Below are 56,117 nucleotides of genomic sequence, written 5' to 3'. Positions count from 1 at the left end.
ACAGGTCGAGCGTGGCGCCGCGCGTGCCCGCATCCGCGCTCGCCCGCAGCCGCTCGAGCCCGGCAGGACCCAGAAGTTCCGGCTGTCGCCGCAGCACGTCGAACGCGAAGTCGGAGGCGAGCAAGGTGCGTCGCACCCGCTCGGCGACGCCGGCATCGTCGTGCAACGGAATGCGCGCAGCGCGGCACGCGGCCATCACATCCGCGTAACGGGTGTCGATCAGTGCGCGTAGTTCTGTGCTCTCGCGCTGAGCAGGCGTCGTGGCATTCATCAGGCGGTCATTGTGCACTACCCGCGACGGACGGCGCTGCGACGCCACGCGCGGGCTTTCCGACGCGTCGACGCGCGATTCTTCGCCGATTCGTCATATGACAGTCTGACAACCGATTCATGTCCGCTGCGTTACAGTCCACGTCCCTTGCGACAGGGGCCGAGCAGAGGACGTTATGACTTTCGATTCATCGCGTTGGCGCGACGTGACGACCCGGGCGGCGCTGATCGCCTGCCTTGCCGTGGCGTTCGTCCTCTACACCGGCTTCCTCGACGGTAACCCTGGCGTTTCCAGCATGGCGTGGGCGGAACGCCCGTGGCACCTGTTCGCCAACGCGCTCCCGGGACTTCTTCTCGCCTCGCTGCTCCTCGTGCTGACACGCCGCGCATGGCTGTCCTTCGGCGTGGCGTTCATGCTGCAGGGCGCGGTGCTCGCGGTGAGCGCGATCAAGATGAAGAATCTCGGTTCGCCGCTGTTGCCGGCCGATTTCCGGATGATCGAGCAGCTGAAGAACGGCGGGCTGCACCTCCTCGGTGGCTACCTCCCATCCGATCCCCTGCCCTACCTCGCGATCCTCGCCACGATCGCGCTGATCGTCGCGCTCGCGCGCTACGAGCCGCCCCTGTTCGCCCGCCGCACGCACGGTCGCCGCCTCGTGACGGGCCTCGCCGTCGCGGGCCTCTTCGGCACCCTGCTCGCGGGCGTGCCGGCGTGGACGGCGATGTACGGAAAGGACCGCCTGGGCATGCAGCCCTGGTCCGCGGCGAGCAACGCCGACCTCAATGGCGTCGTCACCAACATCATGCAGTTCCGGCTCATGGGCGCCGGCAAGGCCCGCAAACCCGACGCCGCCGAAGCGACGCGATTCATCGCCGACGCCGATGGCGACCTGCGTGCGCACATGGCGTCCGCCGCCACGAACGCGCGACAGACTCCCGACATCGTCGTGGTGCAGAGCGAATCGTTCTTCGATCCGGCGATCGTCAAGGGTCTCGACGACCAGGTGTTCGCCCCGAATCTCCATCGCCTCGCCAAGGAGGGGAGTGCCGGCCGACTGCACGTGCCGACGTATGGCGGCGGCACCATCCGGACCGAGTTCGAGGTGCTCACCGGACTCTCGCTCCGTTACTTCCCGACGATGCAGTTCCCGTACCTGCAGATGCACGCGGGCGTCGTGCCGGGCATGGTTCGCACGCTGCGCTCGCACGGTTACGAAACGATCGCCGTGCACGGCAACGACGCCGCGTTCTGGAACCGCACGACCGCCTTCCGGACGCTGGGCTTCGACCGCTTCGTTTCCCAGCCCGACTTCCCGAAGGGCTTCCGCCGGGACGGTGAATACATGGCGGACAGCGCGATGACCGACGAGATCATGGCGCAGCTGAAGGATTCGGGTCCACCGCGACTCGTGTTCGCGATCAGCATGGAAGCGCATGGCCCTTACGACAAGTCGATCAACATCGACGAAAAGGAGCGCGACGCGATCGACGTACCCGACGGGCTCAGCGCCAGCGCGAAGCTCCAGGTCCGCAATTACATCTACCACATGCGCCATGCCGACGCGGAACTGGGCCGTCTCGCGGAGCTGCTGAAGCAACGTGAGCGGCCGACGCTGCTGCTGTTCTACGGCGATCACCTTCCCGCGCTCACCGAGGCCTTCGATACGCTCGGCTTCGTCGACGGCGGCAACATGCTGACCCAGACAGTGCCCTACCTCCTGATCGATGCGCATGCCGACGGTCCGGCGCCGACGCACGGCGATCTCGCGTCGTGGATGCTCCCGGGTCGCCTGCTCGAGCAGGCCGGCGTGCACGACGACGCCTATTTCGCGCTGACGCAGGTGATGGCGCCCCGGCTCGCCACGCTGACCAACTCGCTCGGCGAGCAACCCGCCATCGAAGACCCGATGCTTAAGTACGCGGACATCTCGATGGGGAACATCGCGATGCTGCGCATGAAGCGGAAGCTGGATCCGCTCGTGGCGCAGTACATGACGGTCGGCGCGAGCACCGTCGCGCATCAGCCCGGCGACGAGGAAGCGCAGGCCGCCGCGGGCGCCGAGAACTGATCGAGTTATCGCTCCCACAAAAAAGGGCCTCGCTTGCGCGAGGCCCTTTTCGTTGAAGCGACTGCGTCGGGAAGCGGGACTTAGAAGTCCATGCCGCCCATGCCACCCATGCCGCCCGGGGCGCCATGGCCGTGGCCTTCGTCCTTCTTCGGCAACTCGCTCACGGCCGCTTCGGTCGTGATGATCGAACCGGCCACCGAGGCGGCGAACTGCAGGGCCGAACGCGTGACCTTGGTCGGATCCAGGATGCCGAACTCGATCATGTCGCCGAACTCGCCATTGGCGGCGTTGTAACCGAAGTTACCCGAGCCGTCCTTGACCTTGTTGACGATGACCGAAGCTTCGTCGCCGGCGTTCGTGACGATGGCGCGCAGCGGAGCTTCCAGCGTGCGACGGGTGATCGCGATGCCGAGGTCCTGGTCCGTGTTCTTGCCCTTGAGGCCTTCCAGCGCCTTGAGCGCACGGATCAGGGCGACGCCGCCGCCCGGGACCACACCTTCCTCGACGGCCGCACGCGTGGCGTGCAGGGCGTCCTCGACGCGGGCCTTCTTTTCCTTCATCTCGACTTCCGTCGCGGCACCGACCTTGATCACGGCCACGCCACCGGCGAGCTTGGCGACGCGCTCCTGCAGCTTCTCGCGGTCGTAGTCGGACGAGGTCTCTTCGATCTGCGCCTTGATCTGACCGATGCGCGACTGGATGCGCTCGGCTTCGCCGGCACCGTCGATGATCGTGGTGTTTTCCTTGGTGATCACGACGCGCTTGGCGCGGCCCAGATCGTTGATCGTGGCCTTGTCGAGCTGCAGGCCCACTTCCTCGGAGATGACGACGCCGTTGGTGAGGATGGCGATGTCTTCCAGGATGGCCTTGCGACGATCGCCGAAGCCCGGCGCCTTGACGGCGGCGACCTTGACGATGCCACGGATCGTGTTGACGACGAGGGTCGCCAGGGCTTCGCCTTCGACTTCCTCGGCGACGATCAGCAGCGGCTTGGCGGCCTTGGCGACGGCCTCGAGCACCGGCAGGAGCTCGCGGACGTTCGAGATCTTCTTGTCGTGGATGAGGATGAACGGGTCGTCCAGCTCGACCTGCTGCGACTGCTGGTTGTTGATGAAGTACGGCGAGAGGTAGCCGCGGTCGAACTGCATGCCTTCGACGACGTCGAGTTCGTTCTCGAGGCCCGAGCCTTCCTCGACCGTGATCACGCCTTCCTTGCCGACCTTGCCCATCGCGGTCGCGATGATGTCGCCGATGTTCGAATCGGAGTTGGCGGAGATCGTACCGACCTGCGCGATGGCCTTGTCGTCGGCCGTCGGCTTGGACAGGCTCTTCAGCTCGGCGACGGCGGCCGTGACGGCCTGGTCGATACCGCGCTTGAGGTCCATCGGGTTGATGCCGGCGGCGACGGCCTTGAGGCCTTCCTGGATGAACGCCTGGGCGAGGACGGTGGCCGTCGTGGTGCCGTCACCGGCCACGTCGGAGGTCTTCGAGGCGGCTTCCTTCACGATCTGGGCGCCGATGTTCTCGTACTTGTCGGCGAGTTCGATTTCCTTCGCGACCGAGACGCCGTCCTTGGTGACAGTCGGGGCGCCGAAGCTCTTCTCGAGCACGACATTGCGGCCCTTCGGGCCGAGGGTGACCTTGACGGCATTGGCGAGGGTGTTGACACCCTTCAGCATGCGAGCGCGGACGTCTTCGCCGAAGCGGACTTCTTTAGCAGCCATAAAAATTCTTGCCTCGAAAATTCTTGAATAAGGATGAAAGGGCTATGGAGTCTTGCGACTCGCCATCCGAAGACGCTGAGGAATCAGCCTTCGAGAATCGCCACGATGTCGTCTTCCTTCAGGAAGACCAGCTCTTCGCCGTCGACCTTGATCTCCTGGCCGGAGTACTTGCCGAACAGGACCACGTCGCCTTCCTTCACACCCATCGGGCGCAGCTGGCCGCTGGCGAGCAGCAGACCGGTGCCGGCGGCGATGACCCTGCCGCGGGTCGGCTTCTCGGTCGCGCTGTCGGGGATGACGATGCCACCGGCCGAGACGCGCTCTTCTTCGAGACGCTTGACGATGACGCGATCGTGCAACGGGCGCAGTTTGCTCATGACTTCTCCAAGCATGTGTTTGACGGATAAGGAAATTCGTCCACCCTGTTAGCACTTGGCCAGGGTGAGTGCCAGAATTTTAGCCAGAAGCCGCCCTGGATCGGAAGGGCTTCGGGATGCGCGAGAGATGGCGCCTCGGGCCAACCGTTCAAGGTCCCGGGTTCAAAAAAGGTGCGACAGGTGTCCACAATGCGACGCATGTCCGAACCCGTCGCCATCCTCATCGCCTGCCCGCCCGGCGAACCCGCCGCCACCCTCGCCCGTGGCCTGATCGAAGCCGGCCTCGCCGCCTGCGTGAACCACCTGCCCGGCGTGCGGTCCACCTACCGCTGGAAGGGCGAGATCGTCACCGAGTCCGAAGACCTGCTGCTGGTGAAGACGCTGCGCGAGGCGTTCCCGGCCGTCGAGGCCTGGGTCGTGGCGAACCATCCGTACGACGTGCCCGAGATCGTCGCGCTGCCGCTCGTGGAGGGCCACGCGCCTTACATGGCCTGGCTCGAAGCCAGCGTCGATGCAAGCTAATCAGGGTAGCGCCGGTCATAATGTCCGACGCCCATCGCGGTTCGTCACCGCACCGATCCACGGAGTCGCCATGACGTCGTTTGCCCGCTTCGCGCGGAACCTGATCGCCGGCCTCGGCCTGCTTGCCGCCCTGCCCGCGTTCGCCCAAGGCGAAGACGACCTGCTCCCCGTCACCCAGGCGTTCCGGCTGACGTCCGACGCGAGCCAGCCCGGCACCGTGAAGCTGCACTGGACGATCGCGCCCGACTATTACCTCTATCGCGGGCGTATCAAGATCGTGGCGGCGGAACCCGCGGCCGTGAAGCTCGGCGAGCCGACGCTACCGGACGGCCTGAAGAAACACGACGAGTACCTTGGCGACGTCGAGATCTACCACGGCGATATCGCCGCCACGGTGCCTTACACGCTCGTCGACGCCGGGACGAAGACCCTCGCGCTCGACGTCCAGTACCAGGGCTGCCACGAGGTCGAGCCGAAGATCTGCTATCCGCCGCACACCGAGCACCTGAAGCTCGCGATCGGCGGCCCGTCGACGATTCCCGCCGACACGCCCGTGGCGCCGGCCGCCAGCGCGGCCTCGCTGCTCGGCCCGCCCAAGGCCGTTCCCGGCACCGACGCCGAGCCGCTGCCGGCCGATCAGGCCTTCCGGTTCGAGGCGCTCGTGAAGGATCACGCCAGCCTCCTGCTGCGCTGGACGATGCCGAAGGACTACTACCTCTATCGCGACAAGACGGAGATCAAGGTGACCTCGCCGGCCGGCGTCGCCGCGGGCGAGCCCGACTGGCCGAGCGGCACGGCGCATCACGACGAACACTTCGGCGACACCATCGTCTACTACGACCAGGTGGAACTCCCGGTTCCGCTCACGGGCGCCGGCAACGCGAAGGACGTCGTGCTCGACGTCGCCTACCAGGGCTGCCTGGAGAACGGCGTCTGCTATCCCGTCATGAAGCGCCAGGTGAAGGTCGACCTGGCGGCGGGCACCGCGACGATCGGCGGCGGCAAGGCCGACGATCGGGCGGCCACGTCGGCCGAGGTCGCTCCGACGCCGCCGCCTCCCGGCCTCACGCCGGGCGGCGACGCGCCGGTCGGCATCCTCGCGGCCATCGGCCTCGCGCTGCTGGGTGGTCTCGTCCTCAACCTCATGCCCTGCGTGCTGCCGGTGCTCTCGCTCAAGGCGATCACGGTGCTCGAAAGCGGCGAGAGCCCCGCCGCCGCGCGTCGGCACGCGCTCTGGTACACGGCGGGCGTGCTCGTCGCGTTCGCCGCGCTCGGTCTGGTCATCGTGGGCATTCGCGCGGCCGGACACGGTCTGCAATGGGGCGCCCAGTTCCAGCAGCCCCTGGCCATCGGCCTGCTCGTCTACGTGATGCTGGCGGTCGGCCTGTCGATGTCGGGAGTGTTCGAGATCGGTGGCTCGCTCGGCAACCTCGGCGGTGGCCTGGCCTCGCGCTCGGACCCGTCCGGCGACTTCTTCACCGGCGTGCTCGCGGTCGTGGTGGCGAGCCCCTGCACCGCGCCGTTCATGGGCTCCGCGATCGCGTTCGCGTTCGCGGCCTCGTTGCCCGTGGCCTTCCTGATCTTCCTGGCGCTCGGCCTGGGCCTGGCGCTGCCGTTCCTCCTGATGGGCTTCGTCCCCGCCGTCGCGCGTCTGCTCCCGCGTCCGGGGCGCTGGATGGAGACCCTCAAGCAGGCGCTGGCCTTCCCGATGTACCTGACGGCCGTCTGGCTGCTCTGGGTGCTGACGAAGCAGCGCGGCGCGGATGCCGCCGCCCTCGTGCTCGGTGGCGGCGTGCTGCTGGCCATGGCCCTGTGGTGGTACGGCCGCAGCCGCGGCGGTCGCCCGCTCGCCTGGGTGTTCACCGGCGTGCTCGCGGTCGGCGCCGCCGCCGCGCTGTGGACGGTGCACGGCCTGCCTGCGGCCTCGGGCGCGACGGTCACGGCGCAGGACGGCTCCGTGCCGTATTCCCCCGCGAAGCTCACCGAACTGCGCGCCGCGGGCACCCCGGTGTTCGTCGACATGACGGCCGACTGGTGCATCACATGCAAGGCCAACGAGAAGGCGGTGCTCGACACCGACGCCTTCAAGGCTCTGCTCAAGCGCACCGGCACGGTCTACATGAAGGGTGACTGGACCGACGTCAACGCGACCATCGCGGCGTTCCTGGAGCAGTACCACTCGGTCGGCGTGCCGCTGTACGTCGTGTATCCGAAGAACGGTGGCGACGGCCGCAAGCTGTCGACGGTGCTGACCTACGACGGCGTCGAGAAGGCGCTAGAGGCCGCCGCCCATCCATGACGCGGCGACCGACCGCCTGGATCGTCCTGCTCGCCATCGCGGCGGCGGCGACCGGCCTCTACCTCGAGCACCGGCGGGCGCATCCGCCGCCGCCCGCCGGCGTCACGGTCGCGGACGTCGGCGACCTGCCGCCGGACGCGACGTTCGTCAGCGTCGAGGGCAAGCCGCGCCTGCTCTCGGACTGGCGGGGCAAGCGCGTGCTGATCAATTTCTGGGCCACGTGGTGCGCGCCCTGCCGCCGCGAAATGCCGCTGCTGAGCGAGAACGCGGGACGCTACCGCGAACGCAACGTGGCGATCCTCGGCGTGGCCGAGGACTCCGCGAACGCGGTGCGTTCATACCTCGCCGAACGTCCCGTCGACTACCCGATCGTGCTGGCGGACAACGACGCGCCCGGCGGCTCGCTCTCCTTCGGCAACATGCGCCGCGTGTTGCCCTATAGCGTCCTGATCGGCGAGGACGGGCGTATCCTGCGGCGCAAGCTCGGCACCTTCAGCCAGGCGGAACTCGACGACTGGCTCGGACGATGAACGACGCGCCCATGCAAACGACCCCACCCTCGCCCGACGAGGCCATCGACGCCACCCGGACGTGGCTGGAACGCGCCGTCATCGGCGTCAACCTCTGCCCGTTCGCCAAGGCCGTGCAGCGCAAGGGACAGGTCCGCTACGTCGTCAGCGAGGCCACGCAGCCGCTGCAACTGCACGCGGACCTCGTGCGGGAGCTGGAGCTACTGAGGGACACGGATCCGGAAACGACGGACACCACGCTGCTGATCCACCCCTACGTCCTCGGCGATTTCCTCGACTTCAACGAGTTCCTCGAGGTGGCCGACGACACCGTCGCCGACCTCGACCTCGAAGGCGAGATCCAGGTCGCCAGCTTCCACCCCGACTTCCAGTTCGAAGGCACGGCGGCGGACGACATCACCAATTACACGAACCGCTCGCCCTTTCCGACCCTGCATCTCCTGCGCGAAGCCAGCATCGACCGAGCGGTGGCCGCCTTCCCTGACGCCTCGGCCATCTTCGAGACGAACATGCAGACGCTCGACAAGCTGGGGCACGAGGGGTGGAGCCGGCTGTTCATACACGACAACGACGACACGAGCGGCTTGTAGGAGCGCACCTGGGCGCGATGGGTGCTTGCGGCGAGCACCCCCTCGCGCCCAGGTGCGCTCCTACAAGCGCCATCCCGCCGCATGGCGGCTCCTGCAAGACCATACGGCAGCGTGTGGAAAGTCGCGATCTCCAGCGAACTGCGCCGAACTCCACCGAACTGGACAACGCCGGGCGACAGGCGCACACTTCGCGGCGTTCCGGTGCTCCGGACCCTACGGTACAGGTGAACAGTGGCCAGGATCCTTGTCCTGCACGGACCCAACCTCAATCTGCTCGGCGTGCGCGAGCCCGCGGTCTACGGCAGCGAAACCCTCGCCGACATCAATGCGTCGCTGCTCACCCGCGCCCAGAGGGCGGGACACGACCTCGGCTATTACCAGTCGAACGCCGAAGCCGACCTCATCGGCCGCATCCATCAGGCGCGCGACGAGGGCACCGCCTGGATCCTGATCAACCCGGCCGCCTTCACGCATACTTCGGTGGCCCTGCGCGACGCGCTGGCGGGCGTGGCGATCCCGTTCATCGAGATCCACCTTTCCAACCCGCATGCGCGCGAGCCGTTCCGTCACCACTCGTACCTGTCGGACATCGCGGCCGGCGTGATCTGCGGTTTCGGCGGCGACAGCTACCGGCTGGCGCTCGAAGCCGCGCTGCTGCGTCTGGCCGTTCCGGCCGCCTGATTCCCTTTCGCGGGTGCGCCGCGCGCGCCCGCCCCACCACCAAGAAGGTTTGTCCCATGGACCTGCGCAAGATCAAGAAGCTCATCGACCTGCTCGAGGAATCGAACCTCGCCGAGCTGGAAATCAAGGAAGGCGAAGAGGTGGTCCGCCTTTCCCGCGTGCCGAAGGGCGCCGTCACGGTCGCCGCGCCGCAGGTGATGGCCGCGCCCGCCGCCGCCCCCGTGGCCGCGGCGCCGGTCGCCGCCGCGCCGGCCGCTCCCGCCGCGGACGCCGGCCTCCCGGCTGGCCACGTGGTCAAGGCGCCGATGGTCGGCACGTTCTACGCCGCCTCGACCCCGGGTGCCCCGGCGTTCGCCGCGGTCGGCCAGCAGGTCAAGGCCGGCGAGACGCTGGGCATCATCGAAGCGATGAAGATGTTCAACCAGATCGAGGCCGACGTGTCCGGTACCGTCGTCGCCGTGCTGGTCGAGAACGGCCAGCCGGTGGAATTCGACGAACCGATGTTCGTCATCGCCTGAGGCCCGACCCATGCTTGAGAAGGTCGTCATTGCCAATCGCGGCGAGATCGCGCTGCGGGTGCTGCGCGCGTGCCACGCGCTCGGCATCAAGACGGTCGCGGTGCACTCCACCGTCGATCGCAACCTGAAGCACGTCGGCCTCGCCGACGAATCCGTATGCATCGGTCCGGGTCCGTCGGCCGAGAGCTACCTCAACATTCCGGCGATCATCGCCGCGGCGGAAATCACCGACGCGGGCGCGATCCATCCGGGGTACGGCTTCCTCTCGGAGAACGCGAACTTCGCCGAGCAGGTCGAGAAATCCGGCTTCGTGTTCATCGGCCCCACCGCCGACGTCATCCGCCTGATGGGCGACAAGGTCGAGGCCATCCGCGCGATGAAGGCGGCCGGCGTGCCCTGCGTGCCGGGTTCCGGCGGTCCGCTCGGCGACGACGTCGACGAGAACATCCGCATCGCCCGCGAGATCGGCTATCCGGTCATCATCAAGGCGGCCGGCGGCGGCGGCGGTCGCGGCATGCGCGTCGTGCGCACCGAGGCCCACCTCGCCAACTCCATCGTCATGACCAAGCAGGAAGCCAAGGCGGCTTTCAGCAACGATCAGGTGTACATGGAGAAGTTCCTGGAAAATCCGCGCCACGTGGAGATCCAGGTGCTGGCCGACGGCCAGGGCAACGCCATCCACCTCGGCGAGCGCGACTGCTCCATGCAGCGCCGCCACCAGAAGGTCGTCGAGGAAGCGCCGGCGCCGGGCATCACGCCGGAACTGCGCGAGCAGATCGGCAAGGTCTGCGTGGACGCCTGCATCCGCATCGGCTACCGCGGCGCGGGCACGTTCGAGTTCCTGTTCGAGAACGGCCGGTTCTACTTCATCGAGATGAACACCCGCATCCAGGTGGAGCATCCGGTGACGGAGCTGGTGACGGGCATCGACCTCGTCCGCGAGCAGCTGCTTATCGCCAGCGGTCAGAAGCTCTCGATCCGCCAGGAAGACATCGTCCTCACCGGTCACGCCATCGAGTGCCGCGTGAACGCCGAGGATCCCGACACCTTCATGCCGAGCCCCGGCACGGTGAAGCGCTTCGAGGCGCCGGGCGGCCCGGGTGTCCGCGTGGACACCCACCTGTACGACGGCTACCGCATCCCGCCGAACTACGATTCGATGATCGGCAAGATCATCGTGCACGGCCCGGATCGCGCCACCGCCATCGCGCGCATGCGCATGGCCCTGGCCGAGACGGTGATCGAAGGCGTGAAGTGCAACATCCCGCTGCAGCAGCGGATCATGGCCGACGTCGGCTTCCAGCAGGGCGGACAGAACATCCACTATCTGGAAAAGCGCATGGCGGAGCAGAAGGAAACGCCACCGGCCGGTTGATGGCGCACAAAAAAATCCCGCCTCGGCGGGATTTTTTTTGGACTGGAAAGGTGGGAGCCGATCGTATCGGCGATCCCGCGGCAGCGGGCCCGATCGCGAGCACCCATCGCCGATGCGATCGGCTCCCACCCATCGGTAGGCTAGCCCGTCAAAGGAACGAGTCGACACCCGATACGCGCGCCAGCGCGTGCATGCCGGCGGGGATGTTCTCGACCGTCAGCACCCTGCCCTGCGTCCGGCTGTGCGCCAGCACGGCCAGCACCGTGGCGAGCCCTGCGCTATCGGAGGTGGTCAGGCCACCGAGGTCGAGACGCGACTGCCGCCCCTGGTCGAGCGCGCCGCGCACGCTCGACAGCGCCTCGGACGCCGTGGCGAACGTCAGCGCACCGGAGACCGCGAGGGTCTCCGGTGCGGGCGTGCTCAGTGCGAACGCGGCGGCGGTCACTGCTTCGCGCCACCGGCCTGCTGGAGCTCGTCGATCGCCGCGGAACCCTTCTGCTCGAGGTCGGCAGTGAGCTTGTCGAGGCCTTCCTTCTTGATCTCGGCATCGACCTGGTTGCGGTAGTTGGTGATGTACGAGATGCCTTCGATGATCACGTCGTAGGCCTTCCAGTCGCCGCTCGACGACTGGCGGAACGCGTAATCGACCGAGACCGACTTGCCGTCGTCGAGCATGACCTGGGTACGCACGACCGTGCGCTTCTTGTTGACGTCGCCGCTGAACGGCAGCACCTTCACGCGGCCACGCGTGTAGTTGAGCAGGCCTTCCGCGTAACGGTGCGTGATGGAGTTGTAGAACGCCTTCGCGAACCGCTCGCGCTGCTGGGGCGTCGCCTTCGTCGCGTTCTGGCCCAGCACGAGGATCGACGCGTAGTCGATGTCGAAGTGCGGCAGGAACGTGTCGTCGATGATGGCGATCAGCTTTTCCTTGTCGTTCTTCAGTTCGGCCTGGTGACCTTCGATGGCCTTGGCGAGGTCGTCGGAGATCTGCTGCACGACCTGCTGGGGCGGCTGCCCCTGCGTGGCGGCGGCCGGAGCCGCGGCCTGCGCGAAGACGGGCGCGGCGGCGGCGGTGGTCATGGCCAGGGCGATGGCGAGTGAAATCTGACGCAACATGCGGGTTGTCTCCTGACCGGCCTTACTTCTTGCCGGCGTTATCGGGTTGGGCAGCGCCCTGGGCGCCGGACTTGTTATCGCTCGGCGATCCGTTCACGAGGAACTTGCCGATCAGGTCTTCCAGCTGGAGCGCGGACTGCGTCAGCACGAAGCTGTCGCCCTCCGCCAGGAACTCCGGCGACCCGCCGGGCTGGATCGCAACATACTGGCTGCCGATCAAACCGCTTGTGAACACCGCCGCGGACGAGTCATCGGGTATCTGGGAGTAGCGCTTGTCGATCGCAAGGGTCACCGTGGCCTGGACCGCGCCCGGCTTCACCACGACGGAATCCACGCTGCCGATCGGCACGCCCGCCATCTTCACCGCCGCGCCCGGCTGCAGGCCGCCGATGTTGGTGAAGTCGCCGGTCACGTGATAGGTGCCGCCCAGGCGATCCGGGGCGCTGCCGCCACCGAAGAACTTGCCGAGCATCTCTTCCAGCTGCTGGGCCGGACGGGTCAGGCCGATTTCGCCGCCTTCCTTGACCGGGTTCTTCGACTGGCCGAACTGGATGCCGACGTACTGGTCGCCCAGCAGGCCGCTCGTGTAGATGGTGGCCACGGAGTCGTCGGGGATGTCCTTGTGGCCATCGTCGATGGCGAGCGTGACCTTGGCCTCCTCCTTGCCGGGCACCAGGTCGATGGCCTGGACCGAACCGACGCGCACGCCGGCGATCTTCACCGGCGCCCGCACCTTGAGCTGCCCGACGTTGGCGAAGCGCGTGTCCACCGTGTACGTGGAACCGCTGTGCGAATTGGCGACCGACGTGGTCTGCGTGGCGAGGTACGCCAGCGCGGCGAAGCCGAGCACGATGAACAGACCGGTGCCGACGGCATAGGAACGTCTCTGGGTCACGGCACGATCCTCGAATGCTTGGAAAGGGAAAGAGTGGTCATGGCGGGTCTCCGGTACCTCAGATCAGGAACGAGGTGAGGACGAAGTCCAGCGCCAGGATGGCGATGGACGAGGCGACCACCGTGCGCGTCGTCGCATAGGCGACGCCTTCGCTGGTGGGCGGCGTGGTGTAGCCCTGAAACACCGCGATCAGGGAGACCACGATGCCGAAGGCGATGGATTTCAGCAGGACGCCGTCGACGATGTCCTTGTGGACGTCCACCGCGGCGGTCATGTTCGACCAGAACGTGCCGTTGTCGATGCCGAGCCAGGTGACGCCGACCAGGTGGCCACCGAACACGCCCATCGCGCAGAACACGATCGCGAGCAGCGGCAGCGCGATGACGCCCGCGAGGAAGCGCGGCGCGGCCACATAGGCGATGGGGTCGACCGCCATCATCTCCATGGCGTCGAGCTGGTCCGTCGCGCGCATCAGGCCGATCTCCGCGGTGACCGACGTGCCGGCGCGCCCGGCGAAGAGCAGCGCGGTCACGACCGGACCGAGTTCGCGGTAGATGGCGATGGCCACGACCGTGCCGGTGGCCGACGTGCCACCGAAGATCGATAGCACGTCGTAAAGCTGCAGCCCTAGCACCATGCCGACGAACAGGCCGCAGGTCATGACGATGGTGAGGCTCATCGCGCCGACGAACCAGATCTGCCGCACCGTCTCGCGACCGTGGCGGAAGCTGCGCGGGATCGCCGCCAGGATCGTCAGCAGGAACAGCCCGCAGGCGCCGATCTGCGCCAGGCTGCGAACGACGACGTTGTCGTTCCCGTTGCTCATGCCTTGCCTCCGGGGAAACCGAGCGCGGTGGCGTAGTCGCCCGCGGGATACTGGAACGGCACCGGGCCGTCGGCCTCGCCACCGAAGAACTGCGCGGTCCACGGCGAGCCGTCGGTGGCCAGAGTGGCCGGCGCGCCCTGCGCCACGACCTTGCCGTTGGCGATGAGGTACACGTGGTCGGCCACCTTCTGCACGGCGGCCAGCTCGTGCGCGACGAGCACGCTGGTGATGCCCAGCGTCTGGTTGAGCGTGCGGATCAGAAGCAGCACCTGGTTCAGCGCGATGGGATCGAGTCCGACGAACGGTTCGTCGTAGAGGATCAGCGCGGGGTCGAAGACGATCGCGCGCGCGAGCGCCACGCGACGCGCCATGCCGCCCGAGAGCTCGGTGGGCATGAGGCGCGCGGCGCCGCGCAGGCCCACGGCCTGCAGCTTGGTGAGCACGATGTTGCGGATCAGCTCTTCCGGCAGGCGCGTGTGCTGGCGCAGCGGGAACGCGACGTTCTCGAAGACGTCGAAATCGGTGAGCAGAGCCGAATTCTGGAACAGGTAACCGATGCGCTCGCGCAGCTCGAACAGGCGTTCGCGCGACAGCGCCGGGACGTTCTGGCCGTCGAGTTCCACGCTGCCCGCGTCGCCGCGCATCTGCCCCGTGATGTGCTTCAGCAGCGTGGTCTTGCCGGTGCCGCTGGGGCCCATGATGGCCGTGACCTTGCCTCGCGGGATGTCGAGGTCGAGGTTGTCGAAGATCGTCTTGCCGTTGAGGACGGTGGTCAGGCCGCGGATGCGGACGATGGCGTCGTCGGTCATGGTGCGAGGAGCTCCTCGATCAGCGTGGCATGGCGATGCGCCGACCACGGCGTGCGCTGGCGCACGGCGCGCACGATCGCCTGGAGGTCGCCCAGGGCGTCCTCGAAGCGGTCGTTGACGATGATGTAGTCGAACTCGTGCGCGTGGGCGATCTCCTCGCGCGAGTTGAACAGGCGGCGCTCGATCACGTCCGGCGCGTCCGAGCCGCGGCCACGAAGTCGGCGTTCCAGCTCGACGCGGGACGGCGGCAGGATGAACACGCTGACGCAGTCCGGCTTGCCCTTGCGCACCTGGCGCGCGCCCTGCCAGTCGATTTCCAGCAGGACGTCGGACCCCGTCGCCAGCTTTTCCTCCACGACCGTGCGCGACGTGCCGTAGAGGTTGCCGTGGACTTCGGCGTGCTCGAGGAAGATGCCGTCGGCGATCTCGCGCTCGAAGTCCGGGCGCTCGACGAAGAAGTAATGGCGGCCGTACTGCTCGCCGACACGCGGCGGCCGCGTGGTGTGGGAGATCGACAGGGAAATGGTCGGTTCGCGTTCGAGCAGCGCATTGACCAACGTGGATTTTCCCGCACCGGAAGGCGCGGCCACCACGAACAGGGTGCCTTCGATCATCCGCGGGTATCTCGTTGGGGGTTCATGGCTCGCTCCCGGTGGCACCGGCGCGCCGACGGGTCGGCATCGGCACGCGTCCTGTTTGTGCAAAGGGGGATTGTACCGGGTTTCGCCTATCGGCCGCCTTTCGGTCGCACCCGTCGGCTACGACGCCAGGTCGACGGGGAACGGCTCCGCTGCGCCGTCCGGCGCCGCCACGTACCGCCCCGGAGAGACGCCCACGATGCGTTTGAACGCATGGCTGAAGGCGCTTTCGGACGCGTAGCCGAGCTCCCTCGCCAGGGTCGCGACGGGCACGCCGCCCCGGCGAAGCGCGTGGACGGCCAGACGCATCCGCCATTGCGCGAGGTAGGTCAGCGGCGCCACCCCAGCGGCCGCGCGGAAACGCGAGGCGAAGACGGTCCGCGACATGGCGGCGGCCCGGGCCAGCTGTTCCAGCCGCCACGGCTGATCGGGGCGCTCGTGCATCAGCCGGAGCGCGGGCGCGAGCCGGGGATCCGCGGCGAGGCCGAGCCAGCCCGCACGGATCGGCGCGCCCGAGGCGAGATGGGCCCGCAGCAGGTGGAGGAAGAGCAGCTGCGCCAGCTGCGTGGAGGCGAGACCGGCGCCCGGGAGATCGCCCGCGCTCTCGTCCACCATCCGGTCGACGATCCAGCGCATCGCCTGCGCTTCCGGCGCGCTTCCGCGCACGTGGACCAGCGGCGGCAAGGCCTCCGCGAGCATCGCCGCATAGGCGCGGTCCACGCGGACGTGCCCTCCGATCATGAGCACGTCGTCGCCCCGACCGGCGGCCACGATGGGTGTCGTCCGGCCCGAGAACAGGACGTGCGCCTCGACCGGCGCGATCGACACGTCGCTGGCCATGACGAAGGCCTCGGGCGCGACCAGGAGGAGCACGTCGCCGGATTCGATCCGCACGGTCTCGCCGCTATCGGCCAGACGTAGCCAGAGGTCGCCGCGGACCGCGGCGAAGAACTTGAGCTTGTCCGGGGCGGGAAAGCGGATCGCCCAGTCGCCGCCGGCGGTGAAACCGCCCGAGACGACCGATTCGACGCTCGCCAGCCGGAGGATGTCCGAGATGGGATCGAAGGCCATTTCAGGACGATCGGGCATGTAAGCCGCACTTTCAAGCATTCATCGTTCGACGCGACGCACGTACGCTGGAATCGCCATCCTCGAGGAGATCCACATGCGCACCCCGCAGAGCCCCATCCATTCCGGCTTCACCGCCGCCTCCACCGCCAGCGACGTGCTCGCGGGCATCGACCTTTCCGGCAGGACCGCGATCGTCACGGGCGGCTACTCCGGCATCGGCGTCGAAACGACGCGCGCACTTCGCGCGGCCGGCGCGCGCGTCATCGTGCCCGCCCGCGATCTCGACAAGGCGGCCCGCACCCTCGCCGGCATCGACGCCGAGGTCCACCCGATGGACCTCGCGGACCCCGCCTCCATCGACGCCTTCGCGGCACGCTTCGTCGCCGGGGACGAACCGCTGCACATCCTGATCAACGGCGCCGGCATCATGGCGCCCCCGCTGACGCGCGACCGCCGCGGCTACGAAATGCAGTTCGCGACGAACCACCTTGGCCACTTCCAGCTGACCGCCCGCCTCTGGCCTGCCCTGGCCCGCGCGCAGGGCGCCCGCGTCGTCTCGGTCTCGTCGCGCGGCCACCGCTTCGCGGCCGTCGACTTCGACGATCCGCACTGCGAGCGTCGCGCGTACGATCCCTGGGTCGCGTACGGCCAGTCGAAAACCGCCAACGTGCTGTTCGCCGTCGCGCTCGACACGCGCGGACGCGATCACGGCGTGCGCGCGTTCGCGCTGCATCCGGGCGCCATCGTCACCGACCTCGCGCGGCACATGAGCCAGGACGACCTGCGCACACGCGGCGCCATCGATGACGAAGGCCGGCCGGTCGTCGATCTCGCGCGCGGCCTGAAGAGCGTGCAGCAGGGCGCGTCGACGAGCGTATGGACGGCCACGAGTCCGCGGCTCGACGGGATGGGCGGCGTGTACTGCGAGGACAACGACATCTCGCCGATCCTGACCGACGCCGACGCCACGATCGGCAATCTCAGCGAGGACGTCGGGGTGCGGCCCTGGGCGATCGATCCCGACGGCGCGGAGCGGCTCTGGACGCTGAGCGAGGCGCTCACCGGCGTGACGTTCCTCTCACCTCACCGCGAGATCGCATAGATACAAGTGAAAGCATCATCACGCGAAAACGACGGCTTAATACGATCGGGAGCATCGTGGTATCCGCTCCGTGGCGCGGACGCCGCGGAGTCCACCCGGCCCATCGATCTACGCTCACGGAGGTGCTTCCCCCCGCTTTCCGTGAGGACGCGAGTACCGGCTCGCCCCACCGGCTTTGCGCACGCCTTTCGTGCGACCGAGGCATGGTCATGTATGTCGCCGATTCACTCAACGCACTAACGTTCTTCCCGCACCAGGTGCACTTCGAAACCGTGCGCGATGCGGACAACGCCCGCCGGCACAACTGGTCGCCGGGCTATTACGAGGACCCTGACATCTCTCTCGAGCATCGCGTCGGCAGCGCGGCCGGCGTGGCGGCCGCCGCGCCGCCACTCGAAGCGATGGAGAAGGGACAGCCCATCGACGGCGAGCTCGACGCCGTTCCCGCGTAAGCGGGCTCGCGGCACCGCAGCCGTTACGGCGAGGGGCGAGCTCCCGGCCCCCGATAAACCACCCCACCCTTCATCACGAACGCGACCTGCGCCAGCGACCCCACGTCCCTGGTCGGGTCGCCCTGCACGGCGATGATGTCCGCGTCGAGCCCAGGCTTCAGCTGGCCGATGCGATCCTGCTGGCGCAGCACCTTCGCGTCGACCGCGGTCGCGGCGAGCAGGGCCCGCGCCGGCGACATGCCGTCGCGCACCATCCACTCCAGTTCCTTGTAGTTGGCGCCGTGCGTGAACACGCCGACATCGCTGCCATTGCCGATGGTGACGCCCGCCTCCATCGCGAGCCGGAACGCACGCGCGGCCTTCTGCATCGCCTCCGTCGGCGGCTGGCCGGGTTTCCAGCCACCGAAGTATTCCGCGTACGCGGCGCTGGCCTCGAGCGTGGGCATGAAGGCCACGCCGTGCTTCTTCATGAGCGCGAACACCTCGGCGGTGCCGTCGTAACCGTGCTCGATCGTGTCCACGCCCGCCATGACGGCGCGTCGCATGCCCTCGGGCGTGCTCGAATGCACGGCCACGGGCAGGCCCAGCGCGTGGGCCGTCTCGACGGCGACGTTCAGTTCCTCCTGGCTCAACGTCGGAGACGATCCCTTCGCCTTGCCGCAGTGATAGTCGGCGTAAAGCTTGATCCAGTCCGCGCCGTGGGCCGCCTGATCGCGCACCGCGTCGATCATCTGCGCGGTCCCGCTGACCGGCGCCGCGCCCTGCGGAAGGTCGATGTCGTCGCGAAAGCCCAGCGGTCCGGGCCCGTAGCAATGACCCGCGACGATCGCGCGTGTGGCGACGAAGAGACGCGGGCCGGGGATCAGCCCCGTGTCGATCGCATGCTGCACGTCGACATCCGCGTATCCCGCGCCTTCCGTGCCGAGATCCCGCAGCGTCGTGAATCCGCTCATCAGGGTGTCGCGCGCGTGCTTCACCGCCTGCACGGTGCGGAACGCGAGCGTCTCCTTCAGCACCTGGTCGTTCCAGAGCGTCTCGTTGTACGGATGCAGGAAGAGGTGCGAGTGCGCGTCGATCAGGCCCGGCAGCAACGTCGCGCCCGGCAGGTCCACCGTCTGCGCGCCCGACGGCACGGCGACCTTCGCCGCCGGTCCGACATCGACGATCTTCCCGCCCCGCACGAGCACCACCCAGCCGTCGTGCGCTTCTTCGCTGCGTGCGTCGAACACGCGGTCGGCCTTGAGCAGATATGTCGCCGCGTCCTCGGCCATGGCCGACGCGCAGAACGCCATGGCACAGGCCGCGAACAGTTTCCGCCAACCCGTCATCGTTCTCCCCTCGATAAGTCATGCATGCCGGCCATCGATGATCGACACGTCCGGCAGGCACACGCCATCACTCCCCCGGATGGTACGTCCGCTCGACGTGCCCTTCGCGTTCGTCCGGCCAGAAGTACACCGGGCGCAGATGGCCCGTCGTATAGCGCTCGGCTTCGTCGTTGAAATGCTTCGATGCCGGGTCGCCACTCTCCCCACCCGCGGTGATCGCGCGGGCGCGCACCCGGTCGCCGAATTCGACCACCGCGACGAAGCTGTTGCCGCTGGTGCCGTAGTAGCGCTTCGTTCCCGGCCAGCGATGCGCGCCGAACGAGGCCAGCGAGCCCCAGCGCGACGACGTGAACGGCACGGGGATGCTCGGCTTCGCATCGTCGAAGCGCTGCCTGATGGCACCGTCGACGCGCTGGAAGCGGTTGACCTCACCCCACGGTACGCCCCAGCTGCCGAAATCCTTCTCCAGCCGGTCGGCCGCTTCGGCAAGCGCGTCGAGCCGCGCCTTCGGCCCGGCCTTCCCGGCCATGACGTCGTAGACCGACAGACCTTCCTCGTTGTCGAGCTTGCTCGCCTTGTCCCACAGGATGTCGCCCCAGAAGACGGCGAGCGACGTGGGCATCGACGCGATGCCCCAGCGGTAGTCCCAGTGGCGCAGCAGGCCGACGGGGCCGGCGAGCCTGCCCTTCAGCGGATCGGACGCGGGCAGCGCGTCGTAGTCGGCGATGAGGATCGGCAGCTGGCGTGCGAACGCCGGCAGGAACGGATCGAACGCCGCGTCGATCAGCGACGCCAGCGTGAAGTCGCGGCGCCCCGTGAGGACGCGCGTCGCGTGCAGGCCGCGCGGATTCTCGCCCACCGCGTCCATGTAACGGGGATAGTCCGATGCCTTCGGACTATCCGGGCCCGCCGCCCACCATGGGCCGTCGTTGGTGTTGAAGATCCAGCCGGTCGGTGGATTGAACAGTCGCGGCGCAGCGTCCAGCGGCAGCAGTCCTTGCCAGTCGGCCGCGGGATCGCTGCCGTCGACCGGCTTCGTATAGTCGAAGCGGTCGTCGCGCTTCGGAATGAACTGTGGATGCAGGTACGCGATGTTGCCCTTGTCGTCCGCGTAGATGGTGTTGTTCGACGAGTTCGCCTTGAGCGCCGCGACCTTCATGTACGCCGCGTAATCGTTCGCTTTCGTGCGCAGCCAGCTCTGCTGCAGTGCCGCCAGCGGCCTGTTCATGAGGGCGATGGCGATCCACTTGCCGCCCTCGTCGCGGATCACCGGGCCGTGGTGCGTGCCGTACGCCGTGAAGCGCCGCTCGGCACAGGTGCCGTCGTCGGCGCGCACGCTCAGGGCGACCTCCCGCGACGTGACGGGACGCCAGCGATCCCCATGGCGATAGACGAGGCGACCGTCGCGGCGCTCGACGGTTGCGGCGAACTCGTCCACGGCATCGAGCGTCGTCGACGTATGCATCCACCCGACGTGGCGGTTGAAGCCCTGGTAGATGAAGAACTGCCCCCACGTCACCGCGCCATAGGCGTCGAGCCCCTCGTCACTCGACATCTGCAGCTCGGAGCGGAAGAAGAACGACGTGTGCGGATTGATGAGCAGCAGCGCATGCCCATCCACGGTCAGCTTCGGTGCGATGGCGATGCCGTTCGAACCGGTCGGCTCCGCCCAGCTCGACGGCGGCACGAACTGCGCGAGCGCACCGGCCGGGTCCTTGCCGTAGAAGGCCTGCAGCTTCGCGGTGGACACGCGCTCGATGTCTCCGCCGATGCTGCCTTCGCTGAAACTGAGCGCCATCCAGGGTTCGAAACGGCGAATGACACGCGGATGCGTTTCAGGATGCGTGGCGAGGTAGTGGTTGAGCCCATCGGCCCACGCGTCCATCAGACGCTTCAGCCATGCCGGGCTGCGCGCGTAGTCGCGCTTGAGCTCGTCGGGGTCGATGAAGAGCCGCTGGCGCAGATCCTGCCAGAGAGCGGATTCGCCTTCCGCCTCCGCCAGCCGGCCGAGCGCGACGAGATAGTTGGTCTCGACGCGGTTGAAGTCGTCTTCCGCCTGGGCGTACGCCATGCCGAAGACCGCGTCCGCATCCGTTCGGCCATGCACGTGCGCGATGCCCCAGTCGTCGCGCACGATGGTCACCGCCTGCGCCTCGCGCTTCAATCGCGCAGCATCGTTCGCGGCGTTCGCGGCATGCGCGACGAGCAACCCGAAGGCCGCGGCGGTGACAAGCACGGTCGTACGCATCGACATCCCCCGTTGGCGTCAGCCCCCTATCCTACTCAACGCCCGCACCGTTTGCCTTCGCCGGCGCGCGCGGCGGGGCGCGCCATCAGCCGCCCGGATGCGCCAGCGCGTAGTCGATCGCCGCGCGCACCGCCGCCACCTGCGCGTCGTTGCACTGTCGCGGCGTCGCACGCGGGCTGTCGGGATAGACCTCGGTCGTCGTCACGTAACGCGCGTTTGTGATACCCGCACACAGGCCGAGTGCTTTCAGGTCGTACTCGATCACGCCCGGCGCGACGACCGGGGAACCGATGATCTCGCCGTTCGCGTCGGCAGGCGCGATGTGCGTCACCTGCGCCACCGCCTCGATCACCGCCTTCTGGAACGCGGGCCGCGGGTTCGCGGTGTCGTCGACCAGGTAGAAGCCGTCCGGAATCTCCCCCGGCTCGTACGCCTTGCCGTCGCGCGCGGCGAGCGCCGGCCGGAATTCGGACTCGTCGGAATCGGTGGTCTCGTGCAGGTCGATGTGCATCAGCACGACCTCGCGCAACGGTGCCAGCAACGCGACCAGCGCGGCCGACTCCTGCGACGGGCTTCCCTGGCGAAAATTGCGGTTGGGGTCGATGGCGTCGGGGTTCCAGCGATGGATGCGCTCGTACGCCCAGGGGCTCACGCACGGCACGACCAGCACGTTCGCGCGGCCGTCGTAGTCACGGCCATGATCGGCAAGGAACTGCAGCGCGCCATGCACGCCGCTCGTCTCGTAGCCGTGCACGCCACCGGTCACCACCATCGTCGGCAGCGCGTCGTTCCAGCCGCGGCTACGCACCGCGAGGAACGGGTAGCGCGTGCCGTCGTAGGTCACCGAGCCGTATTCCACGACGTCGAAGTCGCGCCGCATCGGCTCGATGGCGGCCACCACGTCGTCGGCATGGCTGCGCCGCTTGTGCTGCAGCGCCCGCCACGCCGCGATGTCCGCGGGGCTCCAGGGCTTTCCGGGTGTGCCGATCGGGTACGGGGCGTGCGGGGTCATGGCGGCTCGCTGGGTTCGGGATCGCCGCGCACTTTAGCATCCGCGCCCCAGCGGCCCCAGCGGATCAGAACGCGTAACTGATCATCAGCCGGTTGTTCGTCCACGACCGGTTGCCCGGGTTGAGGTTGTTGGTGCCGCCGACGGTGTGCTCCCAGCGGTCCCGAAGCTGGAGCCCCTTCAGCACGTTGTCGAGCTTCCAGATGACGTCCATGTACAGGTTGTGGCTGACGCCGCGCAGCACGGTGTCGTAGCGCGCGTACGCCGCCGCGACCACGAGATCGTCGTGCAGCATCGCGTACTGCGCCCTCGCCTTCCAAGCGGTGCCCGGGCCCAGTTCCACGAGACCGCGCAGCATGGATGTCGTGTAGAGCGGGTCCGTCGCGTAGCTGTTCGTATAGGGCGAGATGATCGCGCCGGCACCGGTCGCGTTGCGGTCGCTGTCGAGCTTGTTGTACGCGACGTCGAACTTCGCCTTGCCCACACCCACGCCGGCGTCCACGCCCCAGGCGGACGCGTCGACGCGCTCGCCCGCCACGCCGGTGATCGGCGTGTGCGTGCCGACGAGGACGTTGCCCGAGCCGCTGGTCTCGCGGACGACTTGCGCACCGAGGAACGGCTTGAACGCGCCCACGGCGGCGAACGTGTACGTGCCATCCACGTAGCCCATCCGACCGAAATGCTCGAAGTCGTAGTACCAGGCCTGCGCCTTGAACGCTTTGGAGGTGTAGGTGCCACCGAGTGCCGTGGTGCCGTCCTGCGAGCGTGCGGACCGCGGAAGGGCGCCGTTGTTTCCGTACATGCTGTCGCCGTGGTACGTCGACGGGTAATAGACGTCATCGTCGTTGTAGCCCTCCGACGTGCGGCTCTTCCAGCGCAGCGTGCGGATCGCATAGATGTCCCAGCCCTTCGCCGGCCGGAAGTCCACCATCGCGCCCTGGTACGACGCGGGGACCACGCGCGAATCGGACTGCCCCATCCACGGCGTGTTGAGGTACTGGTCGCCCGCGCGCACCGTCACCCACGGATTCGCGTATTCGACGAAGGCCTGCGTGAAGCCGTCGATGGTGTTGCCCGGCCCCATCAGCGACGTATCGATACGCCCGGTGTCGTGCGACTGCGTGCCGAACGAATGCGCGGAGAACCCGGTGGCGACCGCGCTGAATCCGCCGACGCTTCCGCTACGCACCGTGAGCAGGCCCGTCAGCGAGTTGGCGAACTGGTCCTTGGTCGACGGGTTGTCGTAGTCGCGATCGAAGCGGTACAGCCTGAGCTCGCCGTTGATCTTCGCGTCGCGGAAGAAGTCGTCGGCATGAGCGCCCGCCACGACGCCGGCGAGCAAGGCCGTCGCGATGAGTGCGCGGCGCATCAGAGAACCCCCAGGGCGAGGTGACGATCGGCCATGGCGGCCGCTGCGGCGTCGCGATGCGCGCCGATGAAGGAAGATGGCATGAGGCAACGTGTTCCCGTTCGTAAGAAACCCGGCGCGTGGCCGGGCCAAGGGTCAGGCGGTAGTCTGCACCGGAAACAAGGATACGCCATTGGAGCGAATTGCCGCGATTAGCGGATGACTGACTTGCGCACGAGCGTGTCGAACGCCGCGGCCGTCTGCTCGTCACTGAAGTCGCAGTGCCCGTCGCCCACCGGATCGAGCACGGTCAGCCACCGTCCGCTCCCCGCGGCCTTGATCTGCGCCGGATACACGCCATGGAATCGTGCGGGGATGGTCGGATCGAACGTGTTCCACTGCATCACGAGCGGGGTATCGATGCGGCCCGTGAGGGTGACGTTTTCCTTCGCATAGGCGGCCGCCTTCGGCGAGGCGGCATAGCGGCGCGCCTTGCGGTTGACCGCCGCGTCATCGCCGAAGCCTGCGTACACATCCTTGCGATTGTCGACGGGCATGCCGCCCGCGCGTCGTTCGATCTCGCGCAGCCCGAGGTAGTACAAGGCCAGCGTCGGCAGCGTTTCCGGCCGCTCCTCGAGACGCCGTGCGAGCACGGCAGCCTCGTTCGGATGCTTTTCCAGCGCGCTGGCGATGACGCCCGGGTCGATCGCCGGCGGCGAACCGGGTGCGGCGAGGTCGGGGATCACGCCCGGAATCAACGCGTCGAACGCGACCAGCGGCTCGACGATCCCTTCGCAAGAAATTCCGGCGTCGACACCGTCAACCCGCAGGTGATCATCGCGCCCGTGTAAGCGCGCGGATGGCGCTCGATGCTCGCGGCGACCGCGAGTCCACCCAGCGAGAACCCGTAGAGATAGGTGTGCGCCGGACGCACGTATGTCTTCGCGAAGTACTGGCGGAGACGCTCCGTGTCGGCGACGGCGTCGCTCACCGCCCAGCCCTGCGACGCGTACTGGCTCTGGGCCACCGCGAAACCCTTCCTCAGGAACACCGGCGTCGCATCCGCGGCCGCCATCGGCGTCGAGACGGGAGCCCCCACGGGCTGGTAGCCATGCATCAGCATGACGAGGTCGCCGTTCCAGTTCGGCGGCACATCGATGCGGTAGGACGCTCCGTTCAACGTACCGCTGTAGGTGCCTTGTGCGGGCTCAGCCGCATGGAGCGGCCATGGTGCGACGACGCTGCAGGCGAAGCCGATCATCGCCATGCGGGTTGAACGTCGCCATGCTGCAGGGACCATCACGTCGCTCCGGTCGTGAAAACAGAGGCATTAAGCACCATCCACCTGATACTGGGAAGCCCGACGCCAACGCATCTGGAACTTCGGAACCAACACGGACCCGAGCCATGCCGTGCCGGGAGTCATGGTGGACACCGCCTCGCAGGCTTGGCTAGGCTGCCACCCTTCGGCAGCCCAGGGAGGAAACGCATGTCCGTTAACCGCATTCTCGTCGTCTATTCCGGCGTTCTGACCGCGGCCATCGCGGTCGTGCTGCTCTCCGGTTTCGCGAAGCACGCCAGCACCTCCTTCGATGAAATCGATGTGCAGCGGATCAACATTCGCGAGCCCGATGGCACGCTCCGGATGGTGGTGGCGAACAGCGCACGCCTCCCTGGCGTCATCGTCAAGGGCACCGAACAGCCCAAGGTGGACCGGCCTCAGGCCGGCATGATCTTCCTCAACGACGAGGGCTCCGAGAACGGCGGCCTCATCTTCGGCGGGAAGCATAACGACAAGGGCGAGGTGGTCGACGCGGGCGGCAGCCTTTCGTTCGATCGCTACAACGCGAACCAGGTCGTCCAGCTCATCGGCGTGGACGATAAGGACAACCACTTCGCCGGGCTCTCGGTCACCGACAGCGTCGAGCACGCGCGAAGCACGCGACGTATCTGGGTGGGGCGTGACGACGATGGCACCGCCACCTTGTCGATGAGGGATGGCGCCGGAAAAGAGAGGATCCAGATGAAGGTGCCAGCCGATGGGACGCCGGTCATCAACTTCCTCGACGGAAACGGCAAAGTGCAGAAGACCATCGCCGGCGCCGATTCCGCATCATCCCGATAGATGCCGATTCCGACGGGGGCGTCGGATGCCGCCTCCCGTCACTCGATGTTCTGCACCTGCTCGCGCATCTGTTCGATCAGCACCTTCAGTTCGACCGCGGCGTTGGTGGTGCGCGAGTCGACCGACTTGGAACCGAGCGTGTTCGCCTCGCGATTGAATTCCTGCATGAGGAAGTCGAGGCGACGGCCGATCGGTTCCTTCAGGGCGAGGACGCGGCGGGCCTCGGCGATGTGGGTGCTCAGGCGATCGAGTTCCTCGTCGACGTCGATGCGCGTGATCTGCAGCACCAGTTCCTGCTCGAGGCGGCCCGGTTCCACCGGCTGACGCACGTCGGCCAGACGGGCTTCGAGGCGGGCGCGCAGGGCCGTCCGGATCTCGGGGAGCCAGCCGCGCACGTCGCCCACGATCTTCTCGATGCCGTCCAGGCGGTCGCGCAGGATTTCGCCGAGCTTCTCGCCCTCGCGGCCGCGCGTGTCGCCGAGGACGGCCAGCGCGCGGTCGAGGACGTCGAGCAGCGCGCCCTGGAGCGCGTCCGCGTCGGTCTCGGGCTGCTGCATGACGCCCGGGAAGCGCAGCAGTTCCGTGAACTCGATGCGCATGCGCGGGAAGCGCTGCTCGAGGTCCAGCGCCAGTTCGGAGAGGCGGGAGAGCACGCTGCCGTTTATGCGCAGACCTTCGCCGGCGCCCGCGTCGGCGCGGAGGCGGACGGTGACGTCGACCTTGCCGCGCGACAGGCGCTGGGCGATCCGCTCGCGCAACGCGCTCTCGAAGCCGCGCATTTCCTCGGGCAGCCGGGGGCTGATCTCGAGGTAGCGGTGGTTGACCGTGCGCACCTCGCAGGTCAGCGTGCCGGACGGGCCCGCGCTGTCGGCGGAAGCGTAGGCGGTCATGCTGCGGATCATCGTTGGCCCCGGTGGCGCGTTGAGGAAAGGTCGCAATGGTAAACTGACCCACCGCCCGTGCCCAACTCAGGCCCCCACATGACCTTTTCCCGTCCGAGCGGCCGCGCCGCCGACCAGCTGCGCCCCGTCAGCATCGAACGCCACTACACCCGCCATGCGGAAGGCTCCGTGCTCGTGTCCTTCGGCGACACGAAGGTGCTGTGCACCGCCTCGATCGAGGAGCGCGTCCCGCCGTGGCTGCGCGGCAAGGGCGAGGGCTGGGTCACGGCCGAGTACGGCATGCTGCCCCGCGCGACCACCGATCGCACGCAGCGCGAAGCCGCGCGCGGCGGCCAGGGCGGTCGCACCATGGAGATCCAGCGACTGATCGGCCGCTCGCTGCGCGCCTGCGTCGATCGCGCCGCCCTCGGCGAGCGCGTGATCACCCTCGACTGCGACGTGATCCAGGCCGACGGCGGCACGCGCACCGCGGCCATCACCGGCGCCTATGTCGCGCTGGTCGACGCCGTCGCGACGCTGACGAAGCGCAACGCCGTCAAGCGCAACCCGATCCTCGGCGCGATCGCCGCGGTGTCCGTCGGCGTCTACAACGGCGTGCCGGTGCTCGACCTCGACTACGCCGAAGACTCCAACTGCGATACCGACATGAACGTCGTCATGAACGACGGCGGCGGCTTCATCGAGGTGCAGGGAACGGCCGAAGGCCACGCCTTCCGCCGCGAGGAGATGAACGCGATGCTCGATCTCGCCGCGAAGGGCATCGCCGACCTGGTGCATGCGCAGCGCGCCGCGCTGGAGGCCACGCCGTGAGCGAGATCCGTGCCGCCAGCGCCGACGACCTCGAGGCCATCGTCGCCGTCCACAAGGCCGCGTTCGGTCGCGATGCCGAGGCAGACCTGGTGCGGCGGCTCGTCGCCGCGGGTCGTGACGCGATCTCGCTCGTGGCCGTGGACGACGGCGACGCGGTGATCGGTCACGTCCTGTTCTCGCCCGTCAGCATCGAAGAAGGCGACGACGGCAACGCGCTCGGCCTCGCGCCCGTCGCCGTCCTGCCCGAGCACCAGCGCCTGGGCATCGGTCACGCGTTGATCGAGGAAGGCATCGGCGCGTGCTTCGTGCGCGACGCGAAGGCGATCTTCGTGCTCGGTTCGCCGGCGTACTACACGCAGTTCGGCTTCACGAAGGCCTCGGCGCACGGCCTGTTCGATACCTACGACGGCGGCAACGCCTTCCAGGTGCTGCCCCTCACCGTCGACGGACTTGCCGGTTACAAGGGCTGCGTGCGTTACGCGCCCGAATTCGCTACCGGGAATCCCTAGAACGCCATGCGCATCGTCCTCGCCTCCGGCAACGCCGGCAAAGTGATCGAACTCGAGCAACTGCTCCAAGGCACCGGCGTGCAACTCGTCGCGCAGACGTCGCTCGGCGTCACGGACGCCGACGAGACGGGTCTGACGTTCGTGGAGAACGCCCTGATCAAGGCGCGCCACGCGGCACGCGCCACGGGTCTGCCCGCGCTGGCGGATGACTCGGGCATCTGCGTGGACGCGCTCGACGGCGCGCCCGGACTCTATGCCGCCCGCTATGCAGGCACGCACGGCGACAGCGCCGCCAACAACGCGAAGCTCCTGCGCGAACTCGACGGCGTGCCGCCCGAAAAGCGCGGCGCGTATTTCATCGCCGTGCTCGTCCTGCTGCGTCATGCCGACGATCCGGCGCCGCTGATCGCGGAAGGCCGCTGGTACGGCCGCATCCTGGAAGCGCCGCGGGGCGAAGGCGGCTTCGGCTACGACCCGCTGTTCCTGCCCGACGGGCACGACGTCTCGGCGGCGGAGCTCGACTTCGCGTTGAAGAACCGCCTCAGCCACCGGGGCCAGGCGCTCGAACGGCTCAAGGCGCGCCTCGCCGGATCCGTATGACTCTCGTCCCGCCGCCGCTGTCCCTGTACGTCCACATGCCGTGGTGCGTGCGCAAGTGTCCGTATTGCGACTTCAATTCGCACGGCGTGCGGGGCGGTACGCCCGACTATGCATCCTACGTGGATGTCCTGCTAGCCGATCTCGACGCCGATCTCCGCGACTTCGGCGCCGCGATGCATGGCCGGCGGATCGAGACGGTGTTCTTCGGCGGCGGCACGCCGAGCCTCTTCTCTCCGGAACTGGTGGGACGTTTCCTCGACGGCGCGCGGGAGCGGCTGGCCTTCGCGACGGATGCCGAAGTCACGCTCGAAACGAACCCGGGCACCGTCGAGCACGGCCGTTTCGACGGCTACCTCGCGGCCGGCGTGAACCGCATTTCCTTCGGAGTGCAGAGCTTCGACGACGACAAGCTGCGCCGGCTCGGTCGCATCCACTCGTCGAACGAGGCGGCGGACGCCGTCCGGCAGGCGCAGGACGCGGGCATCGACAACATCAACATCGACCTGATGTACGCCCTGCCGGAGCAGACGCTCGAAGGCGCCCTCGACGACGTCGATCGCGCCATCGCGCTGTCACCCACCCATGTATCGCATTATCAGCTGACGCTCGAGCCGAACACCGCGTTCGCCGCGAACCCGCCGCCGCTGCCGGACGACGACGCGGCGTGGGCGATCCAGGAAGCCTGCGAGGCCCGTCTCGCCGAGGCGGGTTACGGGCAGTACGAAGTCTCCGCCTATGCCCGGCCGGGACGCCGCTGCGAACACAACCTCAACTATTGGCGGTTCGGCGACTACCTCGGCATCGGCGCGGGCGCGCACGGCAAGATCAGCGACGCCACCGGCGTGCGCCGGCGCTGGAAGACCCGCCTCCCCGCCGCGTATCTCGCCAGCGCCGGACAGCCGGCGCGCATCGGTGGCGATGGTCTTGTCGCGGCCGCCGACCTGCCATTCGAATACATGCTCAACGCCCTGCGCCTCATCGACGGCGTGCCCGCGACCGATTTCGCGGAGCGCACCGGCCTGCCCGCCGGATCGATCGCCGCGGCGCGCGCGGCCTGCATCGAGCGCGGCTGGCTGGTGGACGACGAGACCCTGCTGAAGACCACCCCGCTCGGCCAGCGCTTCCTCAACGACGTCATCGAAGCCTTCATGGCCTGAGCGGCGCGGTCGGCTGCGGAAATTCTCAGGGACTGCGAAGCGCCCCAAAGCGAGCCGCCGTCCGGCGGCGTCCGGAAGATCGCGCCACGTCACGTATGACGTGCTGAATATATCGGCCATTCATCGCCCGATGGCGACACTCCGCGCCTTTTCTGCACGGAGCGCAGAGGCATGGAAAGCAAGACGAAGTTGGCATCGGCACTGATGCTCGCGGTACCGACGCTCGTCGGCGGCGCGTACCTGTCGGGCACGATCGCGATCAAGCTGGTGGACCTTGCGACACCGCTGACGATCGACCTGTGGTGGCGCTGCCTCGAGGCGCTCGACGATCCGTCCTTCGCGCCGCACACGTTGCGGATCAAGGGATCGGTCTTCACCGGGTTCGCCGTACCCATCCTCGGCTGGGGCGCCGTGGTGCTGCGCATGTGCCGGCGCCCGCCCGAAGCCGCCCACGGCGACGCGCGATTCGCCACGCTTGCCGAACTGCGCCGCGCGGGCCTGCTCACGCGACGGCCCGAAAGCATCCTCATCGGCGCCTCCGGCAGGCACCGCCTCTGGCTGAGCGGCGCGCAGCACGTCATCGTCATCAGCCCGACGCGCTCGGGCAAAACCACCAGCATCGCGATCCCCGTGCTGATGACCTACGAGCATTCGATGGTCGTCCTCGACGTGAAGGGCGAGCTCCACCGGACCACGAGCGGATGCCGCAAGGCGCTCGGCCAGAAGGTGTTCGTGTGGGCCCCCTACGACGAGGCCGGCCGCACGGATCGCTTCAATCCCATGACCCCGCTCGCCTCCATGGACCCGGCGAAACGCATCGGCGAACTGCAGACCATCGCCGCCATCCTCTATCCCGACGACGGCGGTCGCGATCCGTTCTGGAGCGCACAGAGCCGCGCAGCATTCGTGGCCTTCGGCTCTTACCTGTTCGAGGCGTGGGACCACGGCCTCCGGGAGATGACGCAGGCCGGCCTACCCGCCGAGGCAAGGCCGCAACCCAACACCTCGACCGACTTCCCGAGCTTCGAGCGCATCCTCGGATTCTCCAGCGGCACGCAGGCGATGGGGACGCAGGCGCTGCTGAAATCCATCGTCGGCGACGCGTCGCTCCCGTGGGTCAGCAGGCAGACCAGGACGGTGTTCACCAACCTCGCAGGCCTCGCCGAGGACACGTTCTCGTCGGTGATCGCGACCATGCAGGCGCCGTTGCAGCAGTTCCTCAGTCCCATCCTCGCCGCAGCCACCAACGCGACCGACTTCGACGTGGACCGCTTCCGGCGCGAGCCGACGACGCTATACGTCGTCATCCCTACGCACAAGCTCGACGAGAGCGCCAAGCTGCTCAACATCTTCTTCAGCGCGCTCATCGGCCGCAACCTCGGCAAGCAGCTGGGCGAGGAGCCCGACCTGAAGTACCAGATGCTGATGCTCATGGACGAGTTCACCGCCATGGGCCGTGTCGACGTGTGGTCGAAGCGCATCTCGATTTCGGCGAGCTACGGCGTGCGCGACCTCTGCATCGTGCAGAGTCGGGCGCAGCTTCGCTCGACCTATGGCGACCACGACGCGCAGAACTTCATCACCAACCACGGCGCGCAGGTCGTCTTCGCGCCCCGCGAGCAGAGCGACGCGAACGAATACAGCGAGATGCTCGGCTACCGAACCCAGCGCCAGACGCAACGAAGCGTCAGCCGCGGCGGTAGCGGCCACCAGGTATCGACCAGCCACCAGGACGAACGCCGCGCCCTGATGCTGCCCCAGGAGATCAAGGAACTGCCCGCCGACGAGGAGCTGATCTTCTACGAAGGCTGCAAACCCATCCGCGCCCGCAAGAACTGGTTCTTCAAGGACAAGGGATTCAAGGCGCTAGCGGCGCTGCCGCCCACGTCGGTGTCGGCGAAGCCAGCCGCGATCGCGGCAGCACCGCCGCCAGCTGCGCCCAGCGCGACAGGCAAGCTGAAACACGCACTCGCGGCATAGATGCGACACAGGGCACGTCGACGATGTCTTCGCGGACGTGCTGAAGGCACTGCATCTCGACGATGCGAACTGAAGATCCGCCGCACAGCACCCGGGCGAATGCCCTCCACATCTGCATGGAAAGCAGTCGATGAACCAAGAGAAGCAAGACGACGACCGATCGACCGGACCCGACGAGCGGTGGGTGGCCAGCATGCGGGCCTGGGAGGCCATGAGGTCCCCCTGGGCAAAGGAGCGCCCGGCTTTCGTACGCTGCTATGTCTGCCACCCCGAAAACGACGAGATCGATCCGGAAGACGGCTTGAGGCCGTCGCAACTGCGGCCGATCCATAAATGCACGTACGTCGATCCGGGGCAGGAACAGTACCTGCGCGCCACGGCCGAGCAGTTGCGCGAGAAGAAGGATGAGGACGTGCACGAGTGGCCGGAGCCTGGTTACGACTTCGCGACCGGGTTGCGACGCAAGCCGATGTCGCGCACGCGGCCCGACCTGAGAATCCCACTCCATGAAGAGCCTATCGAGGATGATGCGATGAAACGACGGAAGATGGCGATGGCCGCGGTTTTGGTGGCCGGGGCGGCAATGCCGGCGGCAAGCATGCACGTACAAACGAAGCAGCCAGCCACTGAAGCGGTTGTGTCGAAGAAAACTGTCGCCGAGCCGGTGTGGCCGAACAACGGCATCGCCCAGCGCGAGGTCGGCAACGGTGAGGAGTGGGCGGAAAACTTCATCGTCGAACATGTCGACGGCAAGTGGACGGCGTGGGCGGTTGCGCGTCCGGCATACGGGGAAACCAAAGGTAAGGCGCTCGACTTCTTCACCGGCGAAGTCCTTGAAGTGACGGGTGAACTCGGCGAGCAGTACATCGACTCCTTCGTCGATGCGAAAGGGGTCGAGCATAAGGACACGTCCGATAAATATTTCTACTTTAAGGATGGAAGGCCAGGCGGCGCGGCCGGGAAGAATATCGACTTCAGCTCACCGACGATCGAGGTATCCCGTGGTCCCAAGCAGTCGGTTTGGCTAAATACCTATCAGCGCAGAACCGAAGACCATTCCAAGGTGATCTGGAGCAAGGTGCCTATGTACCGATGCGCCTCGTGCCCGGATGACGATTGGGCGTCATTACTCAGTACCGCCATCGAACTTCGCGACGGCACCATGCTGATTTCGGCAGGGAAATACGTATTCCGCGTGCGTACGGACGACCTCAGTCCGGTCGGCGAAGCCCCTGCGTTGCATATATTCGAGGAATCCGAGGTTCAGCGCGCAATCGATGACGCCAAAGCGCTTCAGGTACAGGACGTCCTCGGGCACGTACTGAAGGCTTTGCGTCTGGATTGATGCGCTTAAAAAACAAAAAGGATTGGAGACATGGCTGGTCGTAAAGCGCTCAACGCGCAAGAACTGCGAGCCATCGCGTACTTCGCGGTGGGCGTGGCATCGGAGGGTACGCTTCGCGAAAAGGACGTCGCTGCCACGCTGTCGTTTGCGGGAACTAGAGTCAATGGGAAAATGGATCCGATGGGCAATAGTGGATTGTCGATCGGAACCTTGCAGAAGGACCTTGGGCAAGATAAGAAAAAAACCGCAAGGGAAATGGTGGCGGCTTATCGAGAGTGGGCGGCGCGATCGCCCGACTGGCCGGACCTCAGCGATGCCGATGTTGTCGCGTCCGTCGCGGATCTATCCCGAAACGGCAGGGCGATCAGAGATCAGGGCGGCCGAGATATCGATCCGTCGCTCCAGAACCAGCTGAGTGCATTTCTCGCCTCGAAAGATGGGCGCAATTTTGTGCACGCGCGTGATGTCGATCAGGTCGAGCACATTCGTACGCACGCTCTCGTCGAGATTGTCGATTCGGTGGCCTATAAGAACGCGACAGTGGATGAGCAAATCATCATCGCAACGATCGTGGCAAAAGCCTTCAATCAGAACCAAACCGCGGGCAAAGGTCTTTACAGCGCGATGAAGGCACCTCACGCCCGTGACAGATCGCTCGACACTCTCGATGATGTTCTGTCCTATGCCGAATCGCATCACAAGAGGTACCTGGCCTCCGGTCGCGAACACGCCCTCGTCGGCGCGAAAGTCTTCACTCGCCTGCACAACGCCGACGAGAACAGCCCGATCGGCCGCGCATGGCGAGAAGTGCTCGCCAATCCACTGGTCCGGCCCACGGAGATCGGTGCCGCCCCGGACCGACCCGACCTCGCCGCGCACTACACGCTGATCAAGAACCTCTTCCATGCGCCCAAGCAGGCCATGGCTTTTCTCGACGCGCTGGAACAGGGGCGCCCCTACCACGAGGGCAAGATCACCGGTACGGGCTTCTACACCGACGGAACCCAGTTCGTGCAGTGGAACGCCGACGGCAAGGGCGTGACCTTCGTCGAAGGTCAATGGGCGACCGTCTCTCGCGATGAGCTCGGGCTGACGCGTGCGCGGGACGGTTCGGTCGATCTCGCGAGGGTGGTCGAGGGCGAGGGGCAGCCGTTGCTGCATGTCGAGCCTGCCGTGCGCAGTGTCGCGGCGGCGGCCGTGGAGCGGGCGCTGCGACCGGGTGTCCGGGGCGACGACGTGCGGCAGTTGCAGGAACAGCTCATGCGATTGGGTTACTCCGACGCGCAGGGACGCCCGTTGCGGGCGGATGGCGACTACGGTCCGGGAACGCAGGCGGCGGTACGCGCCTTCCAGCGGGAGCACGACCTCGTCGCGGATGGGCTGAGCGGTCGGCAGACGCTGGCGAGCGTGCGGCAAGCGGTCCACGACCGGGACGCGTCGATCGCCGCGGCGCACCGGCCACACGACGAGGTCATGGCGGCTTACCGTGCGATCGATCCCGTCATGGGCGCGGCGGACGGCCGGTCGACACCCGTGGAGGCCCGCGTGGAAGCGCAAGCGACGAGCGAGGCCATGAGCACCTATCAGACCCTGGAACCGGTGACGCGTACCGCCGCACCGCCGATCGCGCCGGTCGAGTCACCCCTGGCCCGCGAGCCCCGCGAGCCCGTGGCCATCCCGGCGGGCCGCGAGGCCCCGGCTGCCGACGCGTCGCTCGCACCGAGGCGGGCGCCGTTCGACCCGCGCCACGCGGACCATCCCCAGAACGGTCTCTACGAACTGCTGAAAACGCAGCTTCCGGATGCCTCCGAGAATCGGTTGTTGCAGACGACGGCGGCGTGCCACCGCAGCCGTATCACGGCGGAGAATCTCTCGATGGTGCACATCAACGAAGAGACGATGACGCTGCATGTCTTCGGCCACGGGCCGATGACATTGCCGGCCCGCGTGGATCTCAACCATCCGTCGCCCGCCCCGGAACAGAGCGTCGAGCGGATGGCGCAATTCGACCTCCAGCAGGCGCAGGTGCTGGCGGAGATCCAGGCACAGCAGGCGCAGATGTCCCGGGGAATGTCCCGGTAGACGGGCGAAGCGGGGCGTCCACGGTCGGCGGGGCGGCGTCGCCCTATTCCTATCGCCATAAGCCATAAGCGGGCCGCCACGCCGCTGGCGCGCCCGTGGCGTCGCCACCTAAACTTACGGCGAAGGTCGGGGAGGACCGCATTCGCATGAGCGCAGGCACGCAGCCGCCGTACGGCCGGACGGGACCGCATCCCGTCGCCCTGTCGCCGCGTGCGGAACGCGAAGCGCAGCAGGGTCTGTCGCTGTGCCTGACCTGGCTCGATTCGCCGCTGCGCGAAGCGCTGCGCGACTTCGACCATCGACTGTTCGCCGCCGCGGAGGGCAGCCGCAACCATCTCGAACAGCAGGCGTGCTTCGAGAGCCGTCACATCGTCGAGCGCGACGGTCCCGGCTTCCGCAACCGCTTCGCCTCGCACCTGTCGGAACGCTTCCGTCGCCTGGGCGACGTCGTGGACGCGAAGCCCGCCACCGCGAGCGAGCACCTGACCCTCAGCCTCGTGGATCCCGAGGAGCAGGAACAGGCGGATGCCCTGTCCAGCATGGCGTCGCGGGGCGAAGCGCGCAGTGCCAGCAGCCTGTTCGAGCTCGGCTATCGCCTGGCGGTGCTCGCCGGCACGCCGCCGCTGGAGGGCGAGGCTCTGCCCGCCGGACCCCGCGCGCTCACGGCGGCGCTACAGGCGGCCGTCGAGCCGATGCCGCTTTCCAGCGCGCACCGGCTGCTGCTTTTCCAGGCGGTCGACGCCCACGTGCTCGCCCACGGCGAGGCCTTCTACGGCGCACTGAACGAGCATTACCGCACTCGCGGCATCCTTCCCGGGTTCCGCGTCTATCCGAACGTGCGCGTCGCCACGACGCCGGCATCCGAGCGCCATAAAGCCGGCGAAACGGTCGCCGTGGGCGGGGGCACCGGCGCGGGCGGCGGCAGCGGGAGCGGCGCGGCCGTGGACGGCAACATTGGCGTGCTCGAGGGGCTGCGGGCCCTGCTCGCCTCGCGCGTCGAGACCAGCCGCGGAGCGGGGTTCGCGCCGGGCCGGCTCGCCTCGGACGACGAACTGCAGACGGCGCTGTTCGCCCTGCAGGGTCACGTCACCGATGTCACCGATGCCGCGCAGCGCGAGATCCGCAGCGCGCAGGCGCTGCGCGACGAACTCCTCAACCAGCTCAATCGTGGCCGGCCGGCGGGCTCGCCGCCCGCCGAACTCACGATCGAGCAGGGCGACACGGTCGAGCTGACCGCGCGGCTCTTCGAGAGCCTGGGCGAACAGATCGCCGTGACCAGCCCCGGCCGCGCCGTCCTCGGCGGCCTGCAATGGCCGATGCTGCGCGCCGCCGTGAACGATCGCGGTTTCTTCGACCAGGCCGAACATCCCGCGCGCCAGCTGCTCGACACCGTGAGCGAGGCGGCGCATCACTGGCTCGATCCGTCGGAAGGCGAGCCGGACGCCGCGCTCGTGGATCGCCTCGAGCGCCTCGTCGTGGAAGCGAGCAGCGCGCAGGTGATCGATCCCGTGTGGCGCGCCGAGATCGAACAGCAGATCGCCATGCTCTCGCGCAAGGCGCACGTGGCGGAACGTCGCCAGATCGAGGCGATGGAAGGCCGCGACCGGCTCGAACGCGCTCGCCAGCGCGCCGCCGAGATCATGGCCGAACGCATGGTGCGCGGCACGACGCCTCGCGGCGTGCTGCGCATCCTGCTGGAACGCACGTGGGCCGACGTGCTCGCGCTGCACATCCTTCGCGGCGGCGAGAACGGCGAGGCGTTCCTGCATTGCCTCGGCGTCACCGACCAGCTGCTCGGCCGGCGTCCGATCACCGATGCGAACAAGCTCCGCTCGGACGTCGAGCGCGGCCTCGAACACCTCGGCATGCATCCATCCGAAGCGGCGCAGGTCGCGGCCGGCGTCTTCGAGCCCGCCGAACGGCAGAACGACGACGGCCTGACGCCGACCGACGTCGCCGTGCGCCTCAAGCAGCGTCCGCGCCTGGGCGAAGGGACCGCGCATGGCGAGCCCGCCGCGCCCGTCGTGCCCACGCCACTGGACCCCGCGGCGAGGGCCATCCACGACGGCTTCGCCAGCCTGCGCTTCGGCACGTGGTTCGAGTTCGTCCAGCCGGACGGCGGCATCGCGCTGCGCAAGCTCGCCTGGTTCTCGCCGACGACGGGCCGCTGCCTGTTCGTGAACCAGCGCGGCGCGCGCACCGAGGACGTCGACCTCACCCGCCTCGCGCGCCTCATGGCGAACGGCGAGGCGCGGGAATGGAAGGAACAGCGGCTGTCGATCGTCGACCGGGCCTGGCGGGCCGTCGCGCGCAACCTGCGCCTTGAAGGCGTGCGCGAACGCATGGCGGGCCACGCATGATCCGCGAAGCCGAACAACGCCGCGCGCCGCGCAAGCGCGCCACCGCGCCCATCGCGGTGAAGAACTGGTTCACCGAGCAGGACATCGGCCAGCTCGGCAACCTCTCCGCGACCGGCGTGATGCTGCTCGTGAAGGCGAAGCCGCGGGACGGCGCCGTCTACCAGATCGTCTTCACGTTGCATGACGCCCACCACCGGCAACATCGGGTCGAGATCGGCATCCAGGAACAATGGCACGAGCCGGCGGCGTCCAACGGCCAGTTCTGGGCGGGCTACCGCATCGTCGCGGCCAGCGACGACGACGTGCGCGCCATCGACGAGTGGATCGGCCCACCGGCGGACTGAACGAAAGGCGCGGACCATGCTTTACGACGAACCACGCGGGGCGTCACCATCGCTCACCATGAGCGATGCCACCACCATTCTGGTCGACACGGACCTCGAGCGCGACGACGCGGCCGCGGCCGCGATGGACCTGTACCTGCACCTGGTCGGCGACGGCACGATCGCCGCGCAACCGAGCGACGACGAGGAAGCCCGGTTCCGCGTGCTCGACGAACGCTTCGTCGCCGACACCGGCATCCAGGCGATCGGACTGCACGCGAGCGGACACCGCTGGCGCGGCGACGGCCGCGGCGGCGCGGAGCTCATCGACGGCGGCCGCGAGAACGGCATCTTCTGCCGCTACGACGGGAGCTTCTCCATCCGCTGTCCCGAATGCGGTGAGCGCCTGGCGCCCGGCGACGACGGCAGCGAGGCGCTGGAGGAAGCCCTCGCGGTGTGGTGCGACGCGCCCGATTCCGCATACGTCGCCTGCCCGTCCTGCGCCACGTGGACACCGCTCCACCTGTGGCGCTCGCCGGAGCACGACTTCGCGGTGGGCCACTACGCCATCACGCTCTACGGGGCCCACCTGCAGGGCCTGCTCGGCAAGGGCAACGCGCATGCCGCCACCGCGCTGCGCCACCGCCTAGGCGACCTGGCCGGCGATTACACGGTGGTCTTCGCACGATCCTGAGGCCCGCCCGGACTTGGCTCCGCGTCCCGACAGGCGCACCATTGCGGTTTGCCCCACGTCCCCGGAGTCCCCCATGAACGACGCGCTGGCCGCGCTTTATCCCCAGCACCTCGCCACGCTGCGCGAGCGCACCGACACCGCGCTGGCGCGCGGCGGGTTCGATCACCTCGTGGTGCCGGCGGGCCGCCCGATCACGAAGTTCCTCGACGACCAGGATTACCCGTTCGTCACGAACCCGCATTTCAGGCACTGGCTGCCGCTGACCGACGCCCCGGGCAGCTGGCTCGTCTACACGCCGGGCGAGAAGCCGAAGCTGGTATTCCTGCAGCCGCGCGATTACTGGCACGTGGTGCCGGAAGCCCCGACCGGCTACTGGGTCGACCACTTCGACATCGTCATCGTGCGCAAGCCCGCGGACGCGGTCGCCGAGCTGCCGGCCATGCTCTCGCGCTGCGCGATCATCGGCGACCAGTACTGCGACCTGCAGGACGTCTGCGCGAACAACCCGCCCGCCGTCATCGACCACCTGCATTACCACCGCGCGTACAAGACGCCTTACGAACTGGAACTGATGCGCGAGGCGAGCCGCCGCGGCGTGCGCGGCCACCGCGCGGCCGAGCACGCGTTCCGCAACGGCGAGAGCGAATTCGGCATCCACCTCGCCTACCTCACCGCCGTGGGCCAGATCGACGCCGAGCTGCCGTACGCGAGCATCGTCGGCCTCAACGAGCACGGTGCGGTGCTGCACTACACGCACTTCGACCGCAGCGCCCCGGCGAAGAGCCGCTCGTTCCTGATCGACGCGGGCGCGAGCGCCTCTGGCTATGCCAGCGACATCACGCGCACCTACGCCAGCAGCGATGCCGGCGAGTTCCAGGCGCTGATCGACGCGGTCGACGACGCCGAGCGCTCGTTCGCGGCGAAGGTGCGCGCCGGGCAGAGCTATCCTGAGCTCCACGTCCACGCCCACCACGTGCTCGCCGGCGTGCTCCGCGACCATGGTTTCATCCGCATGAGCCCGGAAAGCGCCGTCGAATCCGGTGTCTCGTCCGCGTTCTTCCCGCATGGCCTCGGCCACGGCATCGGACTGCAGGTGCACGACGTGGGCGGTTTCCAGGCCTCGGAAACGGGCGGCACGATCGCCAAGCCCGACGGCCATCCCTACCTGCGCCTCACGCGCCAGCTCGAGGCCGGCATGGTGGTGACCATCGAGCCGGGCATCTACTTCATCGACATGCTGCTGGCCGAACTCAAGGGCAAGCCGTTCTCGAACGACATCGACTGGGCGAAGGTCGACGCCTTCCGCAAGTACGGCGGCATCCGCATCGAGGACGACGTGGTGTGCACCACGGGCGAACCCGAGAACCTGACGCGCGACGCGTTCGCGTCCTTGTAAGCCCGACCCTGTGGGAGCGGCCCTGGCCGCGACAGCCTTTCGCGAGGAGCGGCACGACCTGCGCTCTTCCGCGAAAAGCCGTCGCGGCCAGGTCCGCTCCCACGGGCATCATATCTTCAGGTAGATCGCCCGCCGCTCCATCCATCGCACGATCAGCCACCACACGGCGACGAACGCCACGCCCCACGCCGCCGACGGAACATACGGTCCGAAGAGCGGCGTCATCCACGAGGCGAACGCGACGCGGTAAAGCCACGGGGCGATGCCGAGCGCGATGAGCAGGTAGACCATCAGCCCCGACCCGGCATACGCGGCGATCGCATTCACACCGAACGCCCTGCCCGGCAGGCGCCAGCCGCGTTCGTCGACGAGCACGTGCGCGAGCGCGAGCAGCGCGAACGACCAGCCGCCGGTCCAGAGCACGTAGCTCGGCGTCCACAGGTTCTTGTTGAACGGCCATAGCCACTGCGCCATCCAGCCCAGCACGAGGCAGGCGATCGCGGTGACGACGAGCCGTCGCGTGTCGCCAGCGGCGAGCCAGGTTCCCGCGCGCATGCCCAGCAGCGTCGTCGCCAGGGCGGGTAGCGTGGCCAGCAGGCCCTCCGGATCATGCCCGCGCCCGGTGGCCGGATCGATCGCGTAGACGAAGGCGCCGAAGATCGCCGAATCGGCGCGGCTGACGGGATTGGTCCACGGCTCCATGCCGCTGGCCAGGAGCAGCGCTCCATAGCCCGCCAGCAGGACGACGAGCACGGCGTCGCGCAGGCGCGGCCCCGTGTCGACGGCGAGCAGCGCGGCCAGGGCGAAACACACGCCGATCCGCTGCAGGACACCGGGAATTCGCAGATGCGCTTCCGGTATGGCGAGCCACGCGACGACGTTCAACAACAGGCCGAGCCCGACGATGCGCGCCGCGCGACCGATCGCCGCACGGCGCAAGGGCGCTTTCGGCGCAGCGGTCGCGACGCGCGCTCCGATCGACAGCGAAACCGATACGCCAACGATGAAAAGGAACAGGGGAAAGACGAGGTCGGTCGGCGTGCACCCGTTCCACGCCGCGTGTTCAAGGGGCCGCCAGACGTGGCCCCAGTCGCCGGGATCGTTGACCAGCAGCATCGCCGCGACGGTCGCTCCGCGCAGGACGTCGACGGAGGCATGGCGCACTTTACGGTGGGTCATCCAGGGATTATTTTTGGGTGGAAGGGGCAGGTTCGAAGGATACGCGGTCAGCCGGTTGCGACAATCGGTCATGGATCGCATGGGGATGCCCGGCCGTACGATGCCGGGGTCACGTTCGTATCGAACGATGGAGTCGCACCGATGGTCGTCGACAGTCCACCCGCGCGCCGTCGCTGGCGCGACAAGCCGCTGGGGAGGCTCGCGCTGGAGCTCTCCTTCATCGTCGTCGCCAAGATCGCCGTACTCATGCTCATCTGGTACGTGGCCATCCGGCCCCTGCCCCGCGCGGATGTCTCGCCCGCGGGCATGGACCGTGTCCTCGCACCGGCCTCCGCCTCCAGCCAGGGAAACCCGCCATGATCGTCGACCCCGATGTCGTCGGCCTGTCGCGCCTTCAGTTCGCGCTGACCGCGCTCTACCACTTCCTCTTCGTGCCCCTCACCCTCGGCCTCGCGTTCATGCTCGCCATCATGGAGAGCGTGTACGTGATGACCCGCCGCGAGGTGTGGAAACGCATGACCCAGTTCTGGGGCGTGCTCTTCGGCATCAACTTCGCCATGGGCGTCGCCACCGGCGTCACCATGGAATTCCAGTTCGGCACGAACTGGGCCTATTACTCGCACTACGTCGGCGACATCTTCGGCGCGCCGCTGGCCATCGAAGGCATGATGGCGTTCTTCCTCGAATCCACGTTGGTCGGCATCTTCTTCTTCGGCTGGGATCGCATCACGCCGCTGAAGCACATGCTGGCGACCTGGTTCATGGCGCTCGCCACCAGCCTGTCCGCGCTGTGGATCCTCATCGCGAACGCGTGGATGCAGAATCCCGTCGGAGCGGCGTTCAACGCGCAGACGATGCGCATGGAGGTCACCTCGTTCAAGGAGGTGTTCTTCAATCCCGTGGCGCAGTCGAAGTTCGTGCACACGGTGAGCGCCGGTTACACGATGGGTGCGATGTTCGTGCTCTCGATCAGCGCGTGGTACCTGCTGCGCGGCCGCAACGTCGACTTCGCCAAACGCTCGATGACGGTCGCCGCGAGCTTCGGTCTTGCCGCCTCCCTTTCCGTGGTCGTGCTCGGCGACGAGTCCGGATACACGGTTTCGGAAAACCAGAAGATGAAGATGGCGGCCATCGAGGCCATGTGGGAGACCGAGCCCGCGCCCGCGTCGTTCACCCTCGTGGGCCTGCCCGACGTGAAGGAGCGCACGACGCACGGTGCGATCCGCGTGCCGTGGATCATGGGCCTGATCGGCACGCGCTCGGTCGACGAACCGATCTCCGGTATCGCCCAGCTCGTCGACGACGCCAAGGGCCGCATCGCCGACGGCATCAAGGCGTACGACGCGATGCTCGTGCTGCGCGAGAACCGGAACGACGCGCAGGCCGCCGCGATCCTCGCCGCGCACGACAAGGACATGGGCTACGCGCTGCTGCTGAAGCGCTTCATGGACGATCCGCGCAAGGCGACGCCCGAGGACATCCAGAAGGCCGCCGACAGCACGATCCCGAACGTGCCCGTGCTGTTCTGGTCGTTCCGCGTCATGGTGGCGTGCGGCTTGTACTTCATCGGCCTGTTCGCGTACGCGTTCTGGCTCGCCAGCAAGCGGCGCCTGCAGGGACGCCGGTTCCTCAAGGTCGCGCTGTGGAGCCTGCCGTTGCCCTGGGTCGCCGCGGAGCTGGGCTGGATCGTCGCCGAATACGGGCGCCAGCCGTGGGCGATCGAAGGCGTGCTGCCGACGGCGCTGGGCGCATCGTCGCTCACGCCCGGACAGGTGTGGATCTCGCTCGGCGGCTTCGTGCTGTTCTACACGGCGCTCGCCGTGATCGACGGCTATCTGATGGTGAAGTTCGCCCGCAAGGGTCCGGACGGACTCGGCCTGTGGCCGAAGCGGCCGGATGCCATTCCCGCCCACGCGCAGACGGCCTGAGGACGACATCATGTTCGATTACGAAACCCTGCGGGTGATCTGGTGGGCGCTGATCGGCGTGCTGCTGATCGGCTTCGCCATCATGGACGGCTTCGACTTCGGCGTCGCGGCGCTGCTGCGCGTGCTGGGCAAGGACGACCACGAGCGGCTCGTGTTGCTGGAGACCATCGAGCCGACCTGGGAGGGCAACCAGGTCTGGTTCATCCTCGGCGGCGGCGCGGTGTTCGCGGCGTGGCCACTGCTCTACGCGGCATCGTTCTCCGGCCTGTATGTCGCGATGTTCGTGCTGCTGGTCGCCTTCATCATCCGGCCGGTGGGCTTCAACTTCCGCGAGAAGGTGCAGGATCCACGCTGGAAGACCGTCTGGGATTATTGCCTGATCGCCTCGGGGACCATCGTCATGCTGGTCTGCGGAGTCGCGTTCGGCAACCTGTTCCTCGGCCTTCCGTTCCGCTACGACGGCGACCTGCGCATGACGTGGGATGGTTCGTTCTTCCAGCTGTTCCGTCCGTTCGCGCTGCTCTCCGGACTCGTCAGCCTGAGCATGCTGCTGGCGCACGGGGCGAGCTGGGCCGCGATGAAGGCCGACGTGCTCATCGCGAATCGCGCGGCGAAGGTCGCACGCATCGCTTCGCTCGTGTACATCGTGCTGTTCGTGGCCGCCGGCATCTGGCTCGCCTACGGCATCCCGGGCTTCGCGATCTCCGGACCCGCGACCACCGACGCGATCTCGAATCCGCTGGGCAAGCAGGTGGCCATCGGCGCGTCGTGGTTCGCCAGCTACATGAAGCATCCCTGGTTCTGGGCCGCGCCGGTCCTCGCCTTCGCGGGCGCGTTGGGTCTTCAGCTCTTCGTGGGCCGTCGCGGCTTCGCGGGCTTCTTCTGCAGCAGCCTGGCGGTCGCCGGCACGATCCTCTCCGCCGGCTTCGCGCTCTTCCCGTTCCTGCTGCCGTCCGCGCTCGATCCGACATCGAGCCTCACGGTATGGGACGCCTCGTCCAGTCGCGGCACGCTGCTGCTGATGCTCGCGGTCACCATCGTGTTCATCCCGCTGATCCTCCTCTACACCAGCTGGGTCTACCGCGTGATGCGCGGCCGCGTCACCCTCGAACACGTGCGCAAGTCGCACGGCACGTACTGAAGGAGCAAGCCATGTGGTATTTCGCCTGGATACTCGGCCTCGGCCTCGCCTGCGCTTTCGGCATCCTCAACGCGGTGTGGTACGAGGTGCACTCCGACGACGAAGCCAGCCGGAAGCACGATCCGATGCCGAAGCACGAGGGGACCTGAGGGATACGGCGTTCCCGGATCGTTGCCGCTGCCGCGGGATCGCCGATGCGATCGGCTCCCGCCGCCGGCGGCAACGTGTCAGCGTTCGAGGGCGTCGGGGGCTTTCGGCACCGCGGAGGTCATCACATCGGGGGCGCCCTTCGTCACCGCGACGTCGTCTTCGATGCGGATGCCGATGCCTCGCCAGCGTTCGTCGACGCGCTTGTCGTTCGGCGGAACGTAGATGCCCGGTTCGACGGTGACGACCATGCCCTCTTCCAGGACGCGCGGCTCGCCATCGATGCGATAGTCGCCGACGTCGTGGACGTCGAGGCCGAGCCAGTGGCCGGTCTTGCTCGGGAAGTACGTCTTGTAGCTGCCCTCGGCGATCACGCGATCGGCGCCGCCGCGCAGGATGCCGACGGCGCAGAGGCCTTCCGCGATGATCCGGACCGCCGCGTCGTGCGCGTCGCCGAACGAGCGGCCGGGACGGACCGCGTCGATGGCCGCCAGCTGCGCCTCGTGCACGATCTCGTAGAGCGCGCGCTGCTCCCTGGTGAAACGCCCGCCCACGGGAAACGTGCGCGTGATGTCCGAGGCGTAGCAGTCCACTTCCGCGCCGGCGTCGATGAGCAGCAGGTCGCCGTCCTTCAGCGTGGCGCGGTTGGCCTGGTAGTGCATGACGCAGGCGTTGGCGCCGCCGGCGACGGTGGGCGGAAACGCGGGCACCGCGCCGCGGCTGCGGATGGTGCGCAGGATCTCGCCTTCGACCTCGTATTCGGCGACGCCGGGGCGTGCGATGGCCATGGCGGCGAGGTGCGCGGCGCCGGCGACCTCGGCCGAGCGGCGCATGAGCGCCAGCTCGTCCTTCGACTTGAACAGGCGCAGGTCGTGCAGCAGGTGCCCCAGCGCCACGAGGTCCTTCGGCACGACACCGCCACCGCGCGCCGTGCGCAGGCGGCGCATCCAGGCCAGCAGCCGGGCGTCGAAATCCGGTTCCTGCCCGAAGTGGCAATAGACGCGCGCCCTTCCCTCGATCATCCCCGGGAGGATGTCGTCGATGTCGTCGATGGGGAACGCGTCGTCGAGGCGAAGCTCGCGCGCCGCCCGGTCCGTGCCCATGCGCTCGCCGTCCCAGCGTTCACGCTCGGCGTCGCGCTCGCGGCAGAACAGCACCGTCTCGCCGTGGGCGCGACCGGGCAGCAGCGCCAGCACGGCTTCGGGTTCGCCGAAGCCGGTCAGGTAATGGAAATCGGAGTCCTGGCGGTACGGCCAGGGCGCGTCGGCGTTGCGCATGCGCTCGGGGGCGGCGGCGAGGATCAGGGCCGCGTCCTCGCCCGCCATGCGCATCAGTTCCCGGCGCCGCCGGGCGTACTCCGCGGGCGCGATCAATGCAGGGTGTCGTTCGCCGGTGGCATGCCGCGGCTGAGCTCGGCATGGAGCAGCATCGCGCCGGCGCGCACGAATTCCTCGAGCTCGGTCAGGCTCTCGTCGTTCACGTCGTCGTCCGCGTCGAACTCGAACTCGGTCGCGGCGATCGACGCCATGTCCTTGAGGACTTCGCGCGCGTCGTCGCTCATGCCCTGGTTGCGCTCCACCGACCCGCCGAGCCCGAGACCGCCCAGGAAGCCGTGGATCCAGTCGACCAGGCCCTCGGCGCGCTCCGGAATGGGCGCATCGTCGTCGGGAAGCCACGGGGAGAACGTCAGTTCCGGGTCGGCCAGCCATTCGTCGGTCTGGTGCCGCAGGCGGTTGAGCATCGCCTCTTCGTCGGCGGTCGGCGCCGGATCCGGTTCGAGGCTGAGCGCGGCGAGTACCGAATCGCCGGGAAACCGGCCGCCCCCGGCGATGTACCCGACGAGCGAGCCATGGAACTCGCTGACCGAGACGGACAGTTTGCAGCGTCCGATCAGCTCGGCGATGTCTTCGGGGTCGACGGTCAGGTTGGCCGACATGGCACGTGCTCCAGGGATTTCAGACCCAAGTCTAATGCACCGGCCTTCACGCTGCCGACGCGTTCGCCTTCACGGGATGCCGACAGGGCCGGACCTCCTGTTATAGTCCGCTCCATGACGAACCCGGATGCCTTCAAGACCGAACTGGAAGCCCTGAGCGCGACGCTCGACCGGCTCGTCGACACCGTTCGCCGCCTCACCGAGGAAAACCGCAGCCTGCGGCACAGCCAGGAACAGCTGGCGAACGAACGCGCGGGACTCATGGCACGCAACGAACAGGCGCGCAGCCGTGTGGAAGCGATGATCCAGCGCCTCAAGGCGCTCGAGAACACGGGCTGATCGCAACGACATGAACGCCACCGCCAGCGAACCGGTATCCCTGCGCCTGCTCGACCGCGAATTTCACATCGCGTGCGCGCCGGAAGAGCGCCCCGGCCTCGTCGCCGCCGCCCAGTTCCTGGACGGCAAGATGCGCGAGCTGAAATCCAACGCCAAGGTACCCGGATTCGACCGGATCGCCGTGCTGGCGGCCGTGAGCATCGCCCACGAGCTGCTCACGCTGCGGAAGGAGCACGACTCGCAGGAACAGGTGCTGACCGACGGGCTGGCCTCCCTGCGCAGAAAGCTTGATGGTCTGCTCGACGCCTCTGTAAAATAGCACTCAGGCGTTCCCTGCGGTGTTCGCCAGCGCACTTTACATTTGCCTTGTTCCTACATACGACCCCGGGTCGGCTTTTCGTGACTGTTGTGCATGTCCGCCTCGTACGGAAAGCCTCGAAGTCGCGTAGCCCTCCCACCTGATCCTTTGGATCAAGGTCGTTTGGTGCGCAGCGGCATCGCGGAGAACGCCTCTCCATTCCAGCCGATCGGTCCCAGGGGGGCCGGTCAGCGTCCCATCCGCGGCACCGGATGTGGCGGCTCGACGGCGACCTTGCCTGTGCCGTTCCGTTGAACGACCCATGTCAAAGCTTCCCGAGAGACGTGAACTCCGAGCCGACCTCGTGCAGCGACGCCGGCAGCTCAAGCCGGCCGAGCGCGTCGCCGCCGCCCAGGGCCTGCGCCATTCGCTGGAGCAGTTGCCCGAATTCCTGACCGACAAGCACGTGGCCGGCTACTGGGCCACGGGCGGCGAACTGCCGCTCAACCTGGCCATCGCGCCGCTCGCCGAGCGCGGCCAGACCTTCTACCTGCCGATCGTCACCAAATCCGGCGGCAAGCGCCGCCTGACGTTCGCGCCCTGGACCACCGGCGAGGACGTCGACTCCAACGAGCTCGGCATCCCCGAACCGAAGGCGTCGGAACACGTGGTCGAGGCGGACAAGCTCGATCTCGTGCTGGTGCCCCTCCTCGGCTTCGATCGCCGCGGCAACCGGCTGGGTTTCGGCGGCGGCTATTACGACCGCAGCTTCGAGTTCCTGCGCGGCAAGCCGCGTCCGGCGCAGCCGCTGCTCGTCGGTGTCGGCTACGCGTTCCAGGAACTGGACGCGATCGAGACGGCCGAGTGGGACATCTCGCTCGACTACATCGCGACGGACAAGGAACTGATCGACTGCACGGGCGGCGAAGCATGAAGTACTGGCTCATGAAGTCCGAGCCGGACGCGTTCTCCATCGACGATCTCAAGCGCAAGGGCGTCGAAGCCTGGGACGGCGTGCGCAACTACCAGGCGCGCAACTTCATGCGCGACGGCATGAAGGTCGGCGACAAGATCTTCTTCTACCACTCGAACACCGATGTCCCGGGCATCGTCGGCATCGCCTCGGTCGCCTCCGCGGCGTATCCGGACGAGAGCCAGTTCAACCCGAAATCCAAGTATTACGACGCCAAGGCGAAGCGCGAGGAACCGCGCTGGATGCTGGTCGACGTCAAGTTCGAGCGCAAGCTCGCACGCACCATCTCGCTGGAAGAACTGAAGGGCCACGACGAGCTCGCCGACATGCCGCTGGTGCAGAAAGGCAGCCGCCTGTCCGTGATGCCGGTGGCCAAGAGCGACTGGGATTTCATCCTCAAGCTGGAAAAAGCATGAGCCAGGACAACGAGAAGCGCCTCGCCGCCGAAACCGCCGCCTTCCGTTACGTCGGCAACGGCGTCTTCAAGGGCGGCATCATCGGCGTGGGTACCGGGTCGACGGTGAATTTCTTCATCGACGAACTCTCCGAGTACCGCGACCGGATCAAGGCCGCCGTGTCCAGCTCCGAGGCCTCCAGCGAGCGCCTGCGCAAACTCGGCATCGACGTCATCGATCTCAACGCCGCCGGCCGTCTCGACCTTTACGTGGACGGCGCGGACGAGTGCGATCCGCACAAGCGCCTGATCAAGGGCGGCGGCGCCGCACTCACCCGCGAGAAGATCGTCGCGGCGGCGTCCGACAAATTCGTCTGCATCATCGACGCGAGCAAGCAGGTGGACGTGCTCGGCACGTTCCCGCTGCCGATCGAGGTCATCCCGATGGCCCGCAGCCTGGTGGCGCGCGAGATCGTCGCGCTCGGCGGACAGCCGGTCTGGCGCGACGGCGTCGTCACCGACAACGGCAACTGGATCATCGACGTGCACGGCTGGCGCATCACCAATCCGGTCGAGCTGGAAGCCCAGCTCAACCAGATCGTCGGCATCGTCACCGTCGGCCTCTTCGCGAGGCGCGCGGCGGACGTCGTCATCGTCGGCAATCGCGAGATCTGAGAATAGGGTCCCTCGGGGCTGTATCCTCTCGCCCCATGACGCTCGAAACCCTGCTCCTCATCGCCCTGCTCGTCGTCGGGCTCGCATGCCTCGGCCTGCTCTTCGCCCTGCTGTCCCGCGGTCGACAGGACGACGGAAGCGCCGCGCGCCTCGAGGCCCTGCGTGACGACAACCGCCGTCTCGAAAGCCTGATCCGCGAAGAGCAGCGGGCGGGCCGCGGCGAGCTCGGCGAGAGCTTCGGTCAGTTCCGCGGGCATGTGCAGGATCAGCTCGCCGCCGCCGCCGAGCGCCAGCACGAGCGCATCGAAGGTTTCGGCCGGCGGCTCGACCAGCTCACCGAACGCACGGACACCGGCCTGCAGTCGCTGCGGCAGGGGCTGGCCGACGATTCGCGCAAGACGCGCGAGGAATCCGCGCTCACCCTGAAGCGCTTCGGCGAGGGCATCGACCAGCGCTTCGCGGCGCTCACGGCCGAGAACGAGAAGCGGCTCGGCGAAGTACGCGCCACGCTCGAAACCCGCCTCGGTGCGATCCAGCAGGACAACGCCGCCAAGCTCGAACAGATGCGGGCCACGGTCGACGAGAAACTGCAGGCGACGCTGGAAACCCGCCTCGGGCAATCGTTCCAGCTCGTCTCCGAGCGGCTCGAAGCGGTGCAGCGCGGCCTGGGCGAGATGCAGGCGCTCGCGGCCGGCGTCGGCGATCTCAAGCGCGTGCTGACCAACGTGAAGACGCGCGGCACCTTCGGCGAGGTCCAGCTCGGCGCGCTGCTCGAGCAGATCCTCATCGCCGAGCAGTACGCCGCCAACGTCGCCACCATCCCGTCCTCGACCGAGCGCGTCGAGTTCGCCATCCGTCTTCCGGGCGCCGACGACGGAACCCCCGTCTGGCTGCCGATCGACGCCAAGTACCCGGTGGAGGATTACCAGCGCCTGCTCGACGCCCAGGACGCCGCCGATGCCGATGCGGCGCATGCGGCCGGCAAGGCGCTCGAACTGCGGGTGCGCGAGGAGGCCAAGCGGATCCGCAGCAAGTACGTGGCCCCGCCGCACACCACCGATTTCGCGATCCTCTTCCTGCCGACCGAGGGCCTCTACGCCGAGGTCATCCGCCGACCGGGACTGTCCGACCAGCTCCAGCGCGAGTACCGGGTGACGGTCGCCGGTCCCACCACCCTGACGGCGCTGCTGAACAGCCTGCAGATGGGCTTCCGCACCCTGGCGATCGAGAAGCGCTCGTCCGAGGTCTGGCATGTGCTGGCGGCGGTCAAGAATGAATTCGGCAAGTTCGCCACGGTGCTGGAAAAGACGCGCAAACAGCTCGACACTGTCCGCAACAGCATCGACACCGCCGGCGTCCGCACCCGCGCCATCGAGCGCAAGCTCCGTGGCGTCGAGTCGCTGGGTTCCGACGAGAGCCAGGCCCTGCTCGACCTGGTGCCGGGGCTGGACGACACCGACACCCCGGCCGAGCCATCCGAGGACTGACCGGCGGGAAGAACGGTACAATGACCGTTTGCACCTGCTTAGGAACGCACCCCGATGAGCGACGACGCCAAGTCCCGCCCGGTCACCCGCGAACAGGCCGAGGAGGCCGTGCGCACGCTGCTGCTCTGGTCGGGTGAGGATCCCACCCGCGAAGGCTTGCTCGACACGCCCAAGCGCGTGGTCAAGGCGTATTCGGACTGGTTCAAGGGCTACGACGAGGATCCGGCCGAATACCTGCGCCGCACGTTCGAAGAGGTCGCCGGCTACGACGAGATGATCGTCCTGCGCGACATCGAGTTCGAAAGCCACTGCGAACACCACATGGCACCGATCATCGGTCGCGCGCACGTCGGCTACGTGCCGAAGGATCGCGTCGTGGGCATCAGCAAGCTGGCGCGCGTCGTCGACGGTTTCGCCCGCCGCTTCCAGGTGCAGGAAAAACTCACCGCGCAGATCGCGCACTGCATCGAGGACACGCTGCGTCCGCGCGGCGTCGGCGTGGTGATCGACGCCAGCCACGAATGCATGACGACGCGCGGCGTGCACAAGCGCGGCGTCTCCATGGTCACGAGCCAGATGCTCGGCAGCTTCCGCGAAGACCCGCGCACACGGAGCGAGTTCCTCCGCTTCGTCGGCGTCGATCGTCGCTGACCTTGAGCGGACCGACCGACACCACCGTCCACGACGAGCGCCTGCAGGATCTTTTCCGCGACGGCATCGTCGCCGAGGACATTCCCGCCGTCTTCCCGCTGTTGCGCGGGCGCGGGCTGCTGCGCGCGTTCTCCGCGCTGTTCCACGGCGGCGAGGCGCAGGTGCTGCTGCGCCTGCTCGTGCTGCGCACCCTCGGCGGGCGACCGCATGCCACCGAGTGGACACCGCAGGAGATCCGCGACCACCTCGCCTTCGTCGACGCGGTGAAGCTCGAGACCGTGGTCCAGCGCCTGAAGGACCACGACATGCTGGTCTACGACGGCGAGACCATGCGCTACCGCGTCGGTCCGCTGGGCCGCAAGGCGCTGGCCGCGATCGCGGCGATGCTCGAGTTCGAGAACGACGACGATGACGGCCTCGGCTACCTCACCGCCCAGCTCGCCGCCGGGCAGGCCGTGGGGCGCGTGTCGGTCGACGAGCTCGGCCATCTGCTGTCCCGCCTCACCGAGCTGAAGGAAGACTTCGATCGCGCGGTGCTCTCGGGGTCCGAGTACCGCATCCGCCGCGCCGCCGAGCGCCTCGACGCCGTCTGGACCTGGGTCGAGAAAGGCACCGAGGTCGTCGCGGCGATCACGGAGAAGGACGACCTGGAACCGGCGGCCCATCGGCTCGCCCAGGCGGTCGGTCGCGCCCAGAGCGCGCTGCTTCGCCAGGCCGGCACGTTCCAGCGCGAACTCAACAAGATCGACCAGCACCGCGTGCACCTCGGTCGCACCGGCCTGTCGTCGTCCGACCTGGTCGGCTGGCTCCGCGCGCAGGACATCGACACGCTGGCGTCGTTCGAGGACGGCCAGTTGCTCCTGCCCCTGCCTGCGCCCTTCATCCACGACCAGATCGCGCTCGACGTGGCCGAGTTCGAGCTGCTCGAACGCGAGCGCCTCGCCGCGGAAAGCACCGCGCTGCCCGGCGCGGAGGAACCGCCGGACACCGCCGACCTGCCGATGGACGAGGAAGACCTGCGCTTCCTCGAGGCCTGGCACGCGGAACTGGCGGCGATCGACGCCCCGCGCGAACTCGAAGCCACGCTCGTCGGCGACGACTATGCGCTCTCCGCCTATCGGCTCTCGCTGCTCGGCCTGCTCGGCGATCCCGAGTCGGCCGCGCTGGAAGGCGGCACCGCCGACCTCGCGCGCCTGCCGCTCGCGCTGGAGATCGAGCCGCGCCTGATCGAGACCGACCTGCCCCAGATCGCCCTGGTGAGCGCCGGACGCCTGCGCCCGCGCGACGCCGCGAAGGACAACACTGCCGATGCATGACGAAACCGCCAGCCTGGTCACACGCCTGCTCGCGCAACGCTGGCTCCCGCGCGACGACGCGCAGGGACGCAAGGCGCTGCTCGACGAAGCGTTCCGCGAGGAACTCGACCGCCGCCTCGACGCCGTCGGCCTCGAACTGCGCGAACACCCCTACGCCGCGTACATCGGCCTCGCCGTGGCGCGGAAGAGCGAGCGCGCCGTCTTCGGCGGCAGCGACAGCTGGATCTCGAACACGTTGCAGCTGGATCGCGACGGCGTCGCGCTGCTGGTGGTCATCTGGGCCCTGATCGTGCTGCCGAAGCGGCAGCGCCAGGTCGAGCGCCAGGATGCGGAAGCCGCGGCGTCGCAGGGCCAGATGTTCGCCGAGGAGAAACCCATTCCGCGCGATCCGACGATCTCGCCCGTCATCGCCGAGCGCACGCTGCTCGCCGACTTCGGCGACAAGCTCGGCGGCAAGACGCGCGTCGGCTTCAACCTCGGCACGCTCAATCGCCTCGGCTTCATCATCCGTCGCAAGGGCGAAGTGGCCGAAGGCCCGCTGCTCGACCTCGCGTTCGACTACGAACGCACGGCGCGGCGCATCCTCGATGGAGCGCTGGGCGACCTGCTCGCCGAGGCCGCGTCGCGGCCGGCGCCAGCCGCGACCGACGACGAAGACGACCTGCCGCTCGACGAGACCGAGGAAAGCACCGATGTTTGATTTCCGCAGCCTCGAAGTCGTGCACTGGGATTACTGGCAGCGATTCAGCCTCCCGCTCGACACGAACATCGTCACCGTCGTCGGACCCAACGGCTCGGGCAAGACCACATTGCTCGATGCCCTGCGCACGCTGCTGACCATCGACTGCGCCGGCAACCGCGACTACAAGAGCTACCTGCGCCACAACGGCAAGCCGTTCGCCTGGCTGCGCGCCCGCGTGGGCAACGTCCCGGGCCCCAGCGGCGAGCGGCCGTTCTTCCCGCTGATGGATCGCGAGGTGACCCTCGCCTGCCGCATCCAGAAGAAGGGCGGCGAGTGGACGCGTCAGTACGCCGTGCTCGGCGGCGACGTCAGCGTGGAGGAGATCGAAGCGCGCGGCGAATTCCTCGGCCTGCGCGAATACCGCGTGCGCCTCGAAGGGGCCGGCCTGTCGCAGGCGATCCGTCGCGTTCTCACGCTCGAACAGGGCGCCACGGACAAGCTCTGCCAGCTGCCGCCCAAGGCGCTGCTCGACCTCGTCTTCGACGTGTTCGGCGACAAGGCCGTGCTCGACGATTACCAGCGTGCCCGCAACGAGCAGATGGAAGCCGATCGCGAGCAGCACGGCCTCGAACACCAGCTTTCGCTGATCGGCGTGAGCCTGCAGGAAGCCGAAGCACGCGCCCGCTCGTACCAGGAGTGGAACGCGCTGAAGACCGAGCGCGTCGACCTCGTCGCCGACGTCCTGCCGCGCACGGAACTCGCCGATCTCGGCGCGGGCATACGAGGCGCGCGTCCGCAGCTCACGGGCGTGAAACGCCGCGTGGCGGAACTCGAACGTCGCGATGCGGAGCTCACGCGCCAGCTGGGCGAGCTCGACGCGGGTGGCGAGAGCCTGCGTGCCGAACAGCACGAAGCCGACCTCGCGCGCCAGCAGACGCAGAAGAGCCTCGACGCCGCGCGCGCCGAACTCGCGCAGAACGACCTCCTGATCAAGCAGGAGACGCGCCTGCGCGAGATGGTGGCCGCGCAGGGCGGCGCCGATCACGAACGCCTCGCCGACGTCGCGCGCGATGCGCGCGCCCGCGTGAACCAGCTGCAGGCCGAAGAAGGCCGGCTGCGCCAGGACCTCGCGACGCTGACCAGTCAGTTGTCGGCGTGGCGAAGCGGCCGTCGCTACACGCCGGATTTCGAGGCGTCGTTCCGCCGCGCGCTGGACGACGCCGGCATCCGTCACAGCATGCTCAGCGAGATCGTCGAGATCGACGAGCCGCGCTGGCAGCCGGCGGTCGAAGCGATCCTCGCGGGATATAGGCACGTGGTGCTGCTCGACGATCCGCGCGATCGCGAGAAGGCCTGGAGCCTCGGCGAGCAGCATCGTTACAAGCATTTCGTCGTGGCGGATCGGGCACCGGCCGGAAACGCGACGCGAGGTTCGCTGCTGGAGGTGGTGTCGTTCTCGGCGGCGCCGCCCGACTGGCTCCTGCGCAACCTCGACCGCATCCGTCGCGTCGAGGACGTGGCGGACGGCGCGAAGGTCGGCCGCGAGCAGGACTGGATCACACCGCAGGGTTACTTCCGCGAGCGTCGCGGTGGCCGCCACCTCGGTGTCGACGACATGTACTTCGGCGCGGGCGCGCGCGAGCGACAGCTCCGCGATGGCGAAGCGAAGCTGCGCGACATCGAGGCCCGCCTGCGCGACATCGCCAGCGAGCGCAAGGACGCCCTGACGCGCGCCAGCGACGCCGAAGCGGTGCTTCGCGGCGCCAGCGCCAGCAGCCAGCTGGCCGACCGCGCGGACGAATTCGCCGAAGCGCGCGAACAGCAGCCGCGCTTGCGCGAAGACGTGCAGCGCACGGCCGACAGCCACGTCGCGGCGGAAGCGCACTACGAAGCCGTGCGCGAGAAGCGCCTGCGCACGTCGAACCTGCGCGACAACGCGGCGCGCGAACAGCGCGACGTGCAGCGCCAGCTCGCCGATGCCGTGCGCCAGCACCACACGCTGCGCGCGGAACAGGTGGACCGTCTGCGCGCCTATCGCGCGAAGCGCGCCCACGTGCCGCTCGCCCATCGCGGCCGCGTGGCCATGGCCGCGCTGCGCGAACGCTACGAATCGCCCGCCGCCGTGCGTCGCGAGATCGATCGCGTGGAGCGGCGTCTCGACGAAGGTCACTGGGAACAGGATCCGAGCGTGCTCGCGTTGCGCGAGAAGTTCTCGTCCGATCACGAAGGCCTGAAGCTGGATCTGGAGAAGCGCCGCATCCACCTGGAGCGCGCGTCGCGCATCACGCACGAGGCGCGTGGTGCTTACATCCAGGTGCTGCGCAACACCGTGCGCCGCTACGCGAAGAACCTCAAGGTGCTTGCCGAACTGGCGGGCATCGGCGTCGACGTCGATCTTCCCGAACTCAGCAACGACGATCTGGCACTCGCGTCGGCCGCGCTGCACGTCCGCTTCGAGTTCGACAAGAAGGGCTGGATCGGCATGGACGACGGCGAGGCATCCGGTGGACAGCAGGTGATGAAGTCGCTGCTGCTGCTCGTGGCGCTGATGCGCGACGAGGACCGCCCCGGCGGTTTCGTCTTCATCGACGAACCGTTCGCCCACCTCGACATCTTCAACATCGACAAGGTGGGCGCGTTCCTCAAGAGCACGCGTGCGCAGTACATCCTCACCACGCCCGCCACGCACAACGTGAACGTGTTCCAGCCATCGGAACTCACGCTGGTGACGAGCAAGCGGCGGCCGGGCGCGGTGTGGGCGCAGCCGTTGGCGGTGCTACGCCGCCGCGCCACGGCTGCCTGACGGCAGCAACAGGGCCTGAGCACTTTCGCGTAAAGCTGTCGCGGCCGGGTCCGCTCCCACCGCGTCGGCGGTTCGATGACATGTGGGA

Annotated in this window: 56 protein-coding genes and 1 other RNA gene (1 of these 57 only partly in view); 37 read left to right on the top strand and 20 right to left on the bottom strand. The window is 67.9% G+C overall.

All coding sequences use genetic code 11. From position 1 onward, the window contains the following. On the bottom strand, window positions 1–271 hold the start of the coding sequence (glnE, locus tag BMY69_RS03600; protein WP_090175358.1) for a bifunctional [glutamate--ammonia ligase]-adenylyl-L-tyrosine phosphorylase/[glutamate--ammonia-ligase] adenylyltransferase. 2,618 nt of this gene lie to the left of the window's left edge; the window shows 271 of its 2,889 coding nt (coding positions 1–271); its start codon is at window positions 269–271; its stop codon lies off the left edge, out of view. Between the two features lie 175 nt (window positions 272–446). Here glnE and BMY69_RS03595 point away from each other — a divergent pair, with 175 nt between their 5' ends. Then, window positions 447–2,339, top strand: coding sequence for an LTA synthase family protein (locus BMY69_RS03595; RefSeq protein WP_255364446.1), 1,893 nt, complete (start codon window positions 447–449; stop codon window positions 2,337–2,339). 80 nt (window positions 2,340–2,419) lie between these two features. Here BMY69_RS03595 and groL read toward each other — a convergent pair whose 3' ends face one another. Both groL and BMY69_RS03585 read right to left on the bottom strand, forming a co-directional pair. Continuing rightward, window positions 2,420–4,063: a chaperonin GroEL gene (gene groL, locus BMY69_RS03590; protein ID WP_090056300.1), complete on the bottom strand. Its 1,644-nt coding sequence runs from the start codon at window positions 4,061–4,063 to the stop codon at window positions 2,420–2,422. 83 nt (window positions 4,064–4,146) lie between these two features. Further along, entirely contained in the window at window positions 4,147–4,440 is a 294-nt protein-coding gene (locus BMY69_RS03585; RefSeq protein WP_090175357.1) for a co-chaperone GroES, read from the bottom strand. Window positions 4,441–4,638: 198 nt separating this feature from the next. On the opposite strand from BMY69_RS03585, the gene cutA reads away from it, so the two are divergent. From cutA to accC, 7 genes are all read left to right on the top strand, one after another. Next, window positions 4,639–4,962, top strand: a complete 324-nt coding sequence (gene cutA / locus BMY69_RS03580) for a divalent-cation tolerance protein CutA (protein ID WP_090175606.1) — start codon at window positions 4,639–4,641, stop codon at window positions 4,960–4,962. Between the two features lie 70 nt (window positions 4,963–5,032). Beyond that, window positions 5,033–7,261, top strand: a complete 2,229-nt coding sequence (locus BMY69_RS03575) for a protein-disulfide reductase DsbD family protein (protein ID WP_090175356.1) — start codon at window positions 5,033–5,035, stop codon at window positions 7,259–7,261. After that, the gene (locus tag BMY69_RS03570) at window positions 7,258–7,791 is read left to right on the top strand and encodes a TlpA family protein disulfide reductase (RefSeq protein ID WP_090175355.1); all 534 of its coding nucleotides are present in this window, start codon (window positions 7,258–7,260) and stop codon (window positions 7,789–7,791) included. Before BMY69_RS03575 ends, BMY69_RS03570 begins: the two co-directional genes overlap by 4 nt. 11 nt (window positions 7,792–7,802) lie before the next feature. Next, window positions 7,803–8,381 carry a DUF1415 domain-containing protein gene (locus BMY69_RS03565; RefSeq protein WP_090175604.1) on the top strand — a complete coding sequence of 193 codons (579 nt, stop codon included), beginning with the start codon at window positions 7,803–7,805 and terminating at the stop codon, window positions 8,379–8,381. A 231-nt stretch (window positions 8,382–8,612) separates the two neighbouring features. Continuing rightward, window positions 8,613–9,062 (top strand): type II 3-dehydroquinate dehydratase, encoded by a 450-nt coding sequence (gene aroQ, locus BMY69_RS03560; protein ID WP_090056289.1) that lies wholly within the window; start codon window positions 8,613–8,615, stop codon window positions 9,060–9,062. Window positions 9,063–9,118: 56 nt separating this feature from the next. Further along, on the top strand, window positions 9,119–9,580 hold the full coding sequence (gene accB / locus BMY69_RS03555; RefSeq protein ID WP_090056287.1) for an acetyl-CoA carboxylase biotin carboxyl carrier protein: 462 nt from the start codon (window positions 9,119–9,121) through the stop codon (window positions 9,578–9,580). Between the two features lie 10 nt (window positions 9,581–9,590). After that, window positions 9,591–10,955: an acetyl-CoA carboxylase biotin carboxylase subunit gene (accC, locus tag BMY69_RS03550; RefSeq protein WP_090056284.1), complete on the top strand. Its 1,365-nt coding sequence runs from the start codon at window positions 9,591–9,593 to the stop codon at window positions 10,953–10,955. A 148-nt stretch (window positions 10,956–11,103) separates the two neighbouring features. Here the strand turns inward: accC and BMY69_RS03545 are convergent, their stop codons facing one another. The 7 genes from BMY69_RS03545 to BMY69_RS03515 form a co-directional block, all read right to left on the bottom strand. Then, complete coding sequence (locus BMY69_RS03545; protein ID WP_090175354.1) at window positions 11,104–11,400, bottom strand: STAS domain-containing protein; 297 nt, start codon at window positions 11,398–11,400, stop codon at window positions 11,104–11,106. Further along, window positions 11,397–12,071 (bottom strand): MlaC/ttg2D family ABC transporter substrate-binding protein, encoded by a 675-nt coding sequence (locus tag BMY69_RS03540; RefSeq protein ID WP_090175353.1) that lies wholly within the window; start codon window positions 12,069–12,071, stop codon window positions 11,397–11,399. The genes BMY69_RS03545 and BMY69_RS03540 overlap by 4 nt, the downstream gene beginning before the upstream one ends. 22 nt (window positions 12,072–12,093) lie before the next feature. Then, the gene (gene mlaD, locus BMY69_RS03535; RefSeq protein ID WP_090175352.1) at window positions 12,094–12,966 is read right to left on the bottom strand and encodes an outer membrane lipid asymmetry maintenance protein MlaD; all 873 of its coding nucleotides are present in this window, start codon (window positions 12,964–12,966) and stop codon (window positions 12,094–12,096) included. A gap of 58 nt (window positions 12,967–13,024) precedes the next feature. Further along, complete coding sequence (gene mlaE / locus BMY69_RS03530) at window positions 13,025–13,792, bottom strand: lipid asymmetry maintenance ABC transporter permease subunit MlaE (protein WP_090175351.1); 768 nt, start codon at window positions 13,790–13,792, stop codon at window positions 13,025–13,027. After that, window positions 13,789–14,601 (bottom strand): ABC transporter ATP-binding protein, encoded by an 813-nt coding sequence (locus BMY69_RS03525; RefSeq protein ID WP_090056274.1) that lies wholly within the window; start codon window positions 14,599–14,601, stop codon window positions 13,789–13,791. Before BMY69_RS03525 ends, mlaE begins: the two co-directional genes overlap by 4 nt. Then, the gene (gene gmk, locus BMY69_RS03520) at window positions 14,598–15,215 is read right to left on the bottom strand and encodes a guanylate kinase (protein ID WP_090056273.1); all 618 of its coding nucleotides are present in this window, start codon (window positions 15,213–15,215) and stop codon (window positions 14,598–14,600) included. The genes BMY69_RS03525 and gmk overlap by 4 nt, the downstream gene beginning before the upstream one ends. A 144-nt stretch (window positions 15,216–15,359) precedes the next feature. Beyond that, window positions 15,360–16,328 (bottom strand): AraC family transcriptional regulator, encoded by a 969-nt coding sequence (locus BMY69_RS03515; RefSeq protein WP_218143113.1) that lies wholly within the window; start codon window positions 16,326–16,328, stop codon window positions 15,360–15,362. A 76-nt stretch (window positions 16,329–16,404) separates the two neighbouring features. Between BMY69_RS03515 and BMY69_RS03510 the strand changes: the two genes are divergently transcribed. Together BMY69_RS03510 and BMY69_RS03505 are read left to right on the top strand one after the other, a co-directional pair. Next, complete coding sequence (locus tag BMY69_RS03510) at window positions 16,405–17,412, top strand: oxidoreductase (protein WP_090175349.1); 1,008 nt, start codon at window positions 16,405–16,407, stop codon at window positions 17,410–17,412. Window positions 17,413–17,621: 209 nt separating this feature from the next. After that, the gene (locus tag BMY69_RS03505) at window positions 17,622–17,864 is read left to right on the top strand and encodes a hypothetical protein (RefSeq protein ID WP_090175348.1); all 243 of its coding nucleotides are present in this window, start codon (window positions 17,622–17,624) and stop codon (window positions 17,862–17,864) included. A gap of 23 nt (window positions 17,865–17,887) precedes the next feature. Here the strand turns inward: BMY69_RS03505 and BMY69_RS03500 are convergent, their stop codons facing one another. The 6 genes from BMY69_RS03500 to BMY69_RS19500 form a co-directional block, all read right to left on the bottom strand. Then, window positions 17,888–19,192, bottom strand: a complete 1,305-nt coding sequence (locus tag BMY69_RS03500; protein ID WP_090175347.1) for an amidohydrolase family protein — start codon at window positions 19,190–19,192, stop codon at window positions 17,888–17,890. A gap of 67 nt (window positions 19,193–19,259) precedes the next feature. Further along, window positions 19,260–21,440: a penicillin acylase family protein gene (locus tag BMY69_RS03495; RefSeq protein WP_177191061.1), complete on the bottom strand. Its 2,181-nt coding sequence runs from the start codon at window positions 21,438–21,440 to the stop codon at window positions 19,260–19,262. Window positions 21,441–21,525: 85 nt separating this feature from the next. Then, window positions 21,526–22,452 (bottom strand): M14 family metallopeptidase, encoded by a 927-nt coding sequence (locus tag BMY69_RS03490; RefSeq protein ID WP_090175345.1) that lies wholly within the window; start codon window positions 22,450–22,452, stop codon window positions 21,526–21,528. Between the two features lie 64 nt (window positions 22,453–22,516). Continuing rightward, on the bottom strand, window positions 22,517–23,818 hold the full coding sequence (locus BMY69_RS03485) for an OprD family outer membrane porin (RefSeq protein WP_090175344.1): 1,302 nt from the start codon (window positions 23,816–23,818) through the stop codon (window positions 22,517–22,519). Window positions 23,819–24,009: 191 nt separating this feature from the next. Next, complete coding sequence (locus tag BMY69_RS19505; RefSeq protein ID WP_177191060.1) at window positions 24,010–24,543, bottom strand: hypothetical protein; 534 nt, start codon at window positions 24,541–24,543, stop codon at window positions 24,010–24,012. A gap of 8 nt (window positions 24,544–24,551) precedes the next feature. Next, window positions 24,552–24,977: a prolyl oligopeptidase family serine peptidase gene (locus BMY69_RS19500; protein WP_177191059.1), complete on the bottom strand. Its 426-nt coding sequence runs from the start codon at window positions 24,975–24,977 to the stop codon at window positions 24,552–24,554. A 309-nt stretch (window positions 24,978–25,286) separates the two neighbouring features. Here BMY69_RS19500 and BMY69_RS03475 point away from each other — a divergent pair, with 309 nt between their 5' ends. Further along, on the top strand, window positions 25,287–25,922 hold the full coding sequence (locus BMY69_RS03475) for a hypothetical protein (protein ID WP_090175343.1): 636 nt from the start codon (window positions 25,287–25,289) through the stop codon (window positions 25,920–25,922). A 38-nt stretch (window positions 25,923–25,960) separates the two neighbouring features. Here the strand turns inward: BMY69_RS03475 and BMY69_RS03470 are convergent, their stop codons facing one another. Further along, entirely contained in the window at window positions 25,961–26,824 is an 864-nt protein-coding gene (locus BMY69_RS03470; protein WP_090056254.1) for a YicC/YloC family endoribonuclease, read from the bottom strand. A gap of 78 nt (window positions 26,825–26,902) precedes the next feature. Here BMY69_RS03470 and rph point away from each other — a divergent pair, with 78 nt between their 5' ends. The 11 genes from rph (at window position 26,903) to pepQ (ending at window position 40,080) form a co-directional block, all read left to right on the top strand. Continuing rightward, the gene (gene rph / locus BMY69_RS03465; RefSeq protein ID WP_090056251.1) at window positions 26,903–27,634 is read left to right on the top strand and encodes a ribonuclease PH; all 732 of its coding nucleotides are present in this window, start codon (window positions 26,903–26,905) and stop codon (window positions 27,632–27,634) included. Next, window positions 27,631–28,143, top strand: coding sequence for a GNAT family N-acetyltransferase (locus BMY69_RS03460; RefSeq protein ID WP_090056250.1), 513 nt, complete (start codon window positions 27,631–27,633; stop codon window positions 28,141–28,143). Before rph ends, BMY69_RS03460 begins: the two co-directional genes overlap by 4 nt. Before the next feature lie 6 nt (window positions 28,144–28,149). After that, window positions 28,150–28,743, top strand: coding sequence for an RdgB/HAM1 family non-canonical purine NTP pyrophosphatase (gene rdgB, locus BMY69_RS03455; RefSeq protein ID WP_090175342.1), 594 nt, complete (start codon window positions 28,150–28,152; stop codon window positions 28,741–28,743). Then, window positions 28,740–29,900, top strand: a complete 1,161-nt coding sequence (gene hemW / locus BMY69_RS03450) for a radical SAM family heme chaperone HemW (RefSeq protein WP_090175341.1) — start codon at window positions 28,740–28,742, stop codon at window positions 29,898–29,900. Before rdgB ends, hemW begins: the two co-directional genes overlap by 4 nt. A gap of 171 nt (window positions 29,901–30,071) precedes the next feature. Beyond that, window positions 30,072–31,880, top strand: a complete 1,809-nt coding sequence (locus BMY69_RS03445) for a type IV secretory system conjugative DNA transfer family protein (protein ID WP_177191058.1) — start codon at window positions 30,072–30,074, stop codon at window positions 31,878–31,880. Window positions 31,881–32,010: 130 nt separating this feature from the next. Further along, window positions 32,011–33,225 (top strand): hypothetical protein, encoded by a 1,215-nt coding sequence (locus BMY69_RS03440; protein WP_090175340.1) that lies wholly within the window; start codon window positions 32,011–32,013, stop codon window positions 33,223–33,225. 30 nt (window positions 33,226–33,255) lie between these two features. Then, window positions 33,256–35,307 (top strand): peptidoglycan-binding domain-containing protein, encoded by a 2,052-nt coding sequence (locus tag BMY69_RS03435; protein WP_090175339.1) that lies wholly within the window; start codon window positions 33,256–33,258, stop codon window positions 35,305–35,307. A gap of 146 nt (window positions 35,308–35,453) precedes the next feature. Continuing rightward, window positions 35,454–37,667, top strand: a complete 2,214-nt coding sequence (locus BMY69_RS03430) for a DUF1631 family protein (protein WP_090175338.1) — start codon at window positions 35,454–35,456, stop codon at window positions 37,665–37,667. Next, window positions 37,664–38,011: a PilZ domain-containing protein gene (locus BMY69_RS03425; RefSeq protein WP_090056236.1), complete on the top strand. Its 348-nt coding sequence runs from the start codon at window positions 37,664–37,666 to the stop codon at window positions 38,009–38,011. Before BMY69_RS03430 ends, BMY69_RS03425 begins: the two co-directional genes overlap by 4 nt. Before the next feature lie 16 nt (window positions 38,012–38,027). Continuing rightward, window positions 38,028–38,684 (top strand): hypothetical protein, encoded by a 657-nt coding sequence (locus tag BMY69_RS03420; RefSeq protein ID WP_090175337.1) that lies wholly within the window; start codon window positions 38,028–38,030, stop codon window positions 38,682–38,684. 73 nt (window positions 38,685–38,757) lie between these two features. Next, window positions 38,758–40,080 carry a Xaa-Pro dipeptidase gene (gene pepQ, locus BMY69_RS03415; RefSeq protein WP_090175336.1) on the top strand — a complete coding sequence of 441 codons (1,323 nt, stop codon included), beginning with the start codon at window positions 38,758–38,760 and terminating at the stop codon, window positions 40,078–40,080. A 108-nt stretch (window positions 40,081–40,188) separates the two neighbouring features. Here the strand turns inward: pepQ and BMY69_RS03410 are convergent, their stop codons facing one another. Then, on the bottom strand, window positions 40,189–41,259 hold the full coding sequence (locus BMY69_RS03410) for an acyltransferase family protein (RefSeq protein WP_090175335.1): 1,071 nt from the start codon (window positions 41,257–41,259) through the stop codon (window positions 40,189–40,191). A gap of 141 nt (window positions 41,260–41,400) precedes the next feature. On the opposite strand from BMY69_RS03410, the gene cydP reads away from it, so the two are divergent. The 4 genes from cydP to cydX are packed head-to-tail and all read left to right on the top strand — an operon-like array spanning window position 41,401 to window position 44,477. Beyond that, entirely contained in the window at window positions 41,401–41,619 is a 219-nt protein-coding gene (cydP, locus tag BMY69_RS03405) for a cytochrome oxidase putative small subunit CydP (RefSeq protein ID WP_090056227.1), read from the top strand. Beyond that, window positions 41,616–43,187: a cytochrome ubiquinol oxidase subunit I gene (locus BMY69_RS03400; RefSeq protein WP_090175334.1), complete on the top strand. Its 1,572-nt coding sequence runs from the start codon at window positions 41,616–41,618 to the stop codon at window positions 43,185–43,187. Before cydP ends, BMY69_RS03400 begins: the two co-directional genes overlap by 4 nt. Window positions 43,188–43,197: 10 nt before the next feature. Then, window positions 43,198–44,328, top strand: a complete 1,131-nt coding sequence (cydB, locus tag BMY69_RS03395) for a cytochrome d ubiquinol oxidase subunit II (RefSeq protein ID WP_090175333.1) — start codon at window positions 43,198–43,200, stop codon at window positions 44,326–44,328. A gap of 11 nt (window positions 44,329–44,339) precedes the next feature. Next, a complete protein-coding gene (cydX, locus tag BMY69_RS03390) occupies window positions 44,340–44,477 on the top strand; it encodes a cytochrome bd-I oxidase subunit CydX (RefSeq protein WP_090056220.1) in 138 nt (45 codons plus the stop codon). 78 nt (window positions 44,478–44,555) lie between these two features. Here cydX and BMY69_RS03385 read toward each other — a convergent pair whose 3' ends face one another. Beyond that, a complete protein-coding gene (locus BMY69_RS03385; protein ID WP_090175332.1) occupies window positions 44,556–45,848 on the bottom strand; it encodes an aminopeptidase P N-terminal domain-containing protein in 1,293 nt (430 codons plus the stop codon). Further along, window positions 45,845–46,411 carry a UPF0149 family protein gene (locus BMY69_RS03380; RefSeq protein WP_090175331.1) on the bottom strand — a complete coding sequence of 189 codons (567 nt, stop codon included), beginning with the start codon at window positions 46,409–46,411 and terminating at the stop codon, window positions 45,845–45,847. Before BMY69_RS03380 ends, BMY69_RS03385 begins: the two co-directional genes overlap by 4 nt. A gap of 114 nt (window positions 46,412–46,525) precedes the next feature. Between BMY69_RS03380 and BMY69_RS03375 the strand changes: the two genes are divergently transcribed. From BMY69_RS03375 to BMY69_RS03325, 11 genes are all read left to right on the top strand, one after another. Beyond that, window positions 46,526–46,750: a TIGR02449 family protein gene (locus BMY69_RS03375; RefSeq protein WP_036116258.1), complete on the top strand. Its 225-nt coding sequence runs from the start codon at window positions 46,526–46,528 to the stop codon at window positions 46,748–46,750. A gap of 10 nt (window positions 46,751–46,760) precedes the next feature. Continuing rightward, window positions 46,761–47,069: a cell division protein ZapA gene (locus BMY69_RS03370; RefSeq protein WP_090056214.1), complete on the top strand. Its 309-nt coding sequence runs from the start codon at window positions 46,761–46,763 to the stop codon at window positions 47,067–47,069. 8 nt (window positions 47,070–47,077) lie between these two features. Then, a non-coding RNA gene (ssrS, locus tag BMY69_RS03365) (6S RNA) lies at window positions 47,078–47,260 on the top strand. Window positions 47,261–47,370: 110 nt separating this feature from the next. Then, window positions 47,371–47,982: a 5-formyltetrahydrofolate cyclo-ligase gene (locus BMY69_RS03360; RefSeq protein ID WP_090056212.1), complete on the top strand. Its 612-nt coding sequence runs from the start codon at window positions 47,371–47,373 to the stop codon at window positions 47,980–47,982. Further along, on the top strand, window positions 47,979–48,437 hold the full coding sequence (locus BMY69_RS03355) for an EVE domain-containing protein (protein WP_090056210.1): 459 nt from the start codon (window positions 47,979–47,981) through the stop codon (window positions 48,435–48,437). The genes BMY69_RS03360 and BMY69_RS03355 overlap by 4 nt, the downstream gene beginning before the upstream one ends. Next, the gene (gene rpiA, locus BMY69_RS03350; protein WP_090175330.1) at window positions 48,434–49,090 is read left to right on the top strand and encodes a ribose-5-phosphate isomerase RpiA; all 657 of its coding nucleotides are present in this window, start codon (window positions 48,434–48,436) and stop codon (window positions 49,088–49,090) included. The genes BMY69_RS03355 and rpiA overlap by 4 nt, the downstream gene beginning before the upstream one ends. Before the next feature lie 35 nt (window positions 49,091–49,125). Further along, window positions 49,126–50,577 (top strand): DNA recombination protein RmuC, encoded by a 1,452-nt coding sequence (gene rmuC / locus BMY69_RS03345; protein WP_090175329.1) that lies wholly within the window; start codon window positions 49,126–49,128, stop codon window positions 50,575–50,577. Window positions 50,578–50,631: 54 nt separating this feature from the next. After that, window positions 50,632–51,228, top strand: coding sequence for a GTP cyclohydrolase I FolE (gene folE, locus BMY69_RS03340; RefSeq protein ID WP_090056204.1), 597 nt, complete (start codon window positions 50,632–50,634; stop codon window positions 51,226–51,228). Window positions 51,229–51,230: 2 nt separating this feature from the next. Continuing rightward, window positions 51,231–52,544, top strand: coding sequence for a hypothetical protein (locus tag BMY69_RS03335; protein WP_090175328.1), 1,314 nt, complete (start codon window positions 51,231–51,233; stop codon window positions 52,542–52,544). After that, on the top strand, window positions 52,537–53,244 hold the full coding sequence (locus tag BMY69_RS03330) for a hypothetical protein (protein ID WP_090175327.1): 708 nt from the start codon (window positions 52,537–52,539) through the stop codon (window positions 53,242–53,244). Before BMY69_RS03335 ends, BMY69_RS03330 begins: the two co-directional genes overlap by 8 nt. Further along, on the top strand, window positions 53,237–56,029 hold the full coding sequence (locus BMY69_RS03325) for an AAA family ATPase (protein WP_177191057.1): 2,793 nt from the start codon (window positions 53,237–53,239) through the stop codon (window positions 56,027–56,029). The genes BMY69_RS03330 and BMY69_RS03325 overlap by 8 nt, the downstream gene beginning before the upstream one ends. Window positions 56,030–56,117: the final 88 nt, after the last annotated feature.

Source organism: Luteibacter sp. UNC138MFCol5.1 (assembly GCF_900110505.1).
Classification (GTDB): domain Bacteria; phylum Pseudomonadota; class Gammaproteobacteria; order Xanthomonadales; family Rhodanobacteraceae; genus Luteibacter.
This window is presented reverse-complemented; position numbering and strand designations above follow the sequence as displayed.

Bases quoted from the DNA above. Each gene is read 5' to 3' on its own strand.
- BMY69_RS03445 (WP_177191058.1), top strand. From the start codon at position 30,072: ATGGAAAGCAAGACGAAGTTGGCATCGGCACTGATGCTCGCGGTACCG.
- rph (WP_090056251.1), top strand. From the start codon at position 26,903: ATGACCTTTTCCCGTCCGAGCGGCCGCGCCGCCGACCAGCTGCGCCCC.
- BMY69_RS03375 (WP_036116258.1), top strand. From the start codon at position 46,526: ATGACGAACCCGGATGCCTTCAAGACCGAACTGGAAGCCCTGAGCGCG.
- BMY69_RS03495 (WP_177191061.1), bottom strand. From the start codon at position 21,440: ATGCGTACGACCGTGCTTGTCACCGCCGCGGCCTTCGGGTTGCTCGTC.
- BMY69_RS03485 (WP_090175344.1), bottom strand. From the start codon at position 23,818: ATGCGCCGCGCACTCATCGCGACGGCCTTGCTCGCCGGCGTCGTGGCG.
- BMY69_RS03565 (WP_090175604.1), top strand. From the start codon at position 7,803: ATGCAAACGACCCCACCCTCGCCCGACGAGGCCATCGACGCCACCCGG.
- BMY69_RS03330 (WP_090175327.1), top strand. From the start codon at position 52,537: ATGCATGACGAAACCGCCAGCCTGGTCACACGCCTGCTCGCGCAACGC.
- BMY69_RS03570 (WP_090175355.1), top strand. From the start codon at position 7,258: ATGACGCGGCGACCGACCGCCTGGATCGTCCTGCTCGCCATCGCGGCG.
- BMY69_RS03510 (WP_090175349.1), top strand. From the start codon at position 16,405: ATGCGCACCCCGCAGAGCCCCATCCATTCCGGCTTCACCGCCGCCTCC.
- mlaE (WP_090175351.1), bottom strand. From the start codon at position 13,792: ATGAGCAACGGGAACGACAACGTCGTCGTTCGCAGCCTGGCGCAGATC.
- BMY69_RS03425 (WP_090056236.1), top strand. From the start codon at position 37,664: ATGATCCGCGAAGCCGAACAACGCCGCGCGCCGCGCAAGCGCGCCACC.
- BMY69_RS03540 (WP_090175353.1), bottom strand. From the start codon at position 12,071: ATGTTGCGTCAGATTTCACTCGCCATCGCCCTGGCCATGACCACCGCC.
- BMY69_RS03355 (WP_090056210.1), top strand. From the start codon at position 47,979: ATGAAGTACTGGCTCATGAAGTCCGAGCCGGACGCGTTCTCCATCGAC.
- BMY69_RS03595 (WP_255364446.1), top strand. From the start codon at position 447: ATGACTTTCGATTCATCGCGTTGGCGCGACGTGACGACCCGGGCGGCG.
- BMY69_RS03490 (WP_090175345.1), bottom strand. From the start codon at position 22,452: ATGACCCCGCACGCCCCGTACCCGATCGGCACACCCGGAAAGCCCTGG.
- folE (WP_090056204.1), top strand. From the start codon at position 50,632: ATGAGCGACGACGCCAAGTCCCGCCCGGTCACCCGCGAACAGGCCGAG.
- pepQ (WP_090175336.1), top strand. From the start codon at position 38,758: ATGAACGACGCGCTGGCCGCGCTTTATCCCCAGCACCTCGCCACGCTG.
- cydB (WP_090175333.1), top strand. From the start codon at position 43,198: ATGTTCGATTACGAAACCCTGCGGGTGATCTGGTGGGCGCTGATCGGC.
- BMY69_RS03380 (WP_090175331.1), bottom strand. From the start codon at position 46,411: ATGTCGGCCAACCTGACCGTCGACCCCGAAGACATCGCCGAGCTGATC.
- BMY69_RS03370 (WP_090056214.1), top strand. From the start codon at position 46,761: ATGAACGCCACCGCCAGCGAACCGGTATCCCTGCGCCTGCTCGACCGC.
- BMY69_RS03400 (WP_090175334.1), top strand. From the start codon at position 41,616: ATGATCGTCGACCCCGATGTCGTCGGCCTGTCGCGCCTTCAGTTCGCG.
- BMY69_RS03525 (WP_090056274.1), bottom strand. From the start codon at position 14,601: ATGACCGACGACGCCATCGTCCGCATCCGCGGCCTGACCACCGTCCTC.
- BMY69_RS03435 (WP_090175339.1), top strand. From the start codon at position 33,256: ATGGCTGGTCGTAAAGCGCTCAACGCGCAAGAACTGCGAGCCATCGCG.
- cydX (WP_090056220.1), top strand. From the start codon at position 44,340: ATGTGGTATTTCGCCTGGATACTCGGCCTCGGCCTCGCCTGCGCTTTC.
- BMY69_RS03585 (WP_090175357.1), bottom strand. From the start codon at position 4,440: ATGAGCAAACTGCGCCCGTTGCACGATCGCGTCATCGTCAAGCGTCTC.
- groL (WP_090056300.1), bottom strand. From the start codon at position 4,063: ATGGCTGCTAAAGAAGTCCGCTTCGGCGAAGACGTCCGCGCTCGCATG.
- BMY69_RS03420 (WP_090175337.1), top strand. From the start codon at position 38,028: ATGCTTTACGACGAACCACGCGGGGCGTCACCATCGCTCACCATGAGC.
- BMY69_RS03505 (WP_090175348.1), top strand. From the start codon at position 17,622: ATGTATGTCGCCGATTCACTCAACGCACTAACGTTCTTCCCGCACCAG.
- accB (WP_090056287.1), top strand. From the start codon at position 9,119: ATGGACCTGCGCAAGATCAAGAAGCTCATCGACCTGCTCGAGGAATCG.
- BMY69_RS03410 (WP_090175335.1), bottom strand. From the start codon at position 41,259: ATGACCCACCGTAAAGTGCGCCATGCCTCCGTCGACGTCCTGCGCGGA.
- rmuC (WP_090175329.1), top strand. From the start codon at position 49,126: ATGACGCTCGAAACCCTGCTCCTCATCGCCCTGCTCGTCGTCGGGCTC.
- BMY69_RS03475 (WP_090175343.1), top strand. From the start codon at position 25,287: ATGTCCGTTAACCGCATTCTCGTCGTCTATTCCGGCGTTCTGACCGCG.
- BMY69_RS03440 (WP_090175340.1), top strand. From the start codon at position 32,011: ATGAACCAAGAGAAGCAAGACGACGACCGATCGACCGGACCCGACGAG.
- BMY69_RS03500 (WP_090175347.1), bottom strand. From the start codon at position 19,192: ATGACGGGTTGGCGGAAACTGTTCGCGGCCTGTGCCATGGCGTTCTGC.
- BMY69_RS03430 (WP_090175338.1), top strand. From the start codon at position 35,454: ATGAGCGCAGGCACGCAGCCGCCGTACGGCCGGACGGGACCGCATCCC.
- rdgB (WP_090175342.1), top strand. From the start codon at position 28,150: ATGCGCATCGTCCTCGCCTCCGGCAACGCCGGCAAAGTGATCGAACTC.
- accC (WP_090056284.1), top strand. From the start codon at position 9,591: ATGCTTGAGAAGGTCGTCATTGCCAATCGCGGCGAGATCGCGCTGCGG.
- BMY69_RS03515 (WP_218143113.1), bottom strand. From the start codon at position 16,328: ATGCCCGATCGTCCTGAAATGGCCTTCGATCCCATCTCGGACATCCTC.
- gmk (WP_090056273.1), bottom strand. From the start codon at position 15,215: ATGATCGAAGGCACCCTGTTCGTGGTGGCCGCGCCTTCCGGTGCGGGA.
- rpiA (WP_090175330.1), top strand. From the start codon at position 48,434: ATGAGCCAGGACAACGAGAAGCGCCTCGCCGCCGAAACCGCCGCCTTC.
- BMY69_RS03325 (WP_177191057.1), top strand. From the start codon at position 53,237: ATGTTTGATTTCCGCAGCCTCGAAGTCGTGCACTGGGATTACTGGCAG.
- cydP (WP_090056227.1), top strand. From the start codon at position 41,401: ATGGTCGTCGACAGTCCACCCGCGCGCCGTCGCTGGCGCGACAAGCCG.
- BMY69_RS03575 (WP_090175356.1), top strand. From the start codon at position 5,033: ATGACGTCGTTTGCCCGCTTCGCGCGGAACCTGATCGCCGGCCTCGGC.
- hemW (WP_090175341.1), top strand. From the start codon at position 28,740: ATGACTCTCGTCCCGCCGCCGCTGTCCCTGTACGTCCACATGCCGTGG.
- BMY69_RS03470 (WP_090056254.1), bottom strand. From the start codon at position 26,824: ATGATCCGCAGCATGACCGCCTACGCTTCCGCCGACAGCGCGGGCCCG.
- BMY69_RS03360 (WP_090056212.1), top strand. From the start codon at position 47,371: ATGTCAAAGCTTCCCGAGAGACGTGAACTCCGAGCCGACCTCGTGCAG.
- cutA (WP_090175606.1), top strand. From the start codon at position 4,639: ATGTCCGAACCCGTCGCCATCCTCATCGCCTGCCCGCCCGGCGAACCC.